At 72.8% G+C, this 41987-nt stretch carries 36 protein-coding genes and 2 pseudogenes; 20 read left to right on the top strand and 18 right to left on the bottom strand.

Annotation, left to right across the window (positions count from 1 at the left end):
* Positions 1-325: 325 nt before the first annotated feature.
* The 6 genes from ACRYR7_RS08485 to ACRYR7_RS08510 all read right to left on the bottom strand — a co-directional run bounded on the left by ACRYR7_RS08485 (position 326) and on the right by ACRYR7_RS08510 (position 7178).
* The gene (locus tag ACRYR7_RS08485; RefSeq protein WP_432571643.1) at positions 326-667 is read right to left on the bottom strand and encodes a hypothetical protein; all 342 of its coding nucleotides are present in this window, start codon (positions 665-667) and stop codon (positions 326-328) included.
* A complete protein-coding gene (locus tag ACRYR7_RS08490; protein WP_432571644.1) occupies positions 660-833 on the bottom strand; it encodes a hypothetical protein in 174 nt (57 codons plus the stop codon). The genes ACRYR7_RS08485 and ACRYR7_RS08490 overlap by 8 nt, the downstream gene beginning before the upstream one ends.
* 310 nt (positions 834-1143) lie before the next feature.
* Positions 1144-2466 (bottom strand): cellulase-like family protein, encoded by a 1323-nt coding sequence (locus ACRYR7_RS08495; protein WP_432571645.1) that lies wholly within the window; start codon positions 2464-2466, stop codon positions 1144-1146.
* A 55-nt stretch (positions 2467-2521) separates the two neighbouring features.
* Positions 2522-3571: an enolase C-terminal domain-like protein gene (locus tag ACRYR7_RS08500; RefSeq protein WP_432571646.1), complete on the bottom strand. Its 1050-nt coding sequence runs from the start codon at positions 3569-3571 to the stop codon at positions 2522-2524.
* Positions 3568-5748: a beta-galactosidase gene (locus ACRYR7_RS08505; protein WP_432571647.1), complete on the bottom strand. Its 2181-nt coding sequence runs from the start codon at positions 5746-5748 to the stop codon at positions 3568-3570. Before ACRYR7_RS08505 ends, ACRYR7_RS08500 begins: the two co-directional genes overlap by 4 nt.
* Before the next feature lie 530 nt (positions 5749-6278).
* Positions 6279-7178: a helix-turn-helix domain-containing protein gene (locus ACRYR7_RS08510; RefSeq protein ID WP_432571648.1), complete on the bottom strand. Its 900-nt coding sequence runs from the start codon at positions 7176-7178 to the stop codon at positions 6279-6281.
* A gap of 56 nt (positions 7179-7234) precedes the next feature.
* Here ACRYR7_RS08510 and ACRYR7_RS08515 point away from each other — a divergent pair, with 56 nt between their 5' ends.
* From ACRYR7_RS08515 to ACRYR7_RS08535, 5 genes are all read left to right on the top strand, one after another.
* Positions 7235-10618: a DUF5107 domain-containing protein gene (locus ACRYR7_RS08515; protein WP_432571649.1), complete on the top strand. Its 3384-nt coding sequence runs from the start codon at positions 7235-7237 to the stop codon at positions 10616-10618.
* Between the two features lie 77 nt (positions 10619-10695).
* On the top strand, positions 10696-13101 hold the full coding sequence (locus ACRYR7_RS08520; RefSeq protein ID WP_432571650.1) for a beta-galactosidase: 2406 nt from the start codon (positions 10696-10698) through the stop codon (positions 13099-13101).
* Positions 13102-13332: 231 nt separating this feature from the next.
* Positions 13333-14646 (top strand): ABC transporter substrate-binding protein, encoded by a 1314-nt coding sequence (locus ACRYR7_RS08525; RefSeq protein WP_432571651.1) that lies wholly within the window; start codon positions 13333-13335, stop codon positions 14644-14646.
* Positions 14647-14659: 13 nt separating this feature from the next.
* Positions 14660-15592 (top strand): carbohydrate ABC transporter permease, encoded by a 933-nt coding sequence (locus ACRYR7_RS08530; RefSeq protein ID WP_432571652.1) that lies wholly within the window; start codon positions 14660-14662, stop codon positions 15590-15592.
* 95 nt (positions 15593-15687) lie between these two features.
* Entirely contained in the window at positions 15688-16497 is an 810-nt protein-coding gene (locus ACRYR7_RS08535) for a carbohydrate ABC transporter permease (protein WP_432571653.1), read from the top strand.
* 707 nt (positions 16498-17204) lie between these two features.
* Here ACRYR7_RS08535 and ACRYR7_RS08540 read toward each other — a convergent pair.
* A complete protein-coding gene (locus ACRYR7_RS08540; RefSeq protein ID WP_432571654.1) occupies positions 17205-17771 on the bottom strand; it encodes a TetR/AcrR family transcriptional regulator in 567 nt (188 codons plus the stop codon).
* Between the two features lie 106 nt (positions 17772-17877).
* On the opposite strand from ACRYR7_RS08540, the gene ACRYR7_RS08545 reads away from it, so the two are divergent.
* The 6 genes from ACRYR7_RS08545 (at position 17878) to ACRYR7_RS08570 (ending at position 22273) form a co-directional block, all read left to right on the top strand.
* Positions 17878-18249: a DUF4267 domain-containing protein gene (locus tag ACRYR7_RS08545; protein WP_432571655.1), complete on the top strand. Its 372-nt coding sequence runs from the start codon at positions 17878-17880 to the stop codon at positions 18247-18249.
* Between the two features lie 171 nt (positions 18250-18420).
* Positions 18421-18891, top strand: coding sequence for an ester cyclase (locus tag ACRYR7_RS08550; RefSeq protein WP_432571656.1), 471 nt, complete (start codon positions 18421-18423; stop codon positions 18889-18891).
* 205 nt (positions 18892-19096) lie between these two features.
* A complete protein-coding gene (locus ACRYR7_RS08555) occupies positions 19097-19651 on the top strand; it encodes a nucleotidyltransferase domain-containing protein (protein ID WP_432571657.1) in 555 nt (184 codons plus the stop codon).
* Positions 19648-20271, top strand: a complete 624-nt coding sequence (locus ACRYR7_RS08560) for a dihydrofolate reductase family protein (protein WP_432571658.1) — start codon at positions 19648-19650, stop codon at positions 20269-20271. The genes ACRYR7_RS08555 and ACRYR7_RS08560 overlap by 4 nt, the downstream gene beginning before the upstream one ends.
* 559 nt (positions 20272-20830) lie before the next feature.
* Positions 20831-21592 (top strand): SDR family NAD(P)-dependent oxidoreductase, encoded by a 762-nt coding sequence (locus ACRYR7_RS08565; RefSeq protein WP_432571659.1) that lies wholly within the window; start codon positions 20831-20833, stop codon positions 21590-21592.
* Between the two features lie 81 nt (positions 21593-21673).
* Positions 21674-22273, top strand: coding sequence for a CGNR zinc finger domain-containing protein (locus ACRYR7_RS08570; RefSeq protein WP_432571660.1), 600 nt, complete (start codon positions 21674-21676; stop codon positions 22271-22273).
* Between the two features lie 377 nt (positions 22274-22650).
* Here the strand turns inward: ACRYR7_RS08570 and ACRYR7_RS08575 are convergent.
* A pseudogene (locus tag ACRYR7_RS08575) lies at positions 22651-23980 on the bottom strand (IS256 family transposase).
* Positions 23981-24287: 307 nt separating this feature from the next.
* Here ACRYR7_RS08575 and ACRYR7_RS08580 point away from each other — a divergent pair.
* The gene (locus ACRYR7_RS08580) at positions 24288-24713 is read left to right on the top strand and encodes a DMP19 family protein (RefSeq protein ID WP_432571661.1); all 426 of its coding nucleotides are present in this window, start codon (positions 24288-24290) and stop codon (positions 24711-24713) included.
* Between the two features lie 289 nt (positions 24714-25002).
* Here ACRYR7_RS08580 and ACRYR7_RS08585 read toward each other — a convergent pair whose 3' ends face one another.
* From ACRYR7_RS08585 to ACRYR7_RS08595, 3 genes are all read right to left on the bottom strand, one after another.
* Positions 25003-25383: a DUF6584 family protein gene (locus tag ACRYR7_RS08585; protein ID WP_432571662.1), complete on the bottom strand. Its 381-nt coding sequence runs from the start codon at positions 25381-25383 to the stop codon at positions 25003-25005.
* A gap of 210 nt (positions 25384-25593) precedes the next feature.
* The gene (locus ACRYR7_RS08590) at positions 25594-26145 is read right to left on the bottom strand and encodes a hypothetical protein (RefSeq protein ID WP_432571663.1); all 552 of its coding nucleotides are present in this window, start codon (positions 26143-26145) and stop codon (positions 25594-25596) included.
* 251 nt (positions 26146-26396) lie between these two features.
* Entirely contained in the window at positions 26397-27311 is a 915-nt protein-coding gene (locus tag ACRYR7_RS08595) for a tetratricopeptide repeat protein (RefSeq protein ID WP_432571664.1), read from the bottom strand.
* Positions 27312-27743: 432 nt separating this feature from the next.
* Here ACRYR7_RS08595 and ACRYR7_RS08600 point away from each other — a divergent pair, with 432 nt between their 5' ends.
* Both ACRYR7_RS08600 and ACRYR7_RS08605 read left to right on the top strand, forming a co-directional pair.
* Entirely contained in the window at positions 27744-27980 is a 237-nt protein-coding gene (locus ACRYR7_RS08600; protein ID WP_432571678.1) for a hypothetical protein, read from the top strand.
* 40 nt (positions 27981-28020) lie between these two features.
* Positions 28021-28758 (top strand): class I SAM-dependent methyltransferase, encoded by a 738-nt coding sequence (locus ACRYR7_RS08605; RefSeq protein ID WP_432571665.1) that lies wholly within the window; start codon positions 28021-28023, stop codon positions 28756-28758.
* Positions 28759-29121: 363 nt separating this feature from the next.
* Here ACRYR7_RS08605 and ACRYR7_RS08610 read toward each other — a convergent pair whose 3' ends face one another.
* From ACRYR7_RS08610 to ACRYR7_RS08620, 3 genes are all read right to left on the bottom strand, one after another.
* Entirely contained in the window at positions 29122-29706 is a 585-nt protein-coding gene (locus ACRYR7_RS08610; protein ID WP_432571666.1) for a hypothetical protein, read from the bottom strand.
* 482 nt (positions 29707-30188) lie between these two features.
* Complete coding sequence (locus ACRYR7_RS08615) at positions 30189-31637, bottom strand: sensor histidine kinase (protein ID WP_432571667.1); 1449 nt, start codon at positions 31635-31637, stop codon at positions 30189-30191.
* Positions 31638-32446: 809 nt separating this feature from the next.
* Positions 32447-33220: a LuxR C-terminal-related transcriptional regulator gene (locus ACRYR7_RS08620; protein ID WP_432571668.1), complete on the bottom strand. Its 774-nt coding sequence runs from the start codon at positions 33218-33220 to the stop codon at positions 32447-32449.
* Positions 33221-33548: 328 nt separating this feature from the next.
* On the opposite strand from ACRYR7_RS08620, the gene ACRYR7_RS08625 reads away from it, so the two are divergent.
* From ACRYR7_RS08625 to ACRYR7_RS08635, 3 genes are all read left to right on the top strand, one after another.
* Positions 33549-34055, top strand: a complete 507-nt coding sequence (locus ACRYR7_RS08625; protein ID WP_432571669.1) for a hypothetical protein — start codon at positions 33549-33551, stop codon at positions 34053-34055.
* Positions 34056-34169: 114 nt separating this feature from the next.
* A complete protein-coding gene (locus tag ACRYR7_RS08630; protein WP_432571670.1) occupies positions 34170-34817 on the top strand; it encodes a response regulator in 648 nt (215 codons plus the stop codon).
* A gap of 64 nt (positions 34818-34881) precedes the next feature.
* Positions 34882-36054: a sensor histidine kinase gene (locus ACRYR7_RS08635; protein WP_432571671.1), complete on the top strand. Its 1173-nt coding sequence runs from the start codon at positions 34882-34884 to the stop codon at positions 36052-36054.
* Positions 36055-36130: 76 nt separating this feature from the next.
* Here ACRYR7_RS08635 and ACRYR7_RS08640 read toward each other — a convergent pair whose 3' ends face one another.
* Both ACRYR7_RS08640 and ACRYR7_RS08645 read right to left on the bottom strand, forming a co-directional pair.
* The gene (locus ACRYR7_RS08640; RefSeq protein WP_432571672.1) at positions 36131-36709 is read right to left on the bottom strand and encodes a hypothetical protein; all 579 of its coding nucleotides are present in this window, start codon (positions 36707-36709) and stop codon (positions 36131-36133) included.
* Between the two features lie 163 nt (positions 36710-36872).
* Positions 36873-37370, bottom strand: a complete 498-nt coding sequence (locus tag ACRYR7_RS08645; RefSeq protein ID WP_432571673.1) for a hypothetical protein — start codon at positions 37368-37370, stop codon at positions 36873-36875.
* Positions 37371-38930: 1560 nt separating this feature from the next.
* Between ACRYR7_RS08645 and ACRYR7_RS08650 the strand changes: the two genes are divergently transcribed.
* Positions 38931-39161, top strand: coding sequence for a hypothetical protein (locus tag ACRYR7_RS08650; RefSeq protein ID WP_432571674.1), 231 nt, complete (start codon positions 38931-38933; stop codon positions 39159-39161).
* Between the two features lie 17 nt (positions 39162-39178).
* Here ACRYR7_RS08650 and ACRYR7_RS08655 read toward each other — a convergent pair whose 3' ends face one another.
* On the bottom strand, positions 39179-39823 hold the full coding sequence (locus ACRYR7_RS08655) for an LLM class flavin-dependent oxidoreductase (RefSeq protein WP_432571675.1): 645 nt from the start codon (positions 39821-39823) through the stop codon (positions 39179-39181).
* The gene (locus ACRYR7_RS08660) at positions 39754-40131 is read right to left on the bottom strand and encodes an LLM class flavin-dependent oxidoreductase (RefSeq protein WP_432571676.1); all 378 of its coding nucleotides are present in this window, start codon (positions 40129-40131) and stop codon (positions 39754-39756) included. Before ACRYR7_RS08660 ends, ACRYR7_RS08655 begins: the two co-directional genes overlap by 70 nt.
* A 93-nt stretch (positions 40132-40224) precedes the next feature.
* On the opposite strand from ACRYR7_RS08660, the gene ACRYR7_RS08665 reads away from it, so the two are divergent.
* Together ACRYR7_RS08665 and ACRYR7_RS08670 are read left to right on the top strand one after the other, a co-directional pair.
* A complete protein-coding gene (locus ACRYR7_RS08665) occupies positions 40225-41127 on the top strand; it encodes a PhzF family phenazine biosynthesis protein (RefSeq protein WP_432571677.1) in 903 nt (300 codons plus the stop codon).
* A 243-nt stretch (positions 41128-41370) separates the two neighbouring features.
* Positions 41371-41987: pseudogene (locus tag ACRYR7_RS08670) on the top strand (transposase); the annotation flags it as partial.

Consider the following 41987-nt stretch of genomic DNA (forward strand, 5'->3'; position numbering starts at 1 on the left):
AGGCCGGCTCGAGCCGGCCTCAGGGTGCGAACGCGCGCGCTTGGCCTGTCAGCCCAGCCCAGCCCGGCCTGGCCCGGCCTGGCCCGGCCTGGCCCGGCTTGGCCCGGCCTGGCCCGGCCCGGCCAGTGCGGCGGTGCCGGCCTCGGCCGGCAGCTGCTCCAGCGTCCACGCGGCGCGGCTGCGATCGCCTCGCGGGGTGCTCGACTGCCCGAGCGCTGCGGCGTGCCAGACGTGGACCGGCGCTGCCGCCGGCCCCGGCGGCTGCACCGGCGAGGTCGGCGCCACCGGCGGGGCCCGTGCGGTGATCACTGCGAGAATGCGGTGATCACCGCCCGGGGCGAGACGTCCAACCACCCACCCCGAGCGGCCCACCGCGCGCGGCTGCACCCGCTGCGCCGGCCGCCACCGCCTCGCGCGCTCGGGTGCGGGTGGTGACGGTGCCGGCGCCGACCTGAACGCCTCCTCGATCCGACGTGCGAGCTGCCAACTGCTCCAGCGCGGCCAGCCACTCCCGGCTGTGCACGGGCACCTGCACCAGGTGCACCCCGAGATCCCGGGCGCCTTGTGTCAGGTCGACGATCTGCTCGCGGCTGAGTCCGCGCAGGACGACCAGGACGGGCGGGCGACTGAGTGCGAGCTCGCAGAAGCCGGCCGCAGGTTCAGGCACCGCGCTCCTCCGGCTCGTGCAGCGCGCCGGTGTCGGCGTGGTGGGCGTGCTGGGCGTGCTGGGCGTGGTCGGCGAGTGGGATCAGGACGACGTCGGCCCCCCGGTGGCCCACGGCCAGCCAGCCGGCCGTCGAGTCAGCCGTCGAGTCAGCCGTCGAATCGGCCATGGAGCGGTCGACCAGGCGCGAGGCCGGGTACCCGGCGGCCCAGGTACCCGGTGGCCAAGGTGTCACCTGCGCCCACCGCCTCGACGATGTCGAGCGCTGGTGCCGGCACGAAGGTCGCTGGCTCCGTGGAGCTCAGGCGCTCGCGGCGCTGGACAGGTCCTGGGCGTCGCCGGTGGTGCACGGCCCCACACCCTCTCCGCCTCGTCCCGCCCGCGGCACGTGGCGGGATCCCACACCGCTGGTGGTGGCAGCGCGCTCCCGGCACAGGGGCTGTGAGTGGATCGCTTCGGGAGCGGGTAAGACCGCCGGCTCAGAAGCCGTGGTCGGCGTAGGTGACCGCCGCGGTGTCCTCGCTGAAGCCGGATCGACCGGTGAAGATGGCGTTGCACTGCACCTGCAGCGCCTGATCCGCCCACATGGGGTGGTGAGGGGCGGCGTTGGAGCACACGATGGACCCGCGGGCGCCCACGGCCCTGGCCTTGGCGGCCGCGCGACGGCAGTACTGGGCCCCGATGGGACCTTCCTCGAAGGTGGCGCGCAGGGGGGTGTAACCGAGCCAGCCCTCGCCGAAGACCAGCGGGATGCCTCGGCCACGGGCGAAGTCGTTGGCGATGTCGATCCACTCGCTGAGCTTGAACACCATCTGGGTGTGGTGGGCGCTGTAGCGCTCGTACAGGTACAGGTCCCACACCCGGGGATCGGCCCAGTCGTGCACGTAGATCTCCGGCTTGCCGACGATGGTGGCCTCCTTGCGCCACAGGTCCTCGGCCGGAGGCTGCCACTGCTCGTAGTCGGGAGCGTCGGGCCGCAGCAGCGGGCGCACGCGCTCGGTGCTGAAGCGGGCGGGGTCGCGAAGGGCGAAGCCGGTGGTCTGCTCCTCCAGGACCCCGTAGACGTAGGGGTGGAAGACCGCCACGTCGATCTCCCGCGGGATGCCGCGCATCGCATCGACGGGGACCCGGGAGTAGTTGACGGTGACCGGCACCTGCGGCAGCCGGCGCCGGAAGGCCGCCAGCGCGCGCGAGAGCCGCTCCTCGAGCTCGACGACGGCCGGCTCCTGGCCCGGCAGTCCCTCGGTCAGGTACCCGGCCTGGACCTCGTTGTGCAGCTCCACGAACGCCACCCGCTCGCTCAGGCCGTGCTCGTCGAGGTGCTCGTACAGGTCGGCGTGGGCCTCGGCCATCACCAGCGCCCGCTCCTCGGCCGGCACCCGCATCAGCGCGTCGAACCAGCGGCGGTCGCCGGAGAAGGAGGAGGTCTGCTGGTACTCCCAGCTGGAGACGATGACGAAGACGCCGTGGCGCTGCGCGGCGCGGAACAGCTGCAGCAGGTGCGCGCGGGCATCCAGGACGCTGCGGTGGCGCACGTCGTACCAGCGGGTCCCCTGACCGTACCCCCCGCCCAGCGGGCCGAAGCGGGCCTGGCGGGTGTCCAGGCCGGAGCGGAAGAGGTAGAAGGGCATCGCGCAGATGCGGATGGTGTTGTAGCCGCGCTCGACGGCCTCGGCGAAGGCGCGGTCGAGGTCCTCGAAGGGTTCGCCAGGACCCGTGCGAGTGAACCAGGTGAAGTCCCACAGCGTGATGGTCAGCTGCTCGGGCAGGTGCTCGGGCAGGGGGACGGGTGCGTAGGTCACGAGAGCATCTCCAGATCGGTGGTGGGGTCTGCCAAGGCGGGCTCGTGCGGCCCGCTCAGGGGCGCGCCCGGTGCTGGTGGCCGGTGGGCGTGCTGGTGGCCGGTGGGTGGCTGCCGTCGGCTCGCGCGGCAGGTGGTGCCAGGCGTGCTCGCGGGTCGAAGGCGCCCACCCGTGCCGGTTCACCAGTCCGCGGTGAGCCCGTCGTCGCCAGCCAGGTCCAGCACCGGCTCATGGGTGCAGGGGTGCGGCGGTGCCGGGCGTCCACGCGCTCGTCGACGTCGATGCCCCACCCGATCACTCGTGGCAGCTGCACCTTCCCGCCGACGGTGGGCAGCGAGCCGCTGACCACGTCCTCGCGCCGGGGCACGTCGGCGTGCATGACCTCCTGCATCATGACGCCGGGAGTGGCGAAGGCGACGTGCTGGTTGACGAGCGTGGCGGTGGGTCCCAGGGCGTTGTGAGGGGCCCGCAGAACGTGCCAGGTCTCGGCCACAGCAGCGCTCTTGCGCAGCGCGGTGGGTCCCCGGACGTGGCACGCGTCCGGCTGCAGCGCCGCGCAGGCACCGGCGTGGAGGTGTTCGCGGACCTCCTGCAGCGCGTTCAGCCGCTCCCCGGTGGCGATCGGGACGGGCATCGCGCGCCAGCTGCGCCTGCGCCTGCGCGTTGCCCGGTTGGCCCAGCTCTTCGAGGAGGAGCGGGGCGGCCTCGGCGAAGGCGCGGGCGTGCTCCATCGCGCCGTGCGCACGATGGCTGCGGTGGTCCGCGCGTGCAGGTCGACCGCGATGTGCACCTCGTCCCCGACGGCCTCGCGCACCGCGGCCATCGTGCGTGCGGTGCGCAGGACGTCGGCGCGGCGGGGCAGCCCGGTGCCCACGGGCACGGCCAGGGCCTTCACCGCGCTGGAGCCGGCGGCCCTGCTCCCGGCAGCGGCTTCGGCGAAGCCGGCGGCGCTGGCGGTGCCGTACACGGAGCGGGAGTCACCGCCACCGGGGTGGTCGCACGTGCGCACGTGGGTGCGCACCGCGCCGCCGAGCAGTTGCCAGCAGGCGACGCCGAGGGACGTGGCCTTGAGGTGCGGGGTCTGGATGCCGACGGTGCGGCTCACGCCTGTGCTCCTGCCTCCTCCACCACGATCGCCACGCCCCACGGCGCCAGCGGCAGCTCGGCTGCGCGGCCGATGTCGCCGGCGGTGCTGCTGTCGTCGGCGGTGAGCACCCGCCCCCGGAACGGCGTTCTCACGCTGGTCGCCTCCCAGCTGTGGTTGGTCAACGTCCACAGGCGTCGTCCGTCCGCTCGCACCGCGCTGCTGACGTGCACCTGCTCGGGTGCGTCCCAGCGGCTGGCGAGCGGGTGCTGGCGGCGTTCGCGCAGGGCCCAGCGCAGCAGCGAGGCGGTGCTCGCATCGTCCAGCAGGCAGCCGACGTAGGTGATGCGACCTTCACCGACCGCGTGCGTGGTCACGGCGGCGAAGCCGCCCAGGAAGGGGTCGTCGTAGCCGAGCAGCACCTGAGCGGACTCGGCCACCAGCGCGTCGGCCCAGGCGCAGGCGCTGGCGCCCTCGGCAAGCTCCAGCGCCGGCAGGTCCTGCGCCGGCAGGTCCTGCGCGGGCCGGTCCTGCGCGCCGGGCCGTGGATCGGTGGCAGCGACGGTCAGCCGGATCGGCTCGGGCAGGGTGCAGTACTCCTGGTAGGAGGCGCCGACGGCCTCGCGCAGCGGGCCGGGAGCGCGCGTCCAGCGCACCCGCAGCCACTCGTCGGCGTAGCCGCTGCGGAAGGTCAGGACGACGTGGGCCCCTTGCCGGGCGCGGGCGGTGATGGACTGCAGCAGAGCCTCGTCGGCGACGTACAGGGCCGGCACGACCAGCACCTGCTGGCCGTGCCAGTCGGAGTCCGGGTGCACGATGCGCACCTGGGTGCCGGTGCTGGTGGCGGCCTTGAGCCAGGAGTTCAGCACGCGCGAGTAGCTGTGCGGGTCCGCTGCGCCGGTCAGGGGCTCGCGCAGCGCCGGGTCCGCCTGCAGCGCCCTGAGGCTGTCGCGGGAGTACAGCACCGCGATGTCGGCATCGGGGACGGCGTCGGCGACGTCGGCGGCGATGGACTTCAGCTCCGCGCCCAGGCGGCGGACCTCCTCGTAGATGCGCCCGGGTTCACCGTCGTGGCCCAGCACGCCGCCCCAGTAGCTCTCCCGGCCGTAGTGCAGGGTGTGCCAGTGCCAGTAGGTGAGCATGTCGGCTCCGCGGCTGTTCATCAGGTGCGCGAACAGGCGCAGCTGCCCGGGCCAGGGGGGCACGTTGGTGTCGTGCCAGCCGATGGAGCCGGCCTGAGCCTCGGTGATCAAGAACCGGGATCCATGCGGGCCGCGCAGGCTGTGCGCCATGTCGGCCTTCCACAGCATGCTCCAGGTACCGGCGGAGTCCATCCAGTCCGGGCCCGAACGTGCCGCGACCTGCTCGGGGGGTGGGGGAAGTTCCACGGCCCGCTGCAGCGGGCTGTAGATGTTGACCGCCGTCTTGTCCAGGGCACGCGCGATCCCCAGCACGTCGGCGGAGCCCGCGCTGTGGCCGCCGATGAGGTCGTGGACGACGAACTGCTCCGGGCGCAGGTGCTCGCGCAGCAGGTCGCGCTGCCAGGTGAGGAACTGCACCGTCAGCTCGGCCTGGAAGCGCTGCCACTGCAGCGCGTAACCCGGGACGCTGTTGCCGGCCGGCGCCCACAGGTCCTGCGGCTCGGAGAGCCGGTGGCTCCAGAAGGTCAGGCCCCACTTGTCGTTGACGCCCTGCACGCCTCCGAGCTCGTCCATCACGTGCTGACGGAACCGCTCGACGACGTGAGCGCTGGCGATCTCGCGCACACCGATCTCGTTGTCGACCTGGAAGCCGATGACGCCGGGGTGCCCGGCGAAGGCGGCTGCCATCGCGCGGATGAGCCGTTCGGCGTGGAAGAGGAAGGAGGGGTGGGTGAAGTCGACGTCCTGACGCCCGCCGTAGGCCAACCGCTGCCCGTCGGGCGGCGTGACCATGATCTCGGGGAACTGGCGCGCCAGCCACGGGGGCACGGCGTAGGTGGGGGTGCCCACGACGACCTTCAGGCCCCGCTCGTGCGCGGCGTCCACCACGGCGGTCAGGGCGCTGAAGCAGATGCGGCCGCTGACCGGCTCGTAGCTGCTCCACGTCGACTCGCCCACGCGGATCACGGTGAAGCCGGCATCGACCATGAGGTCGAGGTCGCGTTGCAGGCGGGGGAGGGGCTGGTACTCGTGGTAGTAGCTGGCGCCGAAGAGCACGGGCAGTCCTTCCGGTGAAGGTGCGCTCGTGGGCACCTGGGAGTGCGCCGGACCGGTGGTACCGGTGTCGGCAGCGACGGTGTGGAAACCACCGGTGTGGCGACCACCTGTGTTGAAACCGCCGGTGTCCGAACCACCGGTGTGGCGAGCACCGCTGTCGGGTGGGTGCGCGCGCTGGGCCGTGCGGCTCGAGGCGTCGTCGTCCCAGTCGGCTCGCAGTGCCAGATCGTGCTGCGACCGGTATGACATGTCAAGGCCGAGGAGGGCCAGGGCGCAGCGGTGCTGCGACGGAGGACCCCTTCCGGGTGCCGCTGACGCGCTGCTGCCCGCACCGCTCGCGTGCACCGGTGCGACCGGGCAGTTTCAGCGGGGGGCGGGCTCTGGTCCCACCGAGCCCCCCGCGAGGCGCAGGTGGACGTGCCGCCGCAGCACGGGCCGCGGGCCGGGTGCGCGACGGCGCTCTCCGCGCCCGCGCTGCACCTCCCGCGCCCGCGCTGCACCTCCCGCGAGCGGGGCTCACCGCCCGCGGCTCACCGCCCACGCGCGCGGTAGGCGCTCGGCGGCACGCCGTGCACGCGGGCGAACTGGCGGGAGAAGTACAAGGCGTCGTCGTAGCCGGCCTGGCGGGCCACGGCGGAGACGGGCAGTTGCGTGGTGTCCAGCAGCCGGCGAGCCAGCCCCATCCTCAGCTCGGTCTGGAAGCGCAGTGGCGACATGCCCACCTGGCGCTGGAAGAGGGTCGTCAGCTGTGAAGCGCTCAGGCCGACCATGGCCGCCAACGAGCTCGAAGACGTCCGCTGCGGTGCCGTGGCGCGCAAGTGCTCGACCGCGCGCTCCACCGGGCTCGAGCTGGCGCCCGGTGGCCGGCGGCCGGTGGCGATGACGTGGGTCAGGGCGTGCCAGGCGGCACCGGCCGAGCGGGTCAGGCTGGAGGTGGTGGTCCCGCCCTCCAGCGCGTCGATGACCTGGGAGATCAAGCTCGCCACGGGCGAGGGGTCGCGCAGGTGCGTCACCGCCCCGCCCGCCGCCTGCAGCGCCGCGGCGACCAGGTGCCGGCTGTCCGGGCCGGTGAGGTGCATCCACCACAGCGTCCACGGATCGTCCTGGCTGGCTGCGTACTCGTGCTCCAGCCCGGCGGGGATGACCACGACGTCGCCGGGCGCGATGCTCCAGCGCGTGCCGGCGGACCTGTACCAGCCGGCTCCGTCGGTGCACAGCAGCACGATGTCCTCCTCGGCACCGGCAGGCCTGGACCGTCCATGTCGCACGGCGTGGGGGAAGAACCCGGCGTCGGTGGCCACGAGCCGTGAGGTGACCGGTTGCTGCAGCGCACGCTGCACGGTTGGCCGGGGGACCACGGACATGCGCTGACCGGCGAAGCCGTCCCGGATGCTGTCCCGAAGATCCGCCAGGGCCGGTGCTTCGTCCATGTCGAGCAGTGAAACGCCCATCGGCCGGGCGCGTCAACGTGCCTAGCATCGAGCGCATGCTCAGTGCAGAGTCGCGCATCGCGCTCCCCCCGGTCCCAGCGCAGATCGCGGGTCGACCGGTCCGTGTCTGGCGCGAGCCGGTCGTCATCGACACCTACGAGCCCGACCTGCCGGACCGCTACCCGGCCTACCTGGACCAGCGCGTCTACCAGGGCTCCTCCGGAGCGGTCTACCCGATGCCGTTCACCGACCGCATCTCGCAGGACAAGCGCCCCCGCCGCTGGGACGCCGTCCACCTGGACAACGACTTCGTGCGCCTGATGATCCTGCCTGAGCTGGGCGGTCGCATCCACGTGGGGCTGGACAAGACCCGCGACTACGACTTCTTCTACCGCAACGACGTCATCAAGCCCGCCCTGGTCGGTCTGCTGGGACCCTGGATCTCCGGCGGCGTCGAGTTCAACTGGCCGCAGCACCACCGCCCGGCCACGTACCTGCCCACCGAGGCGAGCATCGAGGAGGAGGCGGATGGAGCGGTCACGGTCTGGTGCTCCGACCACGACCCCTTCCAGCGCATGCAGGGCATGCACGGTGTGCGCCTGCGTCCGGCCAGCGCCTTGATCGAGCTGCGCGCCAACGTCGTCAACCGCACGGCCGAGGTGCAGACGTTCCTGTGGTGGGCCAACGTCGCCGCGGCGGTGAACGACGAGTACCAGTCGTTCTTCCCCACCGACGTGCACGTCGTGGCCGACCACGCCAAGCGCGCCATGACCACCTTCCCCGCGGCCCAGGGACGCTACTACGGGGTGGACTACCCCGCGCAGCGCACGCCCCAGCGCCCCGACGGCGACCGCCTGGACTGGTACCGCAACATCCCGGTGCCGACCTCCTACATGTGCCTGAGCACCCAGGACGACTTCTTCGGCGGCTACGACCACCGCGCCGGCGCCGGCTTCGTGCACTGGGCCGACCACCGCTTCTCGCCGGGCAAGAAGCAGTGGACGTGGGGCAACGCACCCTTCGGCTGGGCCTGGGACGCGCACCTGACCGACCGCAACGGCCCCTACGTGGAGCTGATGGCCGGGGTCTTCACCGACAACCAGCCCGACTTCGCCTTCCTGCGCCCGGGGGAGACCAAGCGCTTCTCGCAGTACTGGTACCCCATCCAGGACATCGGCCCGGTGCACCAGGCCACCCGGGAGGCCGCGGTGCGCCTGGACGTGCGCTGCGAGCACGAGCGCACCCGCGTGCGGGTGGGCGTGGCCAGCACCGCGCTGCGGCCCGGCAGCGTCATCGAGGTGCGCGCCGACGGCGAGCTCGTGCACGCCGCCACCGCGGACCTGGCGCCCGGGCGCCCGTACGCGGTCGACTTCGAGGTCGGCCGGCGGGTGGAGCCCACCGGCATCGAGGTCCTCGTGCGCCACGAGGGCGCCGTGCTGCTCACCTGGCGACCCCGAGCACCGCAGGCCCCCGCCGACGGGCAGCTGCCGGCCGCGGCCAGCGAGCCGCCCACCCCGCAGCAGATCGGCACGCTGGAGGAGCTGTACCTGACCGGCCTGCACCTGCAGCAGTACCGCCACGCCACCCGGTCCCCGGAGCCCTACTGGCACGAGGCCCTGCGGCGCGATGCCGGTGACGCGCGGTGCAACGTGGCCCTCGCCGGGCGCCGGCAGTTCGACGGTCGCCTGGAGCAGGCCGAGGCGCACCTGCGCAGCGCCGTGGCCCGCTTGACGCACCGCAACCCCAACCCCCGCGACGGCGAGGCGCACTACCGGCTGGGTGTGGTGCTCACCCGCCTGAGGCGCGCGCAGGAGGCGCGCGCGGCGCTGGGGACCGCGATGTGGGACCAGGCCTGGGCCGAGCCGGCCACGATCGCCACCGCCCGCCTGGACCTGGCCAGCGGCCGCGACCGGCAGGCCGCAGAGGCGCTGGAGGTGCTGCTGCAGTCCGCTCCGCGATCGGTGCAGGCCCGCAACCTGGCCACGGTCGCCGCGCTGAGGTTGGGCGAGAGCGAGCGCGCCGCCGCACTGGTGCACCAGACGCTGCAGCTGAACGCGCTGGACGCCTGGGCGCGGCACCTGGCCGCCCGGCTGTCGCTGCCGACTGCGGCAGCGCCGACGGACGACCCGACCATCGCGCTGGACGTGGCCCTGGAGTACCTCTCCATCCGTGAGGACGCCGCTGCCGCCGCCGTGCTGCAGGAGGCCGCCCGCCTGCGCCCCACACCCGGTCAGCGCAACGTGGCACCCCTGGCCTGGCTGTACCTGGCCCAGCTGGAGCTGCTGCGCGGCGATGAGGAGGCCGCCGGTGCTGCTCTGCAGCGCGCCCGGCAGAGCGATCGACGCTGGTGCTTCCCCGCCCACAGCGACAACGACCTGCTCGCAGCCCTGCGCGCCCGCTGGCCCGAGGACACCCTGCTGGCCGGCCTGGCCGGTCACTGGCTGTACGCCGCCGGCCGCCGGGAGGAGGCCATCGAGGCCTGGCAGGTCGCCGCTGCCGGTGACGACAGCGACCCGGTGGTCCTGCGCAACCTGGGCATCGCGGCGTACAACGTGCACCGCGACACCCAGGCGGGCGCCTACTGGTTCGAGCGGGCACGCAAGACCGCCCCGGACGACGCCCGGCTGCTCTTCGAAGCCGACCAGCTCGAAGGACGCCGCGGCACCTCCCCGCAGGCCCGCCTGGACGTCCTGCTCGATCGTCGCGACCTCGTCGAGCAGCGCGACGACCTCTGCGCGCAGCTGGCTGAGCTGCTGACCGCCACCGGCCGCCCCGCCGAGGCCCTGGAGGTCCTGGGCAACCGCCGCTTCCAGCCGTGGGAGGGCGGCGAGGGCCGCGTCCTGGCCGCCTGGGAAGCCGCCCACCTGAGCCTGGCGCGCCAGTGCTTGCGCCAGGGGCTGGCCGAGGTCGCCGTCCGGCACGCCGAGCACGCCCTGCAGCCCCCCGCCTCGCTGGGCGAGGCCCGGCACGCGCTGGCCAACACCGCCGAGCTGCACCTGGTCCTCGGCGATGCCGCTGCCGCAGCCGGCGATGCCGAGCGGGCCCGGCAGGCCTGGCGGACCTCGGCGCAGCAGCAGGGCGACTTCCAGGGCATGCAGGTGCAGGCCTACTCCGAGCGCACCGCCGCCTCGGTCACCGCCCTACGGCGGCTGGGCGAGGAGAGCACCGCCCGGGCCCTGCGCAACGGCCTGGCCGACTACGCCCACCGCCAGAGCGCGGTGCGCGCCGACATCGACTACTTCGCCACCTCGCTGCCCACGATGCTGCTCTTCGCCACCGACGTGCAGCAGACGCACGACCTGCGCACCCAGGTGCTGCGAGCCCAGCTCGCCCTGCTGGACGGGCACAGCCGCGAGGCGCTCGAGCTGGCCCGGCAGGTGCTGCACCGCGACCCGCTCAACACCGCAGCCGCCGACGTCGTCAACTCCGCTTCGGCCTGAGGCACCACCGCACGAGGCAGCCACCACCCGGCGAGTCAGCCACCACCGCACGAGTCAGCCACCACGAGAGGCACGAAGTGAACGACGAGGTTCAGCAGATCGGCGCGGTCGCGACCGACCGGAGGCTGCGAGTGCTGCCGCCGCCCGCCGAGCGCCGCGGGCACCTGCCGCTGGGCGAGCCCGAGGGCAGCGCCGATCGGATCGAGGTGACCAGCCGGTGGATCGAACGTGCCGGGCGCCCGTGGTTCCCGATCACCGGTGAGGTCCACTACTCCCGCCTGCCGCGCGAGCGGTGGAAGGAGGTCCTCGGCCACGCCAGGGCCGGCGGCCTGAACTCCGTCGCCACCTACGTCTTCTGGTCCGCGCACGAACCCGAGCCCGGGCACTTCCGGTGGGAGGGCAACTGCGACCTGCGCGCCTTCATCGAGCTGGCCGCGGACTTCGAGCTCGACGTCGTCGTCCGGATGGGGCCGTGGGGCCACGGCGAGGCCCGCTACGGCGCCTTCCCCGACTGGCTGGTCGAACGCGACCTGCCCACCCGCACCAACGACCCCGAGTACCTCGCCCTGGCGCGCGCCTTCTACGCCCAGACCATCGCCCAGCTGCGGGGCTTGAGCCACGGCGAGGGCGGACCCGTCATCGCCGCGCAGATGGACAACGAGCTCTACGACCAGCCCCAGCACCTGGCGACGCTGCGTGAGATGGCCGAGGACCTGGGCCTGCGCGTGCCGCTGTGGACCGCCACCGGCTGGGGAGGAGCGCAGCTGCCCCCGAACCTGCTGCCGCTGTACAGCGCCTACTCCGACGGCTTCTGGGAGGACTCCCGGGTCGAGTGGCCCGCGTTCGCGCCCTTCCACTTCCGCTACAGCCACGTGCGCGACGACCTCAGCGTGGGCGCGGACCTGCGCCAGGCCCTGGACGGCATCGTCCTGGACACCGGCGCAGCCCCCGCCACCGCCGCAGAGGCGGAGGACTTCCCCTTCGCCACCTGCGAGCTCGGCGGCGGCATGCACGTGGCCTACCACCGCCGCCCCCTGGTCGCCCCCGAGGACGTCGCGGCCCTGAGCCTGGCCAAGATCGGCAGCGGCTCGATCTGGCAGGGGTACTACATGTACGCCGGCGGCACCCAGCGCGTGGGGGCCCACGGCACGGAGCAGGAGTCGCACGCCACCGGGTACCCCAACGACATCCCCACCCGCACCTACGACTTCCACGCCCCGATCGGCGAGCACGGCCAGATCCGCCCGCACCACCACTACCTGCGCCGCCAGCACCTGTGGCTGGCGGCCGAGGGCCACCGGTTGGCCCCCATGGGCGTGAGCATCGGCGGCGGCAGCGACGACCCGGACGAGCTGCGCTGGGCCGTGCGCTCCGACGGCCGCTCGGGGTACCTGTTCCTGACCACCTACCAGCCGGCCAAGCGAGCACTGGCCGCGCAGAAGGACGTGCAGGTCAGCATCGACTTCCCCGACACCACCCTCACCGTCCCCACCCGACCCGTGGACATCCCCGCCGGGCGCTCGCTGGTGTGGCCCCTGCGCTACGCCCTCACCGAGCGCACCACCCTGCGCAGCGCCACCGCGCAGATCATCACCCGGCTCACCCACGAGGGCAGCGACCTGCTGGTCCTCAGCGCCAGCCCGGGGGTGCCCGTGCAGCTCCTCATCGAGGGCGAGGCCGTGGCCGGGGGTGCCGGCACCGCGAGCGCGGTCGGCGAGCACACCCTGGTCGAGCTGACGCAGGCGCCGGGCAAGGACTGCGTCGTCGAGCTCGCCGACGCCAGGATCCTCGTCCTGGACGAAGCCACGGCCGACCAGCTGTACCGCCTGAAGGTCGCCGGTGAGGATCGGCTCGTCCTCGCCGACGCTCCCGTGCACGCCGAGCACGGCGACCTGGTGATCACCCTGGAGAGCGGTGCGGCGCAGGTGTCGGTGCTGCCGGCACCGGTGGACTGGACGAGCAGCGGCGCCACCCTCGGCGCGCCGGTGCGCCAAGGGCTGTGGACCAGCTGGAACGTGCAGTCCCCGCAGGCCGGCAGCCACCGCCTGCTGAAGCACTTCCGCCCCGAGAGCGTCCAGCAACCCCCGGCGCGCACCGGCGGGCCCCTGCACCGCCTCAGCGCCCCCACCGACTACTCCACCGCTGCCCGCCTGACCGTGCGCGTACCGAGCGACCGGCTGCAGGGCGCCGACCGCGCGCTGCTGCGCGTGCGCTGGAGCGGCGACACCGGCCGGGCCGTGCTGCAGGGAGAGGTCATCAGCGACCACTTCTGGCACGGCAGGGACTGGGACATCGACATCAGCCAGCACCGTCAGGCCGCGGCCCAGGACGGCGTCCTGTTCGAGCTGCTGCCCTGGCGCTCCAGCACCGGGGTGTGGGTCGACCCCGCCGTCCGCGACGTGCGCGAGGGCGTGCACGTCGAGTCCGTCGAGCTCATCACCGCCATCACCGCGCGGCTGCAGCCGGCCACGACGACCGCCTGAGGCCGCCCGGGCACCCGGGCCACCTCTGGCACCGCCTCGTGAGGGGTCCGTGCCCCCAGGCGGAGCACGACCCGCACGCTCGACCAGTGCCCCACCGGATCGAAGCCCTCGATCCGATCAGGCCCAGAACGAAGGAGTTCCATGTCTGTGGCAGACAACGACGTCCCACCCGGGCAGCTCACAGCGCACGCCTCACGCGCACCCCGGGTCGGCGTGAGCGGACGAGCCGGCGTGAGCAGGCGGGCCGTCCTGGGCGGTCTCGTCCTCGGTGCCGCTGGAGCAGGCGGGCTCACCGCCTGCTCCAGCGGTCAGCAGGCCGCGAGCACCTCCGGCGCGGTCGACATCGGCTTCTGGACGCACGATCCCAGCTACGTCAAGACCTTCCAGGCATCGGCCGCCGACGCGGACCTGATGGCCGGCTCCGCCTTCCAGGACACGATCAACCCCGTGTCGGCCAACGGCTCGGACCTGCTCTCCAGGACGATCACCCAGGCCGTCGCCGGCCAGTCCGGGCCGGGCATGCTCGGCATCATCATCTCCGAGTGGCCCCGGGTGATGAAGCCCCAGATGGCCGAGAACCTGTTCGTCGACCTCAGCGACCTCACCACCGACCTCGGTGACGACCTGCTCAGGACCGAGCCCTACTCGGTCGACGGGCGGCTGTACGCCCTGGAGTCCGACAGCTCGATCTCGGTCTTCTACTACCGCCAGGACGAGTTCGAGGCACACGGGATCGACCCGCAGATGCAGACGTGGGAGGACTACCTGCAGGCCGGGGAGCAGTTGGCGGCCGCCACCGGCAAGTCGCTGGGCATGGTCGCCAACGGCGACAACACCTCGATCTTCAACAGCTTCCTGCAGTTCCTGCTGCAGCGCGGTGGAGCGCCGTTCGACGCAGACGGCAACCTGACGATCGACACGCCGGAGGTCCTGGAGACCCTCGACGTCATCCAGCGCGGCGTCCAGAACGGCACCTTCAAGGTGCTCGGGGACCCCTACGGCAGCGCGGCGGCGGCCGCGCTGAAGCAAGGAGAGCTCATCGCCATCGTCATGCCGAACTGGTACAACGTCTACGGCCTGCAGGCCAACGTGCCCGAGCAGGCCGGGCTGTGGCGGATGCGGACCCTGCCGCGGTTCACCGGTGGTGGGCACATCGCCAGCAACCTGGGTGGCACCGGCTTCGCGGTGGGCTTGAACAACGCCGCCAGGCAGGCCTCCGTGGACCTGCTGAAGCGGACGTACCTGACACCCGAGGGACAGTTGCTGCGCTACCAGATCGGCGGGTACCTGCCCACCATCAAGTCGCTGTACTCCGCGCCGGAGTTCACCGACATCACCGATGCGTACCTCGGAGACCAGCGGGTGTTCGACGTGTACGCTCAAGGAGCGCAGGACATCCCCTCGTTCTACCAGTCCGCGACCATGCAGCAACTCTCCGTCGCGATGGGAGCGGCCCTGTTGGGCCTGTACTCCGGCGCCTACACCCCCGAGCGGGTCGTCGAGGCGACGATCAAGGGGTACCGCGAACAGACCCGACAGGCCTGAAGGGGGCTCGACCATGTCCAGCGTTCAAGAACGTGCACTCGGCCGCCCGGCCTCGAGCGTCGCCAGCAGGGGCCGCGGCTCGAGCCGGCAGGGCGCGCCGTACGCCTTCATCTCCCCGTTCTTCGTGCTCTTCGGCCTGTTCATGCTCGTGCCGATCCTCGTCGGGGCGTACCTGAGCCTGACCGAGTGGGCGGGCCTGGGCGCGCCCACGTGGGTCGGACTGCGCAACTACGCGCAGCTGTTCGCCGACCCCAGCTTCCACACCGCCCTGGGCAACACGGGCATCTACACGGTCGCCACCATGGTGGTGGTCCTGCCCCTGTCGCTGCTCATCGCGCTCGGCATGAACACCCGAGGACTGAAGCTGCGTGACGCCTTCCGCACGGCCTTCTTCCTGCCGGTGGTCATCTCGCCGATCGTGGTGGCCCTGGTGTTCGGCCTCTTCTTCGACCAGCAGTACGGACTGGTGAACGGTCTGCTGCGGGCCACGCTCGGCGTGCCAGGGGTCGACTGGTTGACCAGTCCGGGTTGGGCCAAGGTCGTCGTGATCATCCTGGTGCTGTGGCGGTGGACGGGTTACCTGACGATCTTCTTCCTGGCCGGGCTGCAGAACATCCCGCGAGACCTGTACGAGGCCGCGTCCCTGGACGGGGCGGGCCTGTGGGGGTCGTTCCGCAACGTGACCCTGCCGCAGTTGCGGCCCATCTCCTCGTTCATCATCGTGACCGTGCTGGTGAGCACGGCGCAGATCTTCGAAGAACCGTTCCTGCTGACGCAGGGCGGTCCGGGGGAGTCGACGATCTCGGTGGCCCAGTTCATCTTCCGGGCCGGCTTCCAGCGCCAGGAGTTCGGGTACGCGGCAGCCGGCGGCGTCGTGATGTTCATCATCGTGTTCCTCATGGGTCAGATCGCCATGCGGATCCTCGGCATCGGGAGGAAGCAGTGAGCACGACCAGTCAAGTACGGTCCCCAGGATCCTCCAGCGCCGCAGGCTCCAGGGTCGGTGCGCCCAAGCCGTCTGCGGGTGGTCGCAAGTCGTCGGTGCGGCACTGGGTCTTCGCCGCGCTGACGCTAGCGGCGCTGCTGTGGGTCTTCCCCCTGGTGTGGGCCCTGTCGTCGTCGTTCAAGCCGCGCTCGGACCTGTTCTCCTACCCTCCACGGCTGCTGCCGACGGAACCGACGGTGGAGAACTACCACAACCTCTTCGCGGGGTACTCCTTCCTCCAGTGGTTCCTCGTCAGCACCGTCATCGCGCTGATCGCAACAGCGGTCACGGTGCTCGTGTGCTCCCTGGCCGGCTTCGGGTTCGCCAAGTACTCCTTCCGCGGCAAAGACGCGCTGTTCAACACGATGTTCAGCTCGCTGGCCATCCCCTTCGCGGTGATCATCGTGCCGCTGTTCATCATGCTGGCCAAGACAGGCCTGACCCAGCCGCTCTTCGCGCTGATCGTGCCCTGGGTCGCCCCGGCGTTCGGCATCTTCATGATGCGGCAGTTCTGCGAGCAAGCTGTGCCCGACGAGATCCTCGACGCAGCGCGGATCGACGGGGCCAGTGAGTTCACGACGTTCTGGCGCGTGGTGCTGCCGCTGCTGCGTCCCGCGCTGGGGGCGTTGGCCGTCTGGAGCTTCTTGAACACCTACAACAACTTCCTGTGGCCCCTGATCATCGTCAGCGACCCGGCGCAGTACACGCTGCCGTTGGGCCTGCAGTCGATCTTCGGCGCCGAGGGGCGTCAGTACGACATCGTGCTGGCGGGTTCGATCCTCGCGGCCGTCCCGAGCATCGTGGTCTTCGTGGCGCTGCGCAAGCAGCTCATCGAAGGCCTGTCGGCCGGTGCGGTCAAGAACTGACACGAGGCAGGCAGCCGGAAGCATCCGGCGTGGTGCAGTTGAACAGCGTCGACAACCGCAGCCGGTGGGCGTTGCACCGTGCGGTCCGCCGAGCCGGCGGGCCGCACGGTTGCGCCGATGCCAGGCCCGCACCGCAATCCCCTCGAGCGCCAGGACGGCCACCGGCGACACAGGAGGCCGCCACCACCGGCCCCACCTGGGCCCAGCGGCGATGCGCTCACGCGCGAGCGCATCGCTGCCGCAGCGCACTCACACCCGGCTCGCTGAAGTCCTCGCAGAAGCTGCTGCGCCCGGCCACCGCCATCGTCGGTGCCAGGTTCGTCCAGCTCACCGGTGGCCCTTCACCGGCGCGGGAGGACCCGTCGGCGGCCCGCAGCGACAACCCCTGCGACCGCGGGGCGGCTCTTGACCGCGACGTCGCGGGCGGCGCAGGAGCGCACCACGGCGCTGAGCGTCGAGACCGGAGGTGCACCCGGGAGCCCGAGGGGCCGTCGGACGTCCTGGGCGTGGACGACGACCTCAGCCCCTGATCAGCTGGGTGATCTTCAAGTTTCCAGACTCGGGGCCTCAGTGGAGGTCATCGGCCGCGGCGCGACCTTGCGCGGGTCGCCGGGATCCTGACGTCGTCAGCCGGTGGCGATCAAGTAAAACGCAAGCATGACCGTGAAGTCGGCCACGCGAGCTATCGGGGCACGCCGGACGTGCTCCTACGGGTGAGTGAGCATCCGGTGGGCGGCTTCGAGTCGTGCCTGGGTGCGTTCCAGGGGTAGGCGTCCGCTGGCTTGCAGGGTGGCCAGTCCGTGCAGGGTGGCCCAGGCGACCTCAGCTTGCACGTCGCCGGCTTCGGTGTCCTCGGTGTCGTCGGTGTCGTCGTCGTGTGGTGGGAAGGCCTCGCGGATGGCGCTGAAGGCCCGGGTGAGTGGTTCGTGGGTGTCGTGGCCGAAGCGCAGGCCGGAGGGCATGGAGAACATCGCCTCGTAGGTGCGGGGATGGGCGGCAGCGAAGTCGAGGTAGGCGCCCATCCGCGCCAGCGGGGCGGCCTCGGCGGCTTCCAGGGTCGCGGTGAGCGCGGCGAAGCCGTCGAGGGCGACGGCGTCGATGAGGGCCTGGCGACCGGTGAAGGCGGAGTACAGCACCGGTTGGGTGACGCCGAGCTCGCCGGACAGCCGGCGCATGGTAACTGCGGTCCACCCTTCGTTCTCGGCGACCTGGCGGGTCAGGCGGGTGATCTGCTCGCGGCGCAGGTTCAGGTCGGGGGCTGGTCGTGGGCTCACGTCCTCACTCTAGCGCTGTTAGCTTGCGGTGTTAGACAGGCGAGGGCATGACTGCTAGCGTCGTTATACAACGTCGTTAGACCACCTTCCGAGGGGCTCGCCCACCATGACCGTCACCACCGTCGCCGCCTTCGTCGTCGCGATCGCCGGCTGCGTCTTCATCCTCTTCATCGGCGGTCGCTTCTTGGCCGCCCCACGGGTGGCCATGGCCGGTTTCGGCGTCCCGCCCGACAGCCTGCGCGCCCTGACGAACATCAAGGGCGTGCGCGACATCACCTCCGGGATCGTGCCCCTGGTCGTCCTCGCCGCCGCCGGGCAGCACGCCTTCGGCTGGGCCCTGATCGCCGCGGCGATCACCCCGATCGGGGACGCGATCATCGTGATGCGCAACGGCGGCACCGTGCGCCAGGCGTTGAGCGTGCACGCCGCCACCGCCGCGACCCTTGTCCTCGCCGGGCTCCTCCTCGCCCTGACCTGACCTGGTCCTGACCTGACCTGACTGGGCTCCCGCTCACACCGGATTCGAGCCGCCCAACACGACCGGGCCACCCCTCAGGCTCCAGGCCCGCCGAACGCAGCACCCCACCGACCCGTCCGACCATCACCGACGACCATCACCGACGACCATCACCGACAAGGACCCATCCCCATGAGCACTCCTGAACAGCCCACCAGCCAGCACATGAGCGCCCAGGACATCACCACCGTCGTCCGCGCCTTCTACGAGCCGTTCCGCACCGGCGACACCTCCACTTACGACCGAGTCCTCGCCCCCGACTGGACCGACATCCCCCTGGCGCCGGGCCAGCAGCAGGGCCCGGCCGGCATGGCCGCCCAGATCGCCCTCTTCCGCGCCGCGATGCCCGACTACGACGTCCAGCACCAGGACCTCATCGCCGCCGGCGACAAGGTCGCGGTCCGCAACACCGTCTCCGGCACCCACCAGGGTGCCTTCATGGGCCACCAGCCCACCGGACGCCGCATCGAGATGCGCACCATGGACATCCACCAGGTCCGCGCCGGCAAGATCGTCACCACCTGGCACTTGGAGGACTTCGCCGGGCTGATGGCCCAGCTCACCACCGCCCCCGAAGCCCCCACCCCCCAGGTCTGGGCCTGAATCGGCGACGCCGGGTAGCTGGCCGAGGCCCGTGAGGAACTCCTCGCGGGCCCCGGCCAGGAGCAGTGGCGGGCGGCAACCGCCCGCATCTGGAGCCATTGCGTGAGGTCGTGGGCCGCCCGCGACAGCGCGCACAACGCGGGATGAGCGGGATGACCGGTCAACCGCTCGACGACGTGCGCAGGCTCGGCGGCATGCTGTCGGGGTGCTCAGCGACGTGCGGCTGCGGGAGGTGGCCCAGCGCCTGGTCCTGGTGCCGGGTGTGCAGGCGGTCGCCCTCGGCGGTGGCCGTGCGCGCGGCGAGCACGCACCGGGCTCCGACGTCGACCTGGGGCTGTACTACCGCCCGCCCCTGGACGTGGCAGCGCTGCGGCGCCTGGCCCGGCAGGTCGCCGGCCCCGACACCGAGGTCACCGTTCCCGGTGCGTGGGGGCCGTGGGTCGACGGCGGGGGGTGGTTGAGCATCGACGGTATCGCCGTGGACTGGCTCTACCGCGACCTCGAGCGCGTGCAGCACAGCTGGCAGCAGGCGCAGCAGGGCCGCTTCTCGTGGCACTTCCAGGCCGGGCACCCCCTGGGTGTGCCCGTCTTCGCCTACGCCGGGGAGGCGGCGCTGGCCGTGGTGCTGGCCGGCTCCACCGGGGAGCTGAGCGCCCTGCACCGGGCCGCAGCTGCGGGAAGAGCCCGCGGGGCGCCGATGAGTCCGCGGCCGGCTGCAGGTCCGTGGTGGCAGGACCGACTCGAAGGAGCACCGGCATGAGCGCCACCTACACCTGGGACGTCTTCTCCACCCTCGACGGCTACGGCTCCTTCGCCGCGGGCGCCGACTGGGGCGGCTACTGGGGCAAGCAGGGACCTGAGCTGCTCGAGCACCGCGCGCGGCAGTTCGAACCTCAGCCCCGCATGGTCTTCGGTGCCACGACCTTCCGCGAGGTCGCCGGTGCCCTGGTCTGCGGCGAGGACCCGCTGGCGCGGGACGAGTGGAACCAGCGCACCCTGCGCGCACCGGCGACGGTGATCTCCTCCACCCTCACCGACACTCTCGGCTGGCCCGACGCCACGATCGTCAGCGGTGACGCCGTCGATGTCGTCCGTCGGCTCAAGGAGGAGTCCGACGTGCCGTTGAGGTCCCAGGCCAGCCTGTCGCTGAACAGGGCGCTGATGGCGGCCGGGCTCGTCGACCGCCTCCAGGTGACGATCTTCCCCGTGATCTCGGGGCGCACCGGCACCAGCCCCGTCCTGCGCGGCGCCGATGAGTTCGACCTGGACCTGTGGGAGAGCCACGTGCTGGACGGGCGCACCCTGGAGCTGGTCTACCGACCGATGCGGCACGGAGGCTGCACCAGCAGCCGCGCCCCCACGTCCGTCGTGCCCCGGTGAGGACGACGCGGTCACCGTCGGGGTCGGCGAGGACGAGCAGCCTCGCGGCGCTGCCGGACTGCCCCCGCGGACTGCTCGACCCGGGGAGTCGGCTCGGCGAGCGGCGCAGGGTCGATGGGCTGCAGCACTCGGGCGCGGTTGAGGTACCCGCGGGGCACGATGCGGCGCGCAGCACCGATGCCGCCGTGTGGGTGGGCCCTGAGCCAGTGCTCAGCCGAAGGCTCCCGGATTGCACGCAGGTCGTCCGTGCTCACCTGCTCATCGTGCCGCTGCCCTCTGGGGCTGTCTGGTACAGGCGGACGTCGACAAGTCAGGAAGGTCGCTGACGACCGCGACAGCGTCATGACCGCGCTCGGGTCACCCGGTTAGGCCTCTTCCGCAGCCGCCAGGTCTGCCAGTTCACTCCTGCACCCGGATCCTCGAGCCCACGCTCCGCTGTTTCGATCCCCGCTCTTCGAGGACGTGAGGACTGCAGGAGTGCTTGCAGCTTGAGTGACATAGCCGTACCGTCTACGCATCGGTCATCCGGTCGGGACGACCCCTCCACGTGGAGCATCTGATGAACACCCTCACCGGCACCACCGCCCTCGTCACCGGCGCCAGCAGCGGCATCGGCGAGACCACCGCCCTGTCCCTGGCCGCCGCCGGCGCCCGCGTGGCCCTGGTCGCCCGCCGCGGCGAGCGCCTCGACGACCTCGCCGATCGCATCCGCGCCGCCGGCGGCAGCGCCCACCCGATCGTGGCCGACATCACCGACGCCGAGCAGGCCAACAGCGCCGTCGAGCAGGCCGTGGCCACCTTTGGCGGCCTGGACGTCCTGGTCAACAACGCCGGCGTCATGCTCCTGGGCTCCATCGAGGGCGCCCCCACTGAGGAGTGGGACAAGATGATCGCCGTCAACGTCCAGGGCCTGCTCTACACCACCCGTGCGGCGCTTCCCCACCTGCTCGAGGCCGCCGCCGGCGAGCGTGGCAGCGCCGACGTCATCAACGTCAGCTCCGAGGCCGGGCGCACCACCTCCCCGGGCATGGGCGTCTACAACCTCACCAAGCACGGGGTGGGCGCCTTCAGCGACGCGCTGCGCAAGGAGGTCTCCACCCGCAACGTGCGCGTCACGCTCATCGAGCCCGGCCCGGTGGCCACCGAGCTGTTCACCCACATCCGCCCCGAGGTCCTGGCCGGCTGGGACTCCGAGGGCGCCAAGCTGCTGCACGCCCAGGACGTGGCCGACGCGATCACCTACGCCGTCACCCGCCCCGCCCGCGCGGCGGTCAACGAGATCCTCGTGCGCCCCAACGGCGCTGCGGAGCTCGCCAGTTGAGCAACACGATGACGTAGCTGAAAGTTCTTCGGTTACGTTGCGTTGCAGGTAGAGCGCAAGTAGGTTGAGGAGATGGTCGCGGTGTCCGGCACGACGACGACGAGCTACGGTCTGGCCCTGGCCCCCGGTGGGCTGTTCCTGGCCCAGGAGCTGGCGAACACCGGCCTGCCCCTCGCTCGAGAGCCTGACCCGCTGCAGGACCTGGAGGCGGCGGGTGCGTGGCTGCAGGGCGCGTTCACCGAGTGGTCACACCGGACGGGTCAGCCGGCACCCGATGCGTCGTTGACGGCGCGTGATGTGCCGAAGCTGCGGGTCCTGCGGGTCCTGGTCCGGGAATGGCTCACCACCGGTGAGCCGGCCAGCCCGTCCACCTCGACCCTTCACGTGAGCCTGGGTCCCGGCCGGGGAGTGTCCTACGGGCCTACATCGAGCGGGGTCGCCGCCCTGCTTTCGCTCATCGCCGTCGAGGCGCTGCTCGCCCGGCGCTCGCAGACCTTGGAGCGCTTGAAGGTGTGCGCCAACCGCGGGTGCGGCGCCGTGTTCTACGACGAGTCCCGCAACGCCAGCCGCCGCTGGCACGATGTCAAGGTCTGCGGCAATGCCGTCAACCTGCGTGCCTCGCGGGCCCGCCGGGCGGCGCAGGCATCGACCGGCGAGCACACGGTGCCCGGCGACCGGTGAGCTCCTGATGCGGGCGATCTCCGAAGTCAGGGGCGATCCTCGCCCTCAGCGAAGACCGCACATCGGCATGAGCATGACGTCGCGGGCCGCGAGCGACCGCGCGCAACGCGGGATGGCCGTGACGTCGCGGTAGCGCGGTGTGCGATCGCGTGGATGGAGCGGGCACAGTGATCAGGTGATGGATCCGCTGCCCACGCTGGAGGACCTCGTCTGGCTCTTCGAGAGCGAACCGGCCCACCCCTTCGGCGTCGAGGACGCGCCGTGGCCCTACGCCTGCGTCCGCTTCGCCCTGACTCGTGGCTCCACTCGTGTCGAGCTGGAGGTGGTCAAGTCCTCGGGAGTGGTGTACGACTCTCGCCGCGTGATGCTCGCTGGGGTCAGGCCGTCAGGGCCTGCATGGTCAGGTCGGTGCTCACCTCCGTGAGGGTCTCGGTGCGCTGCTGCCCGCCGGGCATCGGGGTGAGTCGACAGCGGGCCAGCAGCTCCAGGCCGAGGTAGCGCCGCCCCTCGGTCCACTCATCGTCCTGCTCGGCCAGGACCGCGCCGACCAGGCGGATGAGGGAGCCGCGGTCGGGGAAGATGCCGACGACGTCGGTGCGCCGGCGGATCTCGCGGTTCAGCCGTTCCTGGGGGTTGTTCGACCAGACCTGGCGCCAGACCTCCTTGGGGAAGCTCGTGAAGGCCAGCACGTCGGCGCGGGCGGCGTCCAGGTGTTCGGCGACCTTGGGGAGCTTGGCCTCGACGGCGTCGAGGAGACGGTCGAATTGGGCGTGGACGCTGGCGGCGTCGGGCTGGTCGTAGACGCTGTGCAGCAGCGTCTTCACCCTCCACTTCGTGGCTCCAGGCCAGGACGTCTTCGGCGTCACTGCCATGAGGTTGGCGGCGTAGTGGGTCCGGCAGCGCTGCCAGCTGGCGCCGGGCAGGGTGGCGCCGATCGCGGCGACCAGCCCGGCGTGCGTGTCGGAGGTCACCAGTCGGACCCCACTCAAGCCCCGGGCGGTCAGGTCGCGAAAGAAGCCCAGCCAGCCGGCGCCGTCCTCCGCGGAGGAGGTCTGCAGGCCGAGGACCTCGCGGTGCCCGTCGGCTGGGGGCACCTCCCGCGCGCGGGGGATGACGCCGACCGCGAGCATGGCGTGGACGTTCGCGACGCGCCCCGTCCTCGCGGACCTTCATCACCAGCGCGTCCGCGGCCACGAACGTGTAGGGGCCGGCGTCCAGCCTCCTGCTGCGGAAGGCTTCGACCTGCGCTGGGGGCACCTCCCGCGCGCGGGGGACGAGGTCCTTGGCCATCTGACTGACCTGCGACTTGCTCAGCCGCGTGATGCCAAGGGACTCCACCAGTTTTTCCGTCCGCCGGGTGGAGACGCCCAGCAGGTAGGCCGTCGCCACGACCGTGGTCAGCGCCCGCTCGGCCCGGCGGCGCCGCTCGAGCAGCCAGTCGGGGAAGTACGAGCCGGAGCGCAGCTTGGGGATGGCGGCATCGATGGTCCCGACGCGGGTATCGAAGTCGCGGTGGCGGTAGCCGTTGCGCGAGGCGACCCGCTCGGGGCTGGAAGTGCCGTAGGGCGCGCCGCAGACGGCGTCGGCCTCAGCGGACATGAGGGCGTTGATGAAGGTGTTCATCAGCTCACGCAGCAGGTCCGGGCTCGCCTGGGCCAGGTGCTCGTTAAGGAAGCGGGCAGGGTCCATCATGGGGTGGGCGGTCATCGCGTCGGTCTCCTTCAAAGGCACTGTGAGAGGTCCTTCGAAGCATCACGCGGTGGCCGCCTTCTCCGTCTCGGCCACGCCCGTCACCGGGCTGGTCGTACACCACTTCCGTGGACGCCACTGTCCACGACAGCGGGATGACCGTGACGTCGGAGCAAGCGTCGGCTTCTCGCGATCTCTGCGCCCGACGGCGGCCAGGATCGCCGCTCGCTCGCAGACAGCACCCGCTCAGCCTTCCTCCACAGAGGCGTCGGAGGGGGCGCTAGCGTCTGGACCTGACCTGCTCGCGACCGGGAGGCCGCAGACGATGACCCCGCTGATCGACGCCCTGAATGTCCGCGCCATCTCCGCCTACGAACGCAAGGACGTCTCGGCCCTGCCCGGCCTGCGCTCCCTGGGCGCGGCGATGGCCCTGCACGGCATCGCCGAGAACGGCGGACTGGTCGGTGGAGGCATCGAGAACATCTTCTTCAGCGAGAACCTGCCGTCGATCGAGGACGCCATCGAGGGCTACCGCTGGCTCGGTCTGAGCGACGTCGCCGCGCTCGTCGCCCGCGCCCGCGACGAGTACCTGCGGTTCCGACCCACCGGCTGGGAGGAGCTCTGCGAGGCGGATGCCGCGCTGTGGGATCAGCTCGACTCGGCGTTCTTCGCGATCGCTCCCCTGGAGCGGCTGGAGGTGGCGGTGGCTGCTCGACTGCACGAGATCGCGCCCGAGCTGCTGCCGTCCTGACCGCTGCCGGTGAGGACGTCCTACCCCGCATCGAGCGTCGACGCCGGTCCGCGCTCAGCCGGATGACCGTGAGGTACCTCGGGCACCGCGGAGCCTGTGCTGCGGTGAGCCTGGGGGTGGGTGAGCGCGGTCAGCTCACCCACCCCCACACCGCCCCGGCGCCGGTGACGGCCAGCCAGCCCAGCCCGGCCAGCCCGGCCAGGACCAGGCCGATCAGCACCACGACCAGCACCACGACCAGCACCAGGGCGAGCCAGCCGACGATGCGGCCGCTCCACGTCAGGGGCGGCTAGGGGCGGTGGGGGTGCTGCCAGCAGACGGGCGCGCCGGCGATCTGCTCGGCCTGCTCGCGCAGCGCGCGCAGGCGGGTAGCGGCCAGCGGGCCGGCGCTGTCCTCGCTGGTGCGCCAGGCCAGGGCCTTCATCCGCGCGAAGGGGTCGCGGTAGATGCGCTCGAAGGCGGCCACCTCACGCTCGTCGCGGTCGGCGCTGAGGTAGGACCAGCGCCCGGCCTGGGCCGCATCGCCGGCGCGGCAGTAGGTGTCGGCCAGGTGCTCGCGCAGGTCCAGGCGCTCGGGGAAGGAGGCGACCAGCCCGCGCAGGCGCTGGCGGGCCGGGGTGGTGCGCCCGGCGGCCAGGTCGGCGGCGGCCTTGGTCAAGGTCTGCTCCACCGGCACGGGGTGATGATCGCTGATGTTGCCGGGTGCGCGCCGCTCCTTGTGACCCGTTCAGCTGTACCTGTGCTGCCTGTCCTGCGCCGGATGCCCCTTGCTCGTGCGTTCCGGCTCGCCGGTGGCCACCGCACAGCCCCGCAGCGTGCCGAGAGCGCAAGCTCGTTCCGGAGCCTCGTCGTGGCCGGGACGGTTCAACTGCCTGCTTCGTCAACTGCCTGCTTCGCCGCTCCAGGCCAGGACCTGCCGGTCGGCGGGGCGGCGGCGCGAACGGCGTGGCCCGGTGGAAGCGAGCGAACCCCCGTCGTCGGCCCACCGCCAGGCGCTGGCCGCGACCTGGTCCCCGCTCAGCCAGTCCTGCCGCAGGACGGGGCGCTGCAGCTGCCGCAGCATCCACTCAGCCGCCCAGCGCGCCAGCTGCTCCGGGGCGGCGGCCACGCCGGTGGTCTTGACCTCCAGGTCGCCGGGGTTGCTGGGGCCGTCCAGGAGGTAGCCCTTGGCGCCCCACGCGCCCTGCAGCTGGGACTGGGCCGGTGTCGTGCCCCAGTAGGCCACCTCCAGGAAGTTGACCGGGGCGTCGTCCAGGCCGGGCACGCCCAGGTCCACGTAGAGGGGGGTCAGGAGCGTGAGGGAGGAGGTCTCTTCCTGCGGGTCCAGCCCCGGCACGGTCCAGGTGCAGGCTTGTCGGCGCAGCTCCGTCAGGAAGGCGGCCTCCTCAGGGGTGCGGCCGTCCTCGTCGCCGAACCAGAGGTGCTCGACCATGACGCCATGGTGCCCGCTACGAAGGGGAGCTGAGCGAGCTGTCGGCGTGGGCAGTCCGGGCGCGAGCACTGCACCTCACGACGCTGTTGCCTGCCAGTGGCGCTGACACGGCACACAACGTCCTCAACTCGACACGTGCGTGCCGGGGTGCCGGGGTGCCGGGGTGCCGGGGTGTTGCACTGACCGCCTGAACCCGCAACCGTTTGTGAGACGGCGACGGCTCGAGTCACGGTGCGGCTGGGTTGCGTTCTTCACGCCTCGTCTCGGGGCAGGTCCTGCCAGGCGAGCTGGGCCAGCTCGTCACCGGCCGCGGCACCGGCCAGCAGGTGCTCCTCGGCTGCGCGCACGTCGCCACGTTCGAGCAGCAGCAGGGCCAGGTTGTGGTGGCACCACTCGTCGCCCGCGGCGATGCCGGCGCGGTAGGCCTCCTCGGCACCCGCCTTGTCCACCTCTGCCTCGTCCACCTCCAGCTCCTGATCCGGCTCAGCGCTCAGGTCGTCGCCGGCGAGCAGGTTGCCCAGCGGCAGCCAGCACTCGCGCTGGCCGAGCTTGGCGCCCAGCTGCAGCTGCTCGCGCGCCTGCTCGCGCCGGCCGGTGGCGATCAGCAGTTCCGCCAGGTCCGCGCGCGCGGAGCCGTCCACGCCCGCCCCGGCGCGCAGCTGCTCCAGCGCCGGGTCGGCGGTGTCGTGCGTGTTCTCCCAGCGCCAGCGCGCAGCCAGTACCACGGCCGGCAGGTAGCCGCGCTGCAGGGCCGGCGCCAGGGCGGCCTGGGCGCGCTGCGGCTCGCCCTGCTGGTGCAGCAGGTGCGCCAGCTGCACGTGCCCCTCGGGCTGCCCGGCCTGCCCGGCGGCGCGGTAGGCGTCCATCGCCCCGGCCAGGTCACCCAGCGAGTCCAGCACGTGAGCGAGGTTGAGCCAGGCATCGCTCTCCCCGGCGGCGATGGCCCGCTGGTAGGCGGCCACGGCCTCGGTGGGCCGATCCAGCTCGCGCAGGGTGTTGGCGACGTTGAAGCTCACCCACTCGCTGCCCAGGTCCACTGCGCGCTGGAAGCAGGCCAGCGCCTGCTGCTGCCGGCCGGCCTCGGCCAGGTCGCAGCCGAGCTCGACGAGCTCGTCGACGTCAGCACCGGCCAGCGCGTCGTGCAGGCGCGCCTGCGGGTCCACCACGGCTCCAGTGTGCCCGCGCCCCGGCAGCTGCACCGGCCGCTCACCGCGGTGCATAAGCGTGCGACACCCGATTAGGCCATCTCGAAAGCGACCGTTTGTGAGACACCGCGGGAGAGAGGCGCCAGGGCTGCGACACGCCATCTCGCGACTCGTGTCCGAAGCAGCCGCCTCACCAACGACCGGTCGGTGCTTTCTGAGGCGGTCCCGAGCGTGTCCACCCGTGCATCCGCCCGCACCCCCAACCCCGCACCGACCCAGCGGCCCGGCCACCTGCTCGGCTAGGCCCGCGTCTCCACCACCGCCCAGGCCCCGTCCCCTGGACCGCCTGGCCCGCTCCCTGCGCCACCTGCTGACCCTCATCGACGACCCAACGAGCAGAGGGTCGGCTTCCGCCCGCTGAGCGGGTCCATCGACACCACCTCCACCGGCCGTCTGGTGCTGCACCTCTTCGGGGCGCTGGGCGAGTTCGAGGGCGACCTGCTGCGCGAGCGCACCGCAGCAGGACTGGAGGCGGTCGCTCGCGGCCGGTGCGGCGGCAGGCAGGCGCTGATGACGCCCGCGGAGCTGGCCGGCGCCCGGATCCTGCTGGCTGCCGGACTCGCCGCCGCTGAGGTGGTCGCGGCCGTGAGCGTCTCCCGAGCCGCGCTGTACCGGGCCCTGCAGCGATAACCTGAAGCGATGACGAGCAGGGGGCGTCTACGGTCAGCCGGTGCCTGATGTCCACTTCGAGCACCTGCGGTTGGTAGCGCTGTACGACGTCCTCAACGGTGAGCGCGTGGACCTGCGGCCCTACGTCGAGCTCGTCGAGGCCGAAGGTGCCCACCTCGTCATCGACCTCGGCTGCGGCACCGGCGTCCTGGCGCTGTTGCTCGCCGCGAGCGGCCGCGACGTCATCGCCGTCGACCCCGCCGCCGGCTCCTTGGACCTCGCTCGCACGAAGCCGGGTGCGGCAGCCGTGCGGTGGCTGCACGGCGGTGCGGGCGTCTTGGACCACCTCGACCCGCCGGCGCGGGCCGATGTGGTGACGGTGACCGGCAACACCGCCCAGGCCATCACGGACGCGGCCCAGTGGCACGACACCCTCAGCAGCGTCCGGCGGGCCTTGGCGCCCGGCGGGCTGCTCGCCGTGGAGACCCGCGACCCCGGTGCGCGGGCGTGGGAAGGCTGGACCCGGAAGCTCACCGAGCGCACCATCGACGTCGAGATCCTCGGGCCGGTGACGACGTGGGTGGATGTCACCTGGGTCGACGGGCCCCTGGTGGCCTTCACCACGACGTTCTGCTTCGCCACCGACGAGGTGGTGCTGACGGCGGAGTCGGTGTTGCGCTTCCGCGGGCGTGAGGAGGTGATGGCGGATCTGGCGCGTGCCGGTCTGCTCGTCGAGCAGGTGCGCCAGGCACCGGATCGCCCCGGTTTGGAGATGGTCTTCTTGGCGCGCTCTGAGTAGCGGGCCGCCGCCCAACGCCTGCTGGCGGACGATCGCACCACTGGCCAGGCAGCCGAGGCCGTGGGCGTCTCCCGCGCCACGCTGTACTGGGCTGTGCAGCAGTAGTGAGTCGATTGCTGCCGACAGGCCATCGCTCGAGAGGTCGGTTGGTGGGACGCGGCCTGGTGCCACAGGGCAGGGCGTCACCCGCTGGCCCAGCAGACCCCTTGGGCACAGGTGCGTCCTCGCAGCAGCGCCTGACAGCACTGCGGACCGGTGATCGGAACGCACGGTCGGTGCCCGGTGGGTTCGTTGCCGGTCAGCGAGCCCACCGGGCAGTGGTGCTTGGTGCAGGTGGTGCTTGGTGCAGGTGGTGCGTGTGGTTCAGGCGTTGGCGAGCTGGAAGTGGTAGGTGGGGTGGAAACCGGCGTCGCTCTGCCCGTGCAGGACGTAGGCGGGGCTGGTCGTGGAGCCGGAGATGGAGTCGGAGCCGGCCAGCGGGACCAAGCCCTGGAAGGTGACCTGGCTGCCGTCGGGCAGGGCGTAGGTCACGTCGATCTCGGAGCCTTCGATGTTGTTGCTGTAGTCCGAGATGGACACCCCGGTGGTGTGCGCGGGGATGGTCTGCGGGGCGCGGTCCTGCCAGTGCCCGTAGGGGTTGGTGGCCGAGACCAGGGTGAGGGGCTGGTCGCTGTTGTTGTCGAAGACGATGGTCATGCCGGTGGAGCCCTGGGTCAGGGAGGCGTGCACGGCGCCGGCCCGGGCGTGCGCGGTGGTGCTGCTCTGGGTGGTGCTGCTCTGGGTGGTGCTGTTCTGGGTGGTGCTGTTCTGGGTGGTGCTGTTCTGGGTGGTGCTGTTCTGGGTGGGGGTGGCGGCGTTGGCCGCCCCGCTCAGGCCGAGCAGGGCGGCGGTGGACAGGGCGGCGGTGGCCAGGGGCAGGGCGGTCAGGCGGGCCAGGGTGCGGTTCACGGCAGTGCTCCAGGTGTTCTCGTGAGTTCGACGGTGCGGTGCTGGTCGGCGCCGGGTGTTCTCGGCGTCTGCGACGAGCTTGGCCTGATGGGCGCCGGCACTGGATCGGGCGGTTGGCCGGTGTGGTGGGGGAGGGGTGTCCCCCGATCGCAGGACCAGGAGCAGTGCCCGCGCCAGCGGCTTGGGGGTGCGCCGGGGACGTGCGGGAGCACGGCGGAGACGAGTCGGTGCTGCGGACGTGAGCGCCCGCTGGGGCTGCTGCCTCCGTGTCGAGTGCTCCGGGCGTGCCCGTGGAGTGTGGGGCGCTGCGAGAGGTGCACCCCACGATCGAGCAGCGTCGTCGAAGGCCTGCAGGTGCGTGTTCAACGGCCCGGGTGTGACGGTGTCGAGCAGGGTCGCCCGGCGCCGCTGGCCGTGGACGTCCTGACGAGGTCGCCAGGTGTGCCGCGCGCTGCCGAGCCGGGCGCAGCGACCGGCGGGGACTACGCCTGGTTGCCGGGAGCTGCGAGCGGCGTGGCGGGAACCGGCAGGCGCGCGTGCACCCGAGTGCCTCCGTCCGGTGCCGTGCCCAGCTGCAAGGTGCCGCCGACGGTGGCCACGCGGTCGGCCAGCCCGCGCAGCCCCGACCCACCGGCCAACGCGGCGTCGTGCTCGGCAGCGCCCGGATCGATGCCCGCATCGATGCCCGGATCGATGCCCGGATCGGCGCTCAGGTCGGTGCCTCGGGCGGGGCGGTCGCGTCGGGGGTGGTGGTGTTCGGGATGGCCGTGTTCGGGGAGGTTGTGCGCCGCGCCCCGGCCGTGGTCGAGCACCTCGAGCAGCAGGTGCCCGTCCGCTTCGTGCAGCCGCACGGCCGCCTCGGTGGTGCCGGCGTGCTTGACGACGTTGACCAGCGCCTCGGCCAGGACGAAGTAGGCGGTGGTCTCGATCGCCGGCGGGTAGCGGCGGCTGGTGGCGTCCTCGAGCGCGACGTGCAGCGGCAGCCGCTCGCTCAGCGAGCGCACTGCGGCGCCGATGCCCTCCTGCTGCAGCAGCGCCGGGTGCAGCCCGCGCGCCAGGGCACGGATCTCCTCCACCGCCGCCCGCAGGCTCTCCTCGGCTCGTCGCAACAGCTGCTCGGCCCGCTCCGGGTCCTCGTGCAGGCGCTCGCGCGCCAGGTGCACGTCGAGAGCTGAGACGACCAGGTGCTGCTGGGCGCCGTCGTGCAGGTCGCGCTCGATGCGCCGGCGTTCGGCGTCGGCGGCGTCGACCAGGCGCGCGCGCGAGGCCCGGACCTGCCGCAGCTGCTCCTGCAGCTCTTCCTGCAGGCGCAGGTTGCCCACCAGCAGCGTCAGCGCTCGCAGCACCCCCTCCAGCACCTGCGCATCGGGTGGTGAGGTGCTGCTGTGCACCAGCGCCCCGGCCGGTGGGGTGCCGATGACGTGCCACGTGCGGTGCGCGCTGCCAGCCGTCACCGGTGGGACGCCGACCCCGCCCGTCACCGGCGCGCCGTCCACGTCGTGGAAGGTCTTGCCGTCGCTGCCAGCCACGAGCACCTGTGCGGTGGGGTCGCCCAGCACCCGGCGCAGCACCTGCTGCACCTGCACCAGGGGGGTGCTGGGGTCCAGCCCGCTGACCAGCTCGCCCATGCCGTACATCACCAGCCGCACCCGCAGGGCGTGCAGCAGCAGGTGCACGGCGATCGCGCTGGTGCCCAGGCCCCACACCACCGCGATGCTCACCCGGGTGGCGTCGTGGGCGTCCCAGCCCAGGACCCGTGCCAGCACGGTGCTCAACCCCAGCCCCACCCCGGCCACCACGGTCATCGGCACCGGGCGCAGCACGCGCCGCCCGGCCGCGTCCGCCCCGCGCCAGCGCCCCAGCGCGACGAGCGCGGCGAAGGCCGTGGCCGCCGGGCTCAGCGTCAGGTGCGCCCAGCGCTGCACCTGCACGGCCAGGTCCGAGGACAGCGGGGGGGGCGAAGACGCCCGGGCAGCCGTCGGGCAGGCAGTTGCGCCGGCCCTGCCCGTCGCCGATCAGGAGCTGCCCGGCCACGTACGCGGCGCTGACGGCGTACAGGCACCCGATGGCCACGCGCACCGCGCGCCCCCGGGCCCGGCCGGTGGGGTACGTCAGCAGCAGGTGCGTCAGCAGCGCTCCGAACCAGGTGTACCCCCCGGTGGCCAGGCGCAAGGTCGCCGCCCACGGCGCGTCCCACAGGCCGAGGTTGATCAGGCACGCGGCGCACCCGGCCAGCACGAACAACCAGCCCAGTCGCGCCGGTGCCCCGCGCTGCCAGGCGATGGCCCCCACCGCGATGAACAGCGCCCCGGCGAGGGAGCGCACCGCCAGCGCCGGCGGCGCCAGAGCGCCCAGCGTCGGCGTCAGCGCCGAGAACAGCACCAGCGCGCTGGCCGCGACCAGGACCGCGGTGCGCCTCCGGGGCAGGCGCTGGTGCAGGGCACCGGGTGAGGGGCCCTGCAGCGGCCCCCGCCACGGGGTGCCCGGGCCCAGCGCGGTCATCGCCCCCTCCTCCCGTACCCTCCCGTCCCCTCCTCCCGCCCCCGCCGGCCGCCCCGCACGGCCACCCCGCACGGCTGTCCCGGCCAGCGGTGCGGGCCGCTCGTGCGGGGCGGCCAGCGGGCGCACCTCCATGCTGGCCGCTGCGTGTCGGCGCGCGCCAGGTCCACGCACCGGGACGTCAGGGCCCCCGCAGGACACACACGCCACGGACCCCGCTGCCCCTCCCGTGCAGCGGCCCTCAGGTCCGCTCCTGCTGCAGGTGGGTCAGCACGGCCTTGACCCGGCGGTGCTCGTCGACGTCCTCCAGCAGGCCCAGCTTGCGGAAGATGCTCGCGGTGTGGCTCTCCACCGTCTTCAGCGAGACGCCGAAGCGGCGGCTGAGCGCGTGGTTGGAGGCACCGACCGCCATGGCCGTCAGGACCTCGCGCTCGCGCACGGTCAGCTCCACCACGCCGCGGCGGGCGCGTGCGCGGGTGAGGAGGGCCTCGAAGACCTCCGGGTCCACCGCGCGCCCGCCACGCGCCACGCTCCGCACGGAGGCGACGAAGGTCTCGGTGTCCACCACCCGCTCCTTGAGCAGGTAGCCGACCCCGGCCGGGGCCCCGCGCAGCAGCGCGTCCAGGTGGTGGGTCTCGCAGTGGTTGGACAGCAGCAGCACACCCGTGGCCGGGTGCTCGCGCTGGATGGCCGCCGCAGCGCGCAGCCCTTCGACGGGCCCGGTGGGCGGCATGCGCACGTCCACGACCGCCACGTGCGGTCGCCAGCGGGCCACGGCCTGCAGCAGGGCCCGGCCGTCGCCCACCTGCGCCTGCACCTGCAGGCCGGCGGCACCCAGGACCAGGGCGACGCCCTCGCGCACCAGCACGGCGTCGTCGGCCAGGACCACGCGCACCGGGGCCGGCGCCGGTCCGCGCCCACCCGGTCCGTGCTCACCCGCTCCGGCGCCCTGTGCTCCGGTGTCCTGTGCTCCGGCGCCCTGCACGTTCGCCTCGTCGCGTTCCCGGGACACCACGACCAGCTCCCTTCCCCTCCGCCTCGGCGCTCCGGCCGGCCCCGCGGTGCCGGCCGGAGCGCCCACGCTCGCCCCCTCGAGCGGAAGGTACTGCGCAGCGGGCCGCCGTCTCAGGGTTGTCCCTGATGTGCTCCGCACCCGCTGCTCCTAGCGTCCGTCGCGGTGCTCGATGCAGCTGCACCTGCAGCGGCTTCCAGCCCTCGGCGGATCCCACGGACGGTGCCGACGGTGCCGTCGGCGCGGGCGCGGTGGTCCGCACCGCCGGGCCGGGCGCGCGGCACCGAGCACCGGACACCACCAGCCCCTCCACACCCCAGGAGTCCCCGCCATGAAGAGCAACCTCATCGTCTCCGGTGCCGTGCTGACCGCCGCGGCCTCGCTGGTGGCGCTGTCGGGAGCCTCGGCCAGCAGTACCCCCGTGCAGGCCCGGCCCCGTGCCATCGCCCCGGCGGGCGCCGCGCCCCTGGAGGCGCCGGTGCTGAAGTCCAGCACCTCGGTGGCCATCACCGTGGTGAACAACACCGGCCAGGAACTGACCCTGCTCGACGAGTACAAGGCCCACGGCAGCTGGACACAGCACTTCCCGCAGACGATCGGCCTGGACGCCTCGGTGACGGCCTCCGCGAGCAGCTCCAACGTGGAGGGCATCGACCTGGCGGCCGACTACCTCACCTCCGACGGCACCCAGTTCCACCTCGAGGCCCAGGTGCCGTTCTTCGGCACGGACTCCACCGGGCAGGACATCGCGGGCCTGAACGCTGCCCTGTACACCATCACGCACACCAGCATCAGCGGGTTCAACCCCTCGGTCACCTTCACCCTGGGCCGGGCGTGAGGAGGACCGCGCGGGTCGGGTGCCGCCGGTGAGGCGCTCGTCAGGATCGCCGCGGAGCCGCCACCGGCGGCTCCGCAGCACCGCTCGCACCCCGCGGCCCGCCACGAGGTGCCCGTGAGGACCTCCGGATCCCGCATCCGCGCGGTGGTCGGTGACGACCACCCGATGTTCCGCGAGGGCGTGGTGCGCGCGCTGAGCTCCAGCGGGCGCATCGAGGTCCTCGCCGAGGCCGGTGACGGGCGGGCGGCGCTGGAGGCGATCCGCAGCACGGACCCGGACGTGGCGGTGCTGGACTACCGCATGCCCGGGCTGGACGGCGCCCAGGTCGCAGCCTGCGTGCGCCGCGACGGGCTGCGCACCCGGGTGCTGCTGCTCTCGGCGCACACCGAGAGCGCGATCGTCTACCACGCCCTGCAGGAGGGTGCCGGCGGTTTCCTGCCCAAGGAGTCCAGCCGCACCGAGCTGATCGCGGCGGTGCTGCAGTGCGCCGACGGCAAGGACGTGCTCCCCCCGGAACTGGCCGCCTGCCTGGTCGGGGAGATCCGCCAACGCCGCCAGGACGAGCGGCCGGTGCTCAGCGAACGCGAGCGCCAGGTCCTGACCTTGATCGCCGAGGGGACCTCCGTGCCCGGCATCGCCCGGCAGCTGTACCTGGCCCCCTCCACCGTCAAGACCCACGTGCAGCGCCTGTACGACAAGCTCGGCGTCTCCGACCGCGGCGCGGCCGTCGCCGAGGCCATGCGCCGGCACCTGCTGGAGTGATCCGGTGCCCCGCGGACGTGACGGACCGCGCCGCGAGGCGGGGTCGCGAGGGGAGCGCGAGCTCGTGATCAGCTACCAGCAGCGGGTGCTGGAGCACTACACCGACCAGACCCTGAAGGTCACCACCGCGTTGCGCCTGCCGCTGATCGCGCTGCTGTCCCTGCTGGGCTGGGTGGTGCCGGTGCAGCACTTCCACCCCGCCGCCTACCGCACCGCCCTGCTGATCTACGCCGGCTGCGCGGTGCTGCTGCTCGTGCTGTCCACGCGCGAGCGGCGCTGGTGGTTCACCTGGCTGTCCACCGGTGTCGACGTGGCCGCCCTGGCCACGTTGTCGGCGGCCAGCGGCGGGGCGAGTTCGCTGCTGCAGCCGGTCTTCGCCCTGCTGCCCATCGTGCTGGCCTTCCAGTACCGCCCGGCGCTCACCGGGGCGGTCGGTGCGGTCACGGCCGTGGGCTACCTGGTCATCTGGCTGCTGCACCCTGACCGCTCCGCCCCGCTGCCCGAGTCGGTGATCTGGCTGCACTTCGCCTTCCTGCTGTGGCTGGCCGGGGCCACCACCGGGCTGTCGGTGCTGCTGGTGCGCCGCTCGGCCTCCGTGCTGAGCCTGCTGGAGGGGCGCCAGCGCCTGGTCGCCGATGCGCTGAGCGCCGAGGAGCGCGAGCGCGCCAGGATCGCCGAGCACCTGCACGACGGGCCGCTGCAGGACCTGCTGGCCGCGCGCTGGGACCTCGAGGAGGCGCTGGAGCGCTGCGGCGGCGCGGACCTGGAGCGCGCCCAGCGAGCGCTGTTGGGGGCCGCCACGGAGCTGCGCTCGGTGGTGAGCGTGCTGCACCCCCAGGTCCTCTCCCAGCTGGGCCTGGGACCGGCGTTGCGCGAGCTGGCCGCGCAGCAGGCCCAGCGCGCGGGGTTCGAGGTGGTGCTCGACATCGACGAGCAGGACCCCGGGCCGGTGCGGGAGATGGTGTACAGCCTGGCCCGGGAGTTGCTGACCAACGTCGCCAAGCACGCGCACGCCCGCACGGTCGCCGTGGACCTGCGCGGCGCCGACGGTGAGGTGCACTTGACGGTGACGGACGACGGTGTCGGGTTCGACCCCGAGGTCCTGCCCCGGCGCCTCGCGCAGGGTCACATCGGGCTGAGCTCGCAGTACCTGCGGGTGCAGACCCTGGGCGGGGACTTCGACATCAGCGCACCCGCGAGCGGAGGCACGCGTGTCCACGTCACCGTCCCGACCTGAGGTGACTCCCGCGAGGATCACCTCCTGCGGCGCCGACGCCCACGCCACGGGGTGGACCCGGGCCGACTGCCGGGGCTCACGGGACCCCGCTGGGCGGGTGCGGCTCTCGGGGGCGCGACGCCTCGGGGGAGCTGGACGCCACGGCGGGTCGACAGGGGACCCGGTGGTGCCGGCAGGCGAGCAGGCGCCGGTCGCGGCGGTGGACGACTTCGATCTGCACCGCGACCACGACGGCTACCACCTGGAGGACCTCGCCGAGCCCCGTGCCTGCTCGCGTGCCACCAGGTCGCCCGCAGCGCCCGAGGCGACCTTGACGGTGATCAACGCTGGGAAGAGGGCGGTGCTCGTGGTGGTGCCCCGGCGCAGCAGGCGGCCGCGCTCGTCGATCCCCACGCGGACTCGCCGTCCGCGGGCGAGCCCGGTCGACAGGCTCACCAACCGGGCCGAGCAAGGTGAGCGCGGTGCCCGCTCCGCCGCGCGGCAGCTCACTCCCGCCGGCGAGCAGCACGGCGGCCGAAGCGGCGGCGTAGAGCGCGGCCGGGGTGAAGCGGCGCGGGCCGGCCACAACCTCGCTGGTAAGGACCTGCTGGTGCAGCGACCAGCCGAGCACGGCGAGCACGGCGAGCACGGCGAGCACGGCGAGCACGGCGAGCACGGCGAGCACGGCGAAGTCTTCGGCGCCGGTCACAGCGGTTTTGTCCACGGCAGGTCGGTTCGGTGGGGCGTGGTGACGGGTTCGGGTGAGTCCTCCGCGCCGGTGGATCCGCGGGTGCGGGTCCACCGGCGCGTGTGGCAGTCGGGGTGTTGCGTGTGGGTGCTCAGGCGTTGCCCAGCTGGAAGTGGTACGTGGGGTGGAAACCGGCATCGCTCTGCCCGTGCAGGACGTAGGCGGGGTTGGTGGTGGAGCCGGAGATGGAGTCGGAGCCGGCCAGCGGGACCAAGCCCTGGAAGGTGACCTGGCTGCCGTCGGGCAGGGCGTAGGTCACGTCGATCTCGGAGCCTTCGATGTTGTTGCTGTAGTCCGAGATGGACACCCCGGTGGTGTGCGCGGCGATGGTCTGCGGAGCGCGGTCCTGCCAGTGCCCGTACGGGTTGGACGCGGAGACGAGGGTCAGGGTCTGGTCGGTGTTGTTGTCGAACTTGATCGTCATGCCGGTGGAGCCCTGCACCTGCGCGCCCCGCACGGTGCTGGCCTGCACGGGGGCGTGGGCGGGGGTGGCGGCCATCGCCGAGCCGGACAGGCCCAGGACGGCGGCGGTGGAGACGGCGAACCCGGCCATGGGCAGGACGGCCAGGCGGGCGAGCTTGCGGTTCATCGGAGTGCTCCAGGTTCTGTGTGGTTCTCGGCTGCGCCGGGCTTTCCCGGCGTCTGCGACAACTGTGTCCTCACCGCGTGGTGGGCTCGATCCTCCGTGTGGCCGGTGTGCTGGAGGAGGCGCGCTTCCCCCGATCGGAGGACAGCGGCAAGGAGCTTGACCCGCTTGTCCGGACACCGTGATCATGACTCACTTCTCCGGACTCGCGTGTCGAGAGACGGTGACCGCTCGGACACCCGGGAGGATCACCCATGCCCAGGTCGTACCCGCCGGCTTTCCGCCACCAGGCGCTGGCGCTGCTCGCTGCCGGCCGCACCGTGAGCGATGTCGCCGCCTCCCTCGGCGTCGCGCAGTCGAGGGGGTACCTCCCACGCGCAGCGTGGGGGAGCTGTACCGCTGGCGCAGGCAGGACCTCATCGACCGCGGCCAGGTCGATGGCGCCAGCTGCCGGGCAGGCGCCGAGCTGACCGGGGCGAAGAAGCGCATCCGCGACCTGCAGGAAGAGGTCACGATCCTGCGCGGGGCCGCCGCGGCGGTGCAGGAGGTGGTGCCCGCAGGAGTCCGCTTCCGCCTGCTCGCGCAGCTGCGCGTCGACGGCGTCCGGATCGGGCGGTCCTGCCACGCGCTGGGTGTCTGGCGCTCGGGCTGCGACGAGTGGGCCTGCAGGGCGCCCTGGGCGCGCAGCACCCGCCACGCCTGGCTGAGTGATCTGATCGGAGCGGTCCAGCAGGCCTCGCGCGGCACCTGCGGGCGTCCTCGGGTGCTCCCCCGCTGCGTGGGAGGTGCCCCCAGCCGAACTGCTGCACGACCACGGCGTCGTCGTCGGGCTGGGCACCGTCGGCCTGCTCGTGCGCCGCAGCGGCTTGAGCGGGCTGCTCAGGCGTCGGCGCGGCTACCGCATTCCCCCACTGCGTGGGAGGTGCCCCCTGCGAGCACCCCACCCGTGAGGGCGAGCCGTGCTGCTGCGTGGTCATCGACTTCGGGCACCTCCCGTGCAGCGGGGGACTTCTCGCGCCGGGTGGTGGGGTGGGCCATCGACTCCACCCAGCGCGTCGAGCTGGCCACCAACGCGCTGGGCATGGCCATCGACGGCCGTGGTGACGTCACCGGCGGCGTCGTACACGGTGATCACGGGTGGGGGCACCTCCCGCGCAGCGGGGGAACCTCGAGGGCTTCCACAACCGGCGGCGGCGACACTCCGCCCTGGGTTGGCGCAGTCCCGTGGAGTTCGAGAACAACGCCCTTCAGCAGTCACCGGCTCCTCGGTTTGCTGTCCAGTCAACTGGGTCATGATCAGTGGTGCGTTGATCCCTTGAGACCACCGACACTGCCGGAACGACGACTGATCACCGTGGCGGTGGTGCTTACGCTCAAAGGCGCGGTCAAGAAAGCTGCGCCGAAAGCTTTGACCGCACCAGGCCTGATGCAGGTCCGAGAGCTGAACGTGCAGCTCCTGCAGCAGCTCGATGCCACCGGCGGTCGGGCGGACTCTCCGGGGACGCTCCGCTCGTCAAGGGGCGCGGCCGGGTCCGGGTATTCTGATCGGCGGCCGAGCTGGTGGTGGCCGTCCACGCCGGTGCGCACCACGACACCGACGTCACCTGCGGCGAGCTCAGCGCGTGGGTGGCGCGGTGCACCTCGGTCGCGACGAGGCTGGTGCGCGAGAGCTACCTCGCCGGGTGGCCGGACACCGCGGACGCGAGCGCCTGGTGGGCACAGATCGCGTGGGCGGTGTTCCTGGCGGCGGCGGGTGCAGGAACGCCGAGCCAGGCCCCAGCAGGCGGGAGCTGACGCGCCGGTGCGGCGCATCAGCGCTGCGAAAGGGCCCGTTCCAGCACCGCCAGCCGCTCCCGGCTGCGCGGCCCGGTCGGCCACAGGAGCGCGGCGGTGCCGAATCCCAACGCCGAGTACCTGCCCACGGTGTCCCAGAACGCCTCGAGCGAGTCCAGGGGGCGTTCCTCGCCGTACCCCAGGACGACCAGGCGCGCCAGGCTCCCGGGGTCGCGGCCGTGCCGGACGCACGCCTCGTCCAGGGCCGCCGACTGACGGCGCACGTCCTCCCACGCCGAGCGGCCCGTCCGCGCGACGTCCTGGGTGATCCACAGGTCGGCGCGCTCGGCCGCCAGCGCCAGGCCGCGCGGGCCGGTCGCCGCGACCGCCAGGGGGACCCGCCGCGCCGGCCCACCGCCGAGGGAGACGTCCCGGGCGCTGAACCACCGCCCCGTGGAGGTGACCCGTTCCCGGCGCAGGAGGTCGTCGCCCAGCTCCACGAACTCGCGGAAGCGCCCGGCGCGCTCCGCGGGTGTCCAAGGGCCCTGCCCGAACGCGTCGGAGTCCACCCCCGGGCCGCCAGCGCCGACCCCCAAGGTGAAACGTCCCCCGCTCACCGCGTCCAGGGCCAGGGCCGCCTTCGCCGCGGTGACCGGGTGGCGGATGTTCGGAGAGGTGACCATCGTCTCCCCAGGCCGATCGTCGACGTGGTGGCGGCGGCCGCGGCCAGGACCGTCCACGCGTCGTGCCAGAGCGGCCGGCCGTCGAGGACGAGGTGGTCCCACAGCCAGCCGCGACCCAACCCCCAGCGCTCGGCCAACGACCACTGCTCGCGCAGCACCGGCCACGGCTGGTCCGGCCACAGCACCGCGTCCAGCGCGGTCCCCGGCCGTGCGGTGTCCTGCGCCACCACGCACCCCTCCCCACGACGCGACACGGTGGCGGACCGTACAGCGGCGGGGCGGGTCCGGGCCGGGTTTTTCCCGGCCACGATCTATCGCGCACCGGCTCCGCTCCGCTGCGCTAGGTTCCCGCAGACCGGACGACCCCGCAGGTCCGCCGACACGAGCGCGAGGAGTTGACGATGGACAGGTCCACCACGAGCAGCGCGCCGTCCACCCATCCGCCGGCCGGCGGGCCACAGGTGCTGCGCTACGCGGCGTTCAGCAACGACCCGGGCGGTGGGAACCCCGCCGGGGTCGTCCTGGACGCGACCGGCCTGAGCGAGCAGCGCATGCTCGAGATCGCCGCCGACGTCGGGTACTCCGAGACCGCCTTCCTCGTCCCCGGCGCAGACGGGCTGCACGTGCGCTACTTCAGCCCGCTGGCCGAGGTCAGCTTCTGCGGGCACGCCACGATCGCCTCGGCCGTCGCCCACGCCGAGCGCCACGGCGCCGGGCACCTGACCTACCGCACGGCCGCCGGCCCTGTGGAGGTCAGAACCGAGCGGGCGCCCGACGGCTCGTGGCGGGCAACGCTGACCAGCGTCGTCCCCCGGACGAGCGGCTTGTCGGCGGCGGACCTGCGGACCCTGCTGGACGTGCTGGGCTGGTCGCCCGACGACCTCGACCCGGACCTACCGCCGCGCACCGCCTACGCCGGCGCGTGGCACCCGGTGCTGGTGACGCGCTCGCGCCGGAGGCTGGCCGCCCTGGACTACGACATGGCGGCGCTGGGGGAGCTCATGGCCGCGCGAGGCTGGACGACCGTCGACCTCGTCCACCGCCAAGACGCTCGCACCTTCGACGCCCGCAACCCCTTCCCGCCCGGTGGTGTCCGGGAGGACCCCGCCACCGGCGCGGCCGCCGCGGCGCTGGGCGGCTACCTGCGCGAGGGCGGGCACGTCGAGGTGCCTGCGACCGTCACCGTCCGGCAGGGCGAGGACATGGGTCGGCCCAGCGTCCTGGAGGTGACGATCCCCGCCGACCCCGCTGCCGGGATCGCCGTCACCGGTGCCGCGGTGCCAGCAGGTCCGGCCGGTCCCTGAGCCCGCCGGGTGGACGGTGACCGCCGGGTGGACGGTGAGCGCCGGGCAGGGCGACCCTCAGTGGCCGTTTCACACGTGTGGTGAGGGCTGCGCCGTCTCGGTCAGCCGGCGCAGCATCACCCGCACGTAGGCGACCTCGACGATGGTGACCGCCGTGCTGGCCAGCCGCTCGAAGTCGCGGGCGAACAGCCCGTTGCAGAAGTTCGTCCGAGCCTTGCCGTGTCGCGCTGAGCCAGGAGCAGCCTGGACCGCACGGCCACCGACGCCCCCGTTCGGCCTCGCCAGCTGATCACCGACGAGCTGTGGGAACTGCTCGCCTCGCTGATCCCGCCGCCACCGCCGGCGCCGCGCGGGCGCACGGGTCGACCGCAGCGCGAGGACCGGGCCGTGCTCGAGGGCATCGTCCTCGTGCTGAGCACCGGCACCGGCTGGGCCACGTCCCCCGCACGCGGGAGGTGCCCCCACCCGCTCGAGCTGGGTCACGGCTCGGGCGGGGGCACCTCCCGCGCGCAGCCTGGGGGCGAGGTGCTGGCGCCGGCTGCGCCAGGGGCAGGACGCCGGCGTGCGGGACGAGCTGCACGGCGCCGTGCTGGACCGCCTGAGCCGACAGGGCGTGCTGGACTGGTCCCGGGCAGCGCCGACTCCGTCAGCGTCCGGGCGAAGAAGGGGGCGCGCTGACCGGGCGCAACCCGACCGACAGAGGGAAAAGCAGACACCAAGTACCACCTGCTCGTCGCCGCCGACGGGCTGCCGCTGAACGTCGTGCTCTGCGGCGCCAACCGCCACGACTCGCTGTTCCTGGCACCGCTGCTCGAGGGTCAGCGAGGCGTCAAGGGCGCCGGTCGCGGGCGCCGGCGCCG

It is taken from the genome of Kineococcus gurbantunggutensis, from assembly GCF_050871925.1.
Taxonomy (GTDB): domain Bacteria; phylum Actinomycetota; class Actinomycetes; order Actinomycetales; family Kineococcaceae; genus Kineococcus.

Coding starts and splice junctions, on each gene's coding strand:
- ACRYR7_RS08545 (WP_432571655.1), top strand. CDS start 17,878: ATGACCGTCACCACCGTCGCCGCCTTCGTCGTCGCGATCGCCGGCTGC.
- ACRYR7_RS08530 (WP_432571652.1), top strand. CDS start 14,660: ATGTCCAGCGTTCAAGAACGTGCACTCGGCCGCCCGGCCTCGAGCGTC.
- ACRYR7_RS08515 (WP_432571649.1), top strand. CDS start 7,235: ATGCTCAGTGCAGAGTCGCGCATCGCGCTCCCCCCGGTCCCAGCGCAG.
- ACRYR7_RS08645 (WP_432571673.1), bottom strand. CDS start 37,370: ATGAACCGCAAGCTCGCCCGCCTGGCCGTCCTGCCCATGGCCGGGTTC.
- ACRYR7_RS08490 (WP_432571644.1), bottom strand. CDS start 833: ATGGCCGATTCGACGGCTGACTCGACGGCTGACTCGACGGCCGGCTGG.
- ACRYR7_RS08625 (WP_432571669.1), top strand. CDS start 33,549: ATGAAGAGCAACCTCATCGTCTCCGGTGCCGTGCTGACCGCCGCGGCC.
- ACRYR7_RS08565 (WP_432571659.1), top strand. CDS start 20,831: ATGAACACCCTCACCGGCACCACCGCCCTCGTCACCGGCGCCAGCAGC.
- ACRYR7_RS08580 (WP_432571661.1), top strand. CDS start 24,288: ATGACCCCGCTGATCGACGCCCTGAATGTCCGCGCCATCTCCGCCTAC.
- ACRYR7_RS08510 (WP_432571648.1), bottom strand. CDS start 7,178: ATGGACGAAGCACCGGCCCTGGCGGATCTTCGGGACAGCATCCGGGAC.
- ACRYR7_RS08655 (WP_432571675.1), bottom strand. CDS start 39,823: ATGGTCACCTCTCCGAACATCCGCCACCCGGTCACCGCGGCGAAGGCG.
- ACRYR7_RS08590 (WP_432571663.1), bottom strand. CDS start 26,145: ATGGTCGAGCACCTCTGGTTCGGCGACGAGGACGGCCGCACCCCTGAG.
- ACRYR7_RS08550 (WP_432571656.1), top strand. CDS start 18,421: ATGAGCACTCCTGAACAGCCCACCAGCCAGCACATGAGCGCCCAGGAC.
- ACRYR7_RS08665 (WP_432571677.1), top strand. CDS start 40,225: ATGGACAGGTCCACCACGAGCAGCGCGCCGTCCACCCATCCGCCGGCC.
- ACRYR7_RS08560 (WP_432571658.1), top strand. CDS start 19,648: ATGAGCGCCACCTACACCTGGGACGTCTTCTCCACCCTCGACGGCTAC.